Raw genomic sequence first — 57,671 nt, forward strand, 5'->3', positions numbered from 1 at the left:
TAATCGGACTGCCACCAGAAAGAATTATGATCTTTTTAACTAAGTCTTGTCCGAGAGTAAAGTGAAGCTGCTCCTCTTTGGAAAGAATATATGCCTGCACATCTTCATGAGTAAATTCATTTAATTCAAAATAACTTAATTCATCTTCTTTGAATGACTTTTCCAGAATTTGACGGGCAATAGTAGGGCGACCTGCTAAAATCAATACGGCATTCTCTAGTTGCTGGCAGAGATCGCTAATATACTCCCAAGCTTCCTCTCTTACCTCTGGTTGTCCTAACTTTTCAACCGTATCAATTAGAAATACTAGCCTTTGTTGTTTAGATTTTCGATTAATTTCATCGACTAAGAACTTTTCAAGTTGTCTGCGTTCCTGCTCGTATGCGGTTTGACTGAGGCGATTTTCATCTTCTCGCAGTTGTCGCAACTGAAGCAACCATTCTTGATATGTAGACTCGGATAATTGTTTGGCAATTTGAGTGTATAAATCTTCTGCATCCTTAAAAACAGGGATATCGCAATCAATAATTTCACTTGTCGCAATCTGAATTTCATTTAAACGGGATTGTAGCGCACGAAGCAACCAAGTTTTGCCAATCCCACCTCGGCCCTCTACCAAAACGACATGCAGATTAGGCTTCTGAATAAGGGAAATGATTCGATTTAGATGTTCTTCACGACCAACAAACTCTAATTTATCTAGCTCAGACATAATACAGGACTCCTATTTGATTTTTGCAAAAACTCCCTACTCTTACTTCCTAGTTAATTATTTTGAATAGCTTCATCAAGCTTATGAATTAAAGATTTATATGGCGCATCATTATATTCCTCATTGTGCAGATAGTAATTGATAACAAACTGAAATTCCCAGTCGTTTTCTACTTCAGATTTAAGCGTACAAAGAAATTCATGGATTTGTTCTCGATCTGTATTTTGGAATATTCCCAAAGTTTCTTCAACGGTTTGCTCGAAGAAAGTTTTGCGGAGTTCTTGTCGATAAGCCAGACTATTAGCACCATAATTGATAAATCCAGCATGTTGCTGAAGAATTTGAAAAAAATACTGCATAGACCAAGTACCCGCAGCAGCAGAATCATTCTTTGATTTCAGTTCATGAATATATTTCAAGCAGATGTCAGCTGCTTCACTACAAAGCTCTTGAAAGTTATCAGGCGAACTTTCTCGGAGAAGACCAATAACTAGTAACCGCCGTGTCATTCCATCTTTGATAACAGTTTTTTCACGAGTAAAAATAGATGTTTTTGTCAGTTCGGCATTTAATTTAAAACTATCATCACTGAAAGGTAACTGAAATCTCCGAACGGCTTCTTTTAATATACAAGTACTATTTAGTATGGGAAATATACTCAGTTTTTCAATGGATTCGTACAGATGATTATTTTCTTTAGTCAAGCTTTCTCTAATCTGATCTCTACACTTTTTGAGTTGTTTTTCCCATAATTGGTTACCATAACTGTTTAAAAACAAATTAACTGTGTAACCGCCATCTCGATAAACTTTTAATGCTTCAGCAATTCCCCCTGGATGTCCGCCAGTTAAATATAGTAAATGTCCTGCCAGTAGAGCAAGACTTTCAGAAGTCATTTTGCTCGACTTGAGATATTTTGTTGCTGTATCTTCAATCACTTCCCAGTTAAAAGGAGAGAGTGTTAGTTTAGGAAAAGTCCGATCTAAGGGGAGATCGATCAGACAGCGAGCTGCAATCACAACTCGAAGTCTCCGGGAATTATCTTTAAAAAACTGTAGTTCTTTCAAACATTTTTCAATTCTCCATGCAAATTCTTTAAAGTCATTAAAAAGTTCGTTTAAACGTTGCTTTTGTGGGGCATTTCCATCCAGATCGATTAGCAACACAATACCTTTTTTGCCCTGAGATTGCCATTTAGCCCAATTTCTATGCAACAGTAAGCCTAAACGCTCTCCCCAACTTAATTGATGTCCTTCTGGGAGCGGAAGTTGGAGAGAATTTGCTAATCGTTTTTCTAAGTCTTCAATACTTTCATAACTTGAGATAGAAGCGTAAGTACAACACCATTGCAATTCTTGAAAACGTCCCAATATCTGTTTAAGAAATTCTGTTTTGCCGTAACCTTCAGGCGCTGTTACCAGACGATAAGGAGGAGAATTTATTGCTGTAATTTCACTAATTGCAGCATCACGATTGGTAAATGGGATCTTATCAGGTTCAAGCTCTAAAGATTCGGGATTTAGCTGGTTTAACTCTGATTCAGCTTTTTCTATTTCATCGAATTTATCGTCAAGTTGTCTTTGCAATTTATTCTTATCTACATCATTAAGTGTCCGCACTATTTGTTTGCTGATACTTTCAATATCATTTTTTAAATGAGCTATTAAATGCTCTAAATGGTTCTTTCGTAAATCTGAAGAATTATTCATGGCATTTAGGTATTAAATTAATGGCTTATGGCATTAAGTTCGCTTTCTACTTGCTCAAGTTCTTGTAGTATGGTATTTATTTGGCGTTGGATGATATTGCGATCGCTCGCACTAAGTGTATTGTTGAGTTGATTGTAAGCTGCCTCATAATCACTACTTAGAACGTCAAAGCGTTGTTGCAAAGTTTTGATTTTGAGTTGTTGTACTCTGCTCTTAATAGTCTGGGTATGTGCATTTGACGAAATCGACAAGGCTATTTCATCCCAAGCTTTGAGCAATACATCCGCAGGAATCATGAAAGCAGTCTTGATATCTTCTCGCCGCTTCTCCGCCGCTACTGCCATACCAACCACTCCTACAAGGGTTTCATCCCATATAGGCGCACCACTAAAACCCGGTTCTACCCTGTAACCAGTTACCTTACTATCTTCCAGTTGCACCCATCCCTTTCCTTGCCCGTCTCGCAACACCCCTGTAGCCCAAACGCCATCATTGTGTCCGTTAGGAAAACCGAATATGCGGAAAGGATGCTCCCAGATATTGCTAGCTCTTATTAGCCTGAGAGGTTGAGCATCTTTAGGCAACTGTCCTTCTATTTGCAACCCAGCAATATCTTCAGGTTCGGAGGTTGATGTATTGCTGACAACGGGTTGCCAAAAAATAACTTTAGCTTTTAGTTGTTGCCCTGATGCAATTAAGGGAAAATCCAAATAAATATCATTACTAGGAGCTTCAACTATATTCTCTGGTAAAGATAGAGCAGAGGTAACAACATGAGCGCATGTCAGGATGTAATTTCGAGTTCGCCCAGAGACTAAAAAACCTACACCAACTACCGTACCATTGGCATGAAAAATCCGGGCGATCGCTGACCTAAAAGTTTGAATATAATTATCTGTACTCGCTACCATACTATGCCTTGTCTTGCTTCCATTTCAAGGTAATTTCGTAGTTAGCTTCACCATTTACAGAAGTGAAAATTGCACCTACAGCAGCATTTAACTTAATACCAAACTTAACCTCTACCTCATCGGCAGGTGTATTAAGCTGACTCAGTTTAGTGATAATTTCTGAAGCTACAGGTTGTATTTGGTCTAATACCTCGTCAAATTTCTTTTTAGCTTCAACTACCATTTGCCCTGTGTCTGGCCTGGCAACACGTACAAGAGAATTACTATTTTCTGGCTCATCAACTTCAGCTAAAAACTTTGTGCCATCGTTGAGAGAAAACTCTGCGATTTGTTTCCGATTCATAGTGAAACCTGTTATTTTAACTAATCGTTTAATGCGTTGATCGTCAAAAGAGTTGGCAGAAATTCTTGTAATTCTATTCTCATTCAACGGTTAACTCGTTAAATACTTCTTCAACAATGTAGGGAAAATTCATGAATTGCCCCTAAGAGGATGTTTGAAAAGTCCTATTGTCGGTATAACAACTTTTAGATCCCCCTAAATCCCCCGATAAATTGGGGGACTTTGATTCCGGTTCCCCCCTTTTGAAGGGGGGTTAGGGGGGATCTAAAAGTGCCTAAAGTCACAGCGAAACACTTTTCAAACAACCTCTAAGAAGAAAATCTGGGTTTCGGCTATTGTTTGCGTAAGCTTTGTAATATTAGCCCATCAAGTCAAGTTACTTATTACTTAAGTGCTTAATATTACAATCAAAGTCTTAACTACAAACTTATTTACTCAGCATAGTTGACTTGACAGCCTACCAGAAGTTTGTGAAGTTTCTGAATAAACTGACCAAATTCTTGCTGCTTGGGCATTACAAGCTGCTTGACTGTCATGTAATAGATTGAACAATTGTTATGTCAATTGTTATATTAGTTATATCTGTAGCTTTACTCAATTAGTAATTATACTGACTCAGCTAGAAAATTACTTGATTCTAAGTAAGTAGGCAAGAATAAAGTAAACTATGTTATGTAGTGTAAATTTAATTAAATTTTATTATCGCGATCTGTCAAGTTGAATTTGCTGGGTTCGTAGTTTGCGCTGTCTTTGCTAAAGTACAAACTACGAACAATATAAGAGACTTGACGCAGAAAGAGTTAATTGAATAGCTGGTCGTCGCAAGCGCTAAGTAATTTTTGCTGGCAAATAGTCCATCAATTCGGAGAACACTTGGCACAAAAATCAGGACTGAATTTACAGTATTGGCTACCTGTCAATTGGTAAGCTGTACAATAAGGAAAACTGGTAAGTTGAATTTTAGCTGCTTGTAATTTGGAAGCATTCGGCAACGCTTCAGTAAGTTTGGTTTTCTGGGCCAGAAAAAGAGCTAAAAGCTTAGGAAACGCCATGCAAGCAGCAATGTTGAGCAGCGTTAGCAGTATAGCGTCTATCAAATTCATAGGTAATCATCTCCTGTGAAACGTAGGCGTTCGCTGTTCTTAGCTGCAAACATAATCATTGCTTGCAGTCTATGTAAATCAACTTTAACATAAATTTTTGTAAATATAAACGTGGAATTCCTGGAATTATCATACACACAGGGGAATGTGGATAATAAGGACGGTTATTGTAGCGTAATAACAAAATAAGCTGGAAAACGATCCGTTTACGATATTTAGGTAAGGTGTTATGTCAAAAACCCAAACCGCGTCTTCTTTTTTATCTAACATCAGCGAACAAGAACGGCAGGCATTAAAGCGGTTGGTAGATTACACAAATGTGGAATCGCTGCCAGAAATTTGGCCTTTGGCAGCTGGGCGATTTGGTGATGTTGTCGCCCTCCGCAACCCTCATGCTAAACCAGAAGTAGCGATTACTTATACCCAGTTGGCAGAGCAAATGCAACTATTTGCTACTGGGTTACAGGCGTTAGGAGTGAAGGTAGGCGATCGCATTTCCTTAATTTCTGACAATAGTCCTCGCTGGTTTATTGCCGATCAAGGCATAATGACTGCTGGAGCCGTTGATGCGGTGCGTAGCTCCCAAGCAGAAAAAGAAGAACTGCTGTTTATCATCGCTAATAGTGGCAGTACAGCAATAGTAGTTGAAGATTTAAAGACACTTAAAAAACTGCAAGACCGTCTTAAAGATTTACCAATTCAGGTGGTAATATTACTTTCGGATGAAGCACCACCGACAGACGAAACCCTAAAGGTGCTGAATTTTTCCCAGTTGCTCGAAATTGGGAAAAATCATAATTTTGTGCCAGTCAAGCAAAATCGTGATGCTTTAGCAACCCTAATTTACACCTCTGGAACCACAGGTAAACCCAAGGGTGTAATGCTGTCTTATAACAACTTGATGCACCAAGTACTCACTTTCAGGACAGTAGTGCAACCAACCCCTGGCGATATCGTTCTCAGTATCCTACCTTCCTGGCACAGTTACGAACGTACTGTTGAATATTACCTACTATCTCAAGGTTGCACGCAAGTTTATACCAACTTACGCTCTGTAAAAGCAGATTTAAGACAATTTAAACCCAACTACATGGTGGGTGTACCCCGGCTGTGGGAATCGATTTATGAAGGAGTGCAAAAGCAGTTCCGCGAACAACCAGCCAAAAAGCAACGCTTAATTAATTTTTTATTAAGCAATAGCGAGAAATATATCAAAGCGCGGCGAGTTGCTCAAGGATTGAGTTTAAATAATCTTCATGCTTCAGCCGTCGAACGATTAGCAGCTAAAATACAAGCATCTGCTTTATTACCCCTCCATGCCTTGGGAGAACGACTGGTTTATGCCAAGGTGCGAGAAGCCACAGGAGGAGAAGTTAAGCAGATGATTAGCGGCGGCGGTGCGCTTCCCAGACACATAGATAATTTCTTTGAAATTATTGGCGTGCAGATTTTGCAAGGTTATGGCTTGACAGAAACTTCTCCTGTTACCCATGTGCGGCGTCCTTGGCGAAATTTGATTGGTGCATCAGGGCAACCACTTCCGGCTACAGAAGCTAAAATCGTAGATCCTGAGACAAAAGCGCCTCTACCAGTAGAGAAGCGAGGCTTGGTATTGTTGAAGGGGCCGCAGATTATGCAAGGCTATTACCAAAATCCCGAAGCGACAGCGAAAGCAATTGACGCTGAAGGTTGGTTTGATAGCGGCGATTTGGGTTGGCTGACACCGCAAGACGACTTGGTGCTAACTGGCAGAGCAAAGGATACGATTGTATTGACTAACGGCGAAAACATCGAGCCGCAGCCAATTGAAGATGCGTGTTTGCGATCGCCATACATCGATCAAATTATGCTCGTCGGCCAAGATCGGCGCAGCCTGGGAGCCTTAATTGTCCCCAATGTCGAAGCCTTAGAAAAATGGGCAGCAAGTCAGAATCTAACGCTGGATACCCCCAACGATCGGGTGACTTCCTCAGATAGTCAAAAAATTGACTTCGAGAGTAGAATGATCCAGGATTTATTTCGGCAAGAATTGAATCGAGAAGTGCAAAATCGTCCAGGCTATCGACCGGATGACCGCATTGGGACATTCAAACTCATTCTAGAACCGTTTTCTATCGAAAATGGTTTGATGACACAAACACTAAAAGTTCGCCGACACGTCGTCACGGAACGCTATCGCGATATTATTGACGGCATGTTTGCCTGATAATTCCACCTCCCAACTGTAAAGAGTGAACGTGAAATATTTATGGATGTCTCCAAATCTAACTTGCTCCTGAAACGTGTTGTTAACGTCAAAGTCATTGTGACTCCCCTGTGGAAAGAGGAAGTACAACAGCAGCTGCAAACGCAGATCAATCAACTCGATCAGCAACTGCAACAGCTAGACGTAGAAGGACAAAGAGCGATCGCTGCAATTCAAAAGCAGAGTCTGCAACCACCTGGCCCCCAGACTCTTCAACAAATTGACAATATTCAACTCCAAGTCAATCAAAAGAAAAGTGAATTCCTAGAGCAGAAAAATCAATTGCTGCAAAACCTCCAGCAAGTGCAGTTTCTCCAGCAAGATCAGGAAGTCAACCAATTCCAAATGGAAGGCTTTTTCCGGGTAGAAACGGGAGATAACCTAATTAGTAAAATGCAGGTCGAAATAGTTCTGCGCGATGGCGTTGTAGAGGAAATTCGCGGCGACATTTAAATTTTTCATTAGTCATTAGTCATTTGTTTTGTTACCAATGACCAATGACTAATGACAGATGTGATTTAACTTAGCCTGGGAGCGGCTTCCAGCCCAACATTCCACCTGGGAGCCAGCCCAAACAATTTGCCAGACTGGAGGTGAGCTAATAAATAGCGATCGCCCGAAGGCTGTCATTTCAACTCGATATTTAATACCAACTGAATCATCACCCCGCTTGATTTGCGTAATCGTCACAAAGGCTTGATTTCGTTGCGGATAAGCTACCTCTACCTTTCGCGTTCCTCCCACTAATGCTATATCGTCAAAGGCATTCAGGGCGAGGGTCGCAGGATCGCTACCTTGGAGAGATGAGTTGATCTTTGCTAAAGGTATGGTTTTATAATCGGAACGCTCTGAGTATGCCACAACCTCTTGAGACTGATGCATTGCTGCCACCTTCTGGGTTTGCCCATCACTAGTCTCAATAATCGGTGCAGATGGCTGACGCTGGATAATATAAACTCCAGTGCCAGCAGTGGCAAAGATACTTAGTATCACAATCAAAAAGAATTTTAACTTTGCCGACATAAAAGTAAACAGGAATTTCAAATAGGTTTATTACCAATTTTGAATTCTAGATTGAACTGCATTCCATATCCTCTACCCGTAAGAAGCTCCTGTACCTTAAGCAGTGGTTATGAGGAATATAAATAGCAATCCCATTTAATGCGTGAGAAACTCGTGGTGATTTTTCCAAGTCAACGATTAAAACGAGATATTGGCTAACCATTGAGGATAGCTCTGTATTATAGACCTCTAACCCATATTTAGGTTCCTAAAGTCAATCGGTTAGTCATTAGCCAAGAACTAATGCCCATGCCCAATGCCCAATCCCCAACCTAAAATATAAAATCTCCAGCCTAAAATTCTTTTCTCAAGATACAATTCGATCTGACAAAAGCTGTTAAAGTCCATAAACCATTGATTCCCAAACCACCCTATGAGCATTCACGAAGTATTTATGCCGGCGCTGAGTTCCACCATGACGGAAGGCAAAATCGTTACCTGGGTGAAATCGCCAGGGGACAAAGTGGAAAAAGGCGAAACAGTGGTGGTTGTAGAGTCAGATAAGGCAGATATGGATGTAGAAACCTTTTATGAAGGCTTTCTTGCCCATATCATAGTTGAAGCTGGTGAAACTGCCCCGGTAGGATCTGCGATCGCCTTCATCGCCGAAACGGAAGCTGAAATTGAACAGGCCAAATCTCTTGCCAATTCCGGCGGCGCGGCTCCTACTACTACCTCTTCGCCAGAACCAGTCCCCGCCACAGCCTTAGCTGCCACACCTGCCTTAGCGTCTCAAAACGGGTCTAACCACAAAGAAGGAAGGCTTGTCGCTTCACCCCGTGCCCGCAAGTTAGCCAAAGAACTCAAAGTTGATTTAACTACACTCCAAGGCAGTGGCCCCCACGGTCGCATTGTCGCTGAAGATGTAGAAGCATTGTCTAATAAAGGCAAGCAACCCACCCCAGTTGCCCCACCAGCACCTGTACCAACCAGTGCCCCAGTTGCACCCCCAGCACCTCGCACACCAGCACCCGCGCCAGCAGTAGCGGCTGTTCCTGGTCAAACCGTGCCTCTAACTACCTTCCAAAATGCCGTAGTGCGGAACATGGTAGCTACCATATCCGTCCCCGTCTTCCGTGTCGGTTATACAATTACCACCGATGGATTAGACAAACTTTATAAACAAATTAAATCCAAAGGCGTGACAATGACAGCGCTACTGGCGAAAGCTGTAGCGGTGACTTTACAAAAACACCCATTGTTAAATGCTAGTTACTCAGACCAGGGTATTGTTTATCATTCTGATATCAACATTTCCGTAGCAGTAGCGATGGATGATGGCGGATTGATTACACCTGTGCTGCAAAATGCAGACGCAGTGGATATATATTCTCTATCGCGAACTTGGAAGTCTTTGGTAGAACGTGCCAGGGCAAAACAACTACAGCCTCAAGAATACAACAGTGGTACATTTACCCTGTCCAATTTGGGGATGTTTGGCGTAGATAAATTTGATGCGATTTTACCGCCTGGACAAGGTTCGATTTTAGCGATCGGGGCATCGCGTCCGCAAGTGGTAGCAACACCCGACGGTTTATTTGGCGTGCGGCAACAAATGCAAGTAAATATTACTTCTGACCATCGCATTATTTATGGTGCCCATGCTGCGGCGTTCTTGCAAGATTTAGCAAAATTGATTGAGACGAACCCTCAATCTTTGACAATGTAATTTTGAAAAGACACCAAATTTAAATGTTAGCGCTATCAGCGAACATTACTTTTTCGTAGAGTAGCGCTAACAACAAACAATACTTAAACTAAATTTTTGATGGACAAACTATGTAGCGATATCACGTCTCTACATGAGTTTATGTCCAAACTAATATCACAGTGACATACGACAACACCCTAAAATATCTAGTTGAGCAATATCCAGAAGATTTTATCCGCTACTTACTCGCATCTGAGACAACGGATATCCAGATTCTCAAAACAGAATTAAATCAAGAACCAATTCGTGCCGATTCTGTAACCTTTTTGCAAACTGCCAATCAAATACTGCATTTAGAGTTTCAAACCTTACCAGCATCGACTCCACCCTTGCCACTGCGGATGTTGGACTATTGGGTGCGGCTATATCGACAATACAATTGTGATATCGAGCAGATAGTGATTTTCCTTAAACCGACAACTTCAGAAGCTGTCTTTGTAGATCGATTTACTGCCCGCAATACTACCCACCGTTACCGCGTCATCCGAATTTGGGAACAAGATCCAGAACCCTTACTCTTATCTCCTGGTTTATTACCTCTGGCAACTTTGGCGCGAACAGATTCTCCTCAAAGGTTACTTCAACAGGTAGCAGTTCAGGTGAGTATGATTGAAGAAGAAGCCACCAAGCAGAGCATCTCGGTATGTACCCAACTTCTAGCAGGGTTGGTATTCGAGCCAGAACTAATTCGTCAGTTTTTAAGGAGAGAAGATATGAGAGAATCTGCCATTTATCAAGAAATTCTTGAAGAAGGACTCCAAGAAGGTAGACAACGAGGCATTGAACAAGGTCTTGAACAAGGTCTTGAACAAGGTCTTGAACAAGGAAGACAATCAGAACTGAGGCTAGTGATACGTCTATTAACTCGTCGGCTTGGTTCAATTAATTCTCAGTTACAATCTCGGTTGCAAGAGTTGTCCTTGGCTCAGTTAGAAAACTTGGGTGAAGTATTACTAGATTTCGCCAGTGAAGCTGATTTGATGAATTGGCTAAATACAATAGAAAGCTAGAGTTTGCTCTAACTTTTGCATGATATTTTTGATTGTTAATCTGTTAAATAAATTTAAAGAAACCGTCAATAGCATATATCTTTCAATTTATTCCACAATTCCAGTGCAGGAATGTTACTCAGACCAGCAAATTGTGCATCGGCTGTTTCTATCACTATCCATTCTCCACTTTCTAATTGCCCGATATCAATTGCTATATAAGGAACACCAAGACGTTCAGAGGCTAAGATTGCCAACTTTAATACTTGCGTCTCTTCTTGTTTTGATAACTTGCTTAAGTCATCTTGCCCATCCCAATAATATCCATATTTTAGAATCTGCTGATTATAAATAAAACATCTAAATTCTCTTCCCATTGGAAAGCCATTTGGGGCTAGGCGATTATGCCATAAATTTACTAATTTCCTAACAATAACTCTACCTCGTGAACGCTCTTTAAGTTTTAATAACCACTCTGTCAGTCTGACTAATTCCTCCAGATTATTTGCTACACAAGATTTCCATCCTTGCATTTTTATAGATTGAACTGCGCCTTTGACAAACACAGGAAATCCCAAAAATTCACCAGCCTCAATACATTCGTTTGTTGAAGTAATTACCAAACTGTTAGGTGTCAATCCTTTTAAGTAAGGGTAAAATAGGTCAAACTCTAGTGCTGTCTGGTGTTCTAAAGGAGTATTAAGTAGTTTTATTCCCTTAGTCAAGGCTGCATAATATATGGCTTTGTAACGCTCAAACTCAGGAATATATCCTATCCAGATACCAGCATTTACTTTAGGATAATTAGGAATGTGCCATAGAGCATTTTCTGCTGTACCACATCGTTCAAAATCTCGTGGTATATGGTAGACTTTACACCCTAATAATTGTGCAGCCTCAGTCATCAATTTATTTTCGCTAGCGCTAGCAGATGGCTCTATTTGTTCAGTCGATTCACTTAAAACAATCATTTCTTCCTTAGCGTACCTCTGCGCTTACCTCAGCGTGCCTCCGCGTTTAAAAAAATAAAAAAGGTGGGCATTACCCACCCGATAAATTTATCCCTTAACACAAAGAACTTGCTTGAGTGTTGCTACAACCTCAACCAAATCAGCTTGATTTGCCATAACTTGTTCTATCGGCTTATAAGCACCAGGAATCTCATCTAACACACCCTCATCTTTGCGGCATTCTACGCCATTTGTTTGCTCTATCAAATCATCCAGTGTGTAGACATTTTTTGCCTTATTTCTTGACATCAAACGCCCTGCACCGTGAGAGCAAGAACAAAAACTATGGGCATTACCTTTACCCTTAACGATGAAAGACTTTGCCCCCATCGAACCAGGAATAATCCCATAATCTTCAATCTGGGCGCGGACTGCACCCTTACGAGTAACATATACATCCTCATCAAAATGCACTTCTTTTTCGGCATAATTGTGATGACAATTAACCTGCAATAAAGGTTTAGTTGCTTTCCCACCTACCAAATGCTTCTCAACTATGTGCTTAAAACGCGCCATCATCACATCACGGTTGACACGCGCATAGTTTTGTGACCATTGCAAATCATGCCAGTATGCTTTAAATTCTGGCGTACCAGCGACAAAATGAGCCAAATCAGGGTCAGGCAATTTATTAGCAGCCATTTTTGCTAATTCTCTGGCTGTGTGAATATGACACTGGGCAAGTTTATTACCAATGTTACGCGAACCAGAATGCAGCATCAGCCAAACTTGATTCTCTGTATCCAGGCACACTTCAATAAAATGGTTTCCTCCACCGAGAGAACCCATCTGTTTCATCGCTTTACTTTGGAGGTCTTGCACGCCGCGATGCAAGTCTTTAAAATCATCCCAGTGTTGCCAATTGCTGACAGATTTTTCAATGTCTTTGTTTTCGTTGAATCCAGTAGGAATTGCTGCTTCAATATCCAGGCGGATTTTCTTCAGTTTGCCTTCTAGTTGTTCGGCGGTAAATGCTGTTTTGATAGCGCTCATCCCACAACCAATATCCACACCCACAGCCGCAGGTATAATTGCCTCTTTGGTTGCAATTACAGAACCCACTAAGGCACCTTTTCCTAAGTGAACATCTGGCATTAATGCGACGTGCTTAAATACAAATGGTAGCGATGCTACATTCTTTGCCATCTTAGTTTCTTCTGGGCCCAAAGAGTGATTCGCCCAAGATAAAACTGGTGCTGCTGTGGTAATTTCTAACTTTTCGTAGGGCATAATTTTTTGTATTTTGGATTTTAAATTTTAGATTTTGGATTGGGTATAGGGCAGCGATAATTATCGCTATGCCTTATAACCCATTACTTAATTAGTTGTAGCAATTGAAATCTTGTATTGTCTTTCATTTGCCTCCCTCAATTTTCGTGAAGCTGAAGAACTACTTTTACGAGTAACACTTATATACTACAAATGTAACAATAAAAGTTACAAGCGTCAACCTATCACCACAGAGAGAAAGCAGATGTTTTCCAGATGTATTAAAATTTGTAAAGAAAATTACTCTGTTTAAATATCCCCTTAGAGTTCTGACACAATATGGCAGTGCGTCAAGATACAATCTGGGAACGTTTTTTATCCCCTGTAGTGCGTCTTTTGATTGATGAAGACGGTTTACAGCGTTACGCTGATAGTATTGACTGGAAGAAAGAGTGCGATCGCTATCGACGAGATGATGTGATAATTCCGGCGTACTACAGCAGTCAAAATTTTCACGGTGTTACAGGCGGATATCTGAATTACAGTGCAGCAGTTAGTTACGATCCAATTACCCAATATGTTGTGCCACCGAATGAAACTATTGTCCGTCAGGCTTTAGTTGATGCCGTCAAGGTAAAACCACGACGCATACTTGATTTAGGCTGTGGTACAGGTTCCACTACTTTAATGCTAAAGCAAGCTTTCCCCGAAGCGGAAGTTATTGGTTTGGATTTATCGCCCTATATGCTGGTAAGGGCAGAAGATAAAGCTAGAAATGCTGGTTTAGATATAGTCTGGCGACACGGGAATGCAGAAAAAACTGGTTTTAGAGATGCAACATTTGACTTAGTGACAGCTTCTTTGCTATTCCACGAAACACCAGATGCGGTGTCTCTAGCAATTCTGCGCGAAAGCTTCCGGTTGCTGGTAGCTGGAGGGCAAGTATTAATTCTAGATGGGAATCAGAAGACTCTGCGTCAGTTAGAATGGCTTAATGATGTTTTTGAGGAGCCATATATTCGTGAGTATGCTGCTGGTAGCGTAGAGGCGAATATGGGTGCAGCCGGATTTGAAGCTGTACGATCGCACGATGTATGGTGGATAAATCAGGTAACTAGTGGCGTTAAACCAATAGCAACTGAAAATGTCCGTCAGTATATTCCCACATCAATAGATAATAATGATTTGGAGGGACTTGGATCTCCAGCATTTGGCATAAGGGCATGAGTTTAAAGGCAGTTCTCTTTGATTTTAATGGTGTCATCATTAACGATGAGCCAATCCACCTGCAACTGATAGATGAGATTCTGATTGAAGAAAATCTCCAACCCCAACGCGTAAGTGAGCGTCAAGCTTCTTTAGGACGCAGCGATCGCGCTTGTTTTGGGCAACTACTCGCTAATCGTGGTAGAGTCGGTAACGAAAGCTATTTAACTCAGTTGCTGTACCGCAAAGCCCAAGCCTATGTGGTGGAACTAGAGAAAATCGAGAAACTGCCTTTATATCCAGGCGTAGAAGATTTAATATTTCAGGTGCGATCGCGGAATCTGAAACTAGGATTAGTTAGTGGTGCTATTCGCCAAGAAATAGAATTGGTACTCCATCGAGCTAAACTAGCCGAACATTTTAAGATTATCGTCGCGGGTGATGACATTACCACCAGTAAACCAGAACCCGACGGTTATCTACTGGCAGTGAAACTTCTGAATAAAGAATATCCAGAATTGAATCTTCAACCACACGAGTGTCTGGCAATTGAAGATACTCCAGCAGGTATCGAAGCGGCGAAGCGATCGCACATGCAAGTTGTTGGGGTAGCGAATACTTACCCATTCCATATGCTCCAGCGTTGCTGTAACTGGACTGTTGATTATCTCAGTGATTTGGAACTCGAACGCGTGCAGAAGGTTTATTCTCAAAAACAGCCTCAGCCATCGGCAACTGAATGTTAGAATACTATATGGTGATAGAGGATTGAGGTAATGAGTAATATTACTCTTGACTTTGCACCGATTAAGGGGAATTAGCTCAGTTGGTAGAGTGCTGCGATCGCACCGCAGAGGCCATCGGTTCAAATCCGTTATTCTCCATTACCCCAGAGTTTCTGTAATATCTTTTTCGGATGGGATTCGAGAAACTCTAAAAACTGTTCTGACTCATAAGAGTCATCAGGAAAGAATGTTAAAAGCTCTAAATATTGATTAGTTTTTTTGGGTATTGGTTGATTCGGTTTTTTTGGGTCTTGAAGTAATCTGACAACAGGGTACATTCGATGCCAAAGTTTGCCAATTTGCCCAACTTCACCAGTCACGGATGAGCGATAGATAGAACCTTCAGTAATTTTCGCTCTGGGAATCGCTTCCCGGTAGGGACTATGTAACCAACGAATCGCTTCACAGTCTTCAGCCTCATCAGCCAAACGTCCCCAAACTTGCACGGTTTCTGGATGCCATGCTTCCCGCCAAGGTGCATAATTATGAGCATCAGGAGTAATGTTTTGCAACTGCATCCAATTGGCAGCAGCTTGACGCACTTCTTCAATAAACTGGCTGACTTGTTCCAGCTTGCGGACTCGCACATCTTGGATTAAGGATTTTGTTCCTAACCACTGCCAATGACAACCAATCAATGGTTTTGGATCTTCTTGCTCATAGTATTCTGGTAAGAATAACCGATGATCTGCTCGTCGCCAAGATTTGCCAAACCCACCCAGCAGCATTGCAAACCGAGTTAATGCTTTGACTAATTTCTGCAAGGCTTCGCGTTCTCTATCGCCTAAGTTTTGCGTTAATAACCAAGTAAGATATCCTTTAACTTTGTAGGTTGGTGTTATATAAGAACGCTGTCCAAATTCTTCTAGTTCTAAATCTGTTTCACCGAAAGTCATGCTCAACAAACCGAACTTTTCTTGATGGGAACGCACGCCACCAAACAAAGTTTCTACTAACCGTTCAGCTGTATCAGCATCAGTTAAGCCGCCAAAGATTCGCAAAGCATGACCCCGCAGTGCAGCTTTAAATATATTCGGGCGAAACTCACCACTACCATTCAACAGTTTAGAGGCTTGACCTTGCCCTTGTATTTGAATGCGGTAAATAACTTCACCTGTGTGTTGTTGCGGTTGTCCGTAGCCTGCACTAACTCGACAACCAATTCCGGTAGAAAGTGCTTTTTCCCAGATGTTCCAGATAGTTTCCCACTCTTTCGCCTCTAGGGGAATGGTGCTGGAAATGCCAAATATTAACTCTGGTTTATACAGCGAGATTTGCACAAATGCACCGGCTGACTTTTTATCGTCTTTGACTTGCCAATCTTGTTGCGGATGCACAATATCAACGAGGTTTTCTTGCCAGGTGTCACTGGTGGGATAGCCGCCATGAAAGCGGAGAATTCCTGGCTGAAAGTCTCCAGCTTTGATGTCTTTGCCGCAGTAGCGTTGTGCTTGTTCGATTGTGCAAGCGCGGCGAAAAATCCCTTTCATGCTGCTACCAGGATAAAAAGGCCATCCTCTAGCACCAATTACCGGACGAATCACACCATCATCCTGTCCGCTATTGGTAACAAAGCGCCAACTGATGCTGTAAGAGCGAGTTTGCACCTCGTCACCAAATATCGGAGCATTGGGGTAGGCTTTGTCTATCCATTGTTCAGCCCAACGTTCTGCCTGTTGCGATCGCTTTTCCTTTCGGGCTTGGTCATCTATATATTGTATCTGGCAACGCCCTTTGGTTTGCGCTTGAAACATTAAGGGGACTTTTTTGGCTGCGTCAGGGATGTTGTTGGGCATATAGGGGATTTTCAGCCGATGAATATCTAGTAGGATGTGTGGTGTTATTATTTGCTACTTTAGCAGGCGTGTGAAGAGGGGTTTTCCAGGTCGGGGTTTTGTTGTCACTATGATAATTTTGCGCGGATTCTGGCAAATCTTCAAAACCCTGATTCTCTCGTTGCGATCCGCGCTATTTGTCCAGTCAGGGTTTCAGCGATTTTATTTGGATATTGTCGTCGAGTTGTGGCAACATAATTTGCAATTCGCGCAAATCATCTCTGGATGCTATTGTGTGTATGGGTTTCAAAACCCCGCCATTCCCCGCGACAGGGTAACGTCGCTTTGTTGGAAACTTCAGTGAAAAAGAATTTTGGCTTTATATGTCAAGAATTCCCCGCGACAGGGTAACGTCGCTTTGTTGGAAACAAAGAACGCCGCTTGGAGATACGCCTACTCCAAAAAATTCCCCGCGACAGGGTAACGTCGCTTTGTTGGAAACTTTGAGTACGTCTAGCTCTACTTCATCACCTGCCTTATTCCCCGCGACAGGGTAACGTCGCTTTGTTGGAAACTGTTCCCTGATAACTTCTTCACTATTCCCCACCAAATTCCCCGCGACAGGGTAACGTCGCTTTGTTGGAAACTCATCCCCTTTTTCCCAGCGCCCATCGCCTGAATCATTCCCCGCGACAGGGTAACGTCGCTTTGTTGAAATAACAAAACAAATAACCGTCAGCGAATAGTGCCAAACATCCCTGACGGTTTTATAGTGGTTATCAATCGACTTGCAATGTCATTGCATCGACTTGTAATGCCATTGCATCGACTTGCAATGCCATTGCATCGACTTGCAATGCCATTGCATCGACTTGCAATGCCATTGCATCGACTTGCAATGCCATTGCATCGACTTGCAATGCCATTGCATCGACTTGTAATGCCATTGCATCGACTAACAATGCCATTGCATCGACTTGTAATGCCATTGCATCGACTTGCAAAAATTAACTTATTTGAGAGCAACTAAATTTATTTATGGGGTTTGCCTCCCCTGCCTCCCCTGCCTCCCCTGCTCCCCCTGCTTTCTCGTTCACTTATGCCTCTGCGTCCACCAGACAATGCAATCACACAGCGAAATCAACACCGCCAAAGCCACACGCTGATCTGCTAACTCCATCTGCCACAATTTCTCACTCATCGCCTGCACCGCCTTCACATCATCCGCGTTAACTCGATCGTTCGGCAACGTTACACCAGCCTGCTGCATAATCCTATCTAGAACATCCCAAGTTTCTTGCCAATATTGGGACTTGTTCGGCTCCTTTTTCTGAAGGCGTAAATGCTCACCCCAAAAGCGTTCCAGTCCGTAAGCAACAGCCATTCGCATTTTATACGACTGGTTGAGAGAATTTTTATCGCGCAGTTTTGCAGCTAAAACTAGCTTTTGCGCTTCTCGATCTAAACCGTAAGAATGCCAAGCCATTATAGATAATCTCCTCCCAAGGTGACACGACAACGACCAAACCCGATTGATTCCAAACCGCCAAAATACAGTTCGCTGGATGCAGAATTACCAAAAGGTTTCCACCCCTTTTGCTTCAAAGCGACGGGAAACACTAAAACGCTACCTTCTGGCAAAGCTTCCACATCAAAAAACGCTCCCTTTTTCACCTTTTTCTGTGCATCTTCCAGTGCAACTCGACTTTGGCGATAGAGTGCCATGTCGTGCAGAATCGCAATATCGTTATCTCCCACCACCACAAGGTTAGATGCTGGTAAGTCAGCACCGATTGGTATCCATTGTGATAAATCGGCTGATTGTTCTATCTCCATAAATCCCAAGTTGAAAAATAGGATTTTGCGATTAACTCCTACCTGTCTCCCTTGGAGAGTTTTCGGTGCAGTGTAAGCAGCCGGAAGTTCTGCCGAAATTCCCGCAATCATTTTGTATCTTTTTAATAATCTGGGACAAGTAATCCAGACAACGGGTTGACCGGGACAAAACACTGGCAACCACACTAAGGAGGCATATTCAAACTTTACCAGTGCTTCAGTAGTGCCGCCGTCTTCTCGCCCTTCGACAACATGATGTCCATACCATTTGGCTTCTAGACTTTCTTCGTTAGCACGCATATCGGCACGGAAGCGACCGCGAACTGAACTACCAGGAACAATCCCTGTTTGGGTAAACTGATCTCGAAAGATGAGATTGAGGTTGCCTGTTTCTTCTCCTGCACTAGCGCCCACATGCAGGGGTGCTAAAGTTTCGATGATGCCGTAGGCTTTGTGATACATTCATTTAAATCCTATTTGATGACTTTGGATAACCTCACTTCCATTCCTCTCCGCTTTTAGGGCTACGGTGTACACATCAGTCTGAAATAGCTGATTAACCACGGTTTTACCCCACCCTAACCCTCCCCTTATAAAGGGGAGGGAACTAGATTGATTTCTTGTTTCCCCCCTTAGGGGAGAGAACTAGATTGATTTCTTGTTTCCCCCCTTAGGGGAGGGAACTAGATTGATTTCTTGTTTCCCCCCTTAGGGGAGAGAACTAGATTGATTTCTTGTTTCCCCCCTTTATAAGGGGGGATTAAGGGGGGTAATAGGACTTGTGTGTACACCGTAGCCTTTTAGAGGAGAGGCTTTGAATTGGGGGTTAGGTTTCGCGCTGTGAAAAGTCAGGAAGTAAAGGAAGTGCCAAACCGCATCCCCAGCGTTTGAATGAATAGCCTTCTGTGGGAAACCAAGATTCTGACCATTGATGCCAAGGTTGATGCAGTGGTTCTTTGAGAACGTAGACACTACCAGAAGGAACGGCGTAACGTCCGCGAGAGAGGCGTTTATTTTTGCCCTTACCGCCTAGCCGATACCGAAAAGGTGTAGGGCGTTCCGTGAGAAAAGCTTCTATCTGCCAAGTGGGTTTCCAGTTGTTATCCTCATAAATCATTGGTTCTCGGTAAGAAAGACGATTGGAACCCCAAACTGCGGGGGTTATCAGGGCGAAGTGTTTGCCGAGTGGTTGATTTAACAACTGTTGAGTTGATTCGGCAATTTCCTGACAATGCACATCTACTATATGTCCCTCACCACCGAAGCGATACCAGCCATCAGCTAAAGGTATGTTACTGAGGTAGATTAAGCAGGCTTCAGGATGCATCTGCACGGCGTTTTCTAAAAAGAGACTGCCTTGGGTGCTGTCTGTATCAACTTTGCGCTGATTCAGTTCCATTCTCGGATGCAAGTGCGGCAAGAATTCCCAAGGATCTTGATGTACTTTTTCCGGTTTACACCAAGTATTAAGCGCAATCCAGTGATTTCCCTTGTCAAACTTGCCGCTTACCGATTCACCTGTTTCTGTTAGCCATTCCTGTGTTTCAGAATACCAACGCAATTGGTGTATTTCCCCCTGTTTCACCAAAGAACTAAAGGGTATGGGGACGTAAAAATTTTCTGGTTGCTGACTAAACGCCCAAAAAGGCCCAGCGATTTTCAGAGAAGCGATCGCTTGTTCGTCTAAACTGGCAGCATATAACCCCGATACTGTAGCAGCACTGGGGGGAAAGCTGATACCAGAACGCCCAACTAAATTCTCTGGTGAAAGGAACCTACCTGCACTGCCATACAGCAATCCCAGAGGTTCAATAATAATTAGATATTGGAACATATAGCGATCGCTCGTTTGTATGCAATAGACTTTGACCTCTCTCCAAACCTCTCTCCTAAAAGGAGAGAGGCTTTGAATCTTACTCCAAGGAATTAATGAACTATGAACTTTTCAGATTTGACTCTCCTAAAAGGAGAGAAGCTTTGAATCTTACTCCCCTTCCCTCATAGGGAAGGGGTTGGGGGTTAGGTCTCTGTTATACCCTGACATCAGATGAAACCCAACTTTAGCAAGGTTAATAATCCACTCGTTGAGACTTTGATGCTTGTCTTTACAGTCTTCCTGACGATTTCCCAAAATCCCAGTTTTGCCATCACAGTCCCACAAGTGTTTCTCCAAAGTGGCGCGATTATCTTCACCAAAGTAAACCTCAAACATTGCTAAAGCTACTTCTGATTGATTTCCCTCGAAGGCGTGACGCGATTTCAGCACGGCGACATCATTATATATATGCGTCCAATTTTTCCCCTGGTTGCGATCGCCATAACTCTCTAAAACATCTTCCAGAAACCACCAAGGGCAAACCCATTCCATCCAGTTACCACCATTGAACAGGATTCGCAAGGCAATGCGATCGCGTCCATGATTCTTTGCTGATTTCTCCGCTTCCCGGCAATGTTGCAATACATCTCGTTGTGGCACTCCATATCCTGCCCAAACAAAGCCGATGCTGACTGTGATTTCTTCTATTCCATGTCTACGCCACACTTTCTGAAAACGGTAGAACCAACCCAGGCATTCTGGGGCAGTTAATTCTGGTTCTGGGGGATTGCGATAAAATACTCCCAAAAAATCATCGCCGCCTGCATAGATAACTCGACCTAAACCTTCTTTTACAGAAGGTTTCAGGTAGTTCTCCCCCCAGTTCAGCATTGCCTGACTAAATTGATTAAGAATCTCTGCTTCACTTTCAGAAGATGAAAATTTTGTCAAGTATTTGCCGATGCTGTCACCGTCGCCTTGAAACCAGCCCGTCCAGCGTTTTTCTCCCAAGCGGTTGAGGTCGCGGAAGGTTTTGGGAATTTCCACACTGGGGAGTTGATTAGATGGAAGGTTGAGTTTATTGGCGATGACATCATAAGTAATCAGCCGCTTTATCAGTTCGGGAATGCTTAATTGCTCGTTTTCATCAACAAAGGCTTCACCCAAGGGTGTTAGCTGACGCAATTGAGTGTAAAAAGAACGGATTTGTTGACTTTCTAATGTTAAATTGCGTTCCTTTGGATTGCGATCGCGTCCCATGCCAAACCAGGCGATCGCATCTGCACCAGATAGAGTAGAACTTTCACCTTGCCAGTTGATGCCAATCCAATTGCGCGATCGTTTAATATTGTTCAGCTTTCGCCTGACATTGCCAATGCTATTACCTTGCTGCCAAAAGAATTCCCAAGCGTGATTTGTCCACAATTCCCAGTCTTGCCGCCATTGATACTCTTGTTTAATTTGGTCTACAATCCACTGCTGACAAGTGCGGGTAAGCATTTTCCAGGCATAGTTAAATGTAGCCGATGCCTGTTTGCGATCGAAATCACCTAGTATGATTATCTGGTTGGGAGTGCCTTGTACAACATTGATAATGGCTGGCGAGACAACCTGATAACCTTCTTTTTCGGCAGCTTTGCACACCGCACTGGATAAGTAGGAAAGGATAAATGAACTGCCGTATAAGTCTCGCAGTTTGCGGGATTTTTCAATGAATCCTTGAACGGGTGCAAAAGTGATAGCAGTATAAATGCTGTCTTTCATTGCTGGGGTTATTGCGGCTGGAATATTCGGAGCAATTTATACTTTAACAGGTGGTGGAAGTAGGGAATTCCAAGCAATTCAAAAGGCAAAAATTCGGTATTTTCTTTTGAGGGTGCGATCGCTAAAACCCTGAGAACCTCCTTCTATCCCGCAAATGGCTATTCTGGTATAGGTTTTAAGCTTCATAGCTGGTAATTTATTAAGAATTAATTGTAGTTATTTGCCGCAAAATTTGCATCTCACAAAAAATGGCTGTAGACTTGGCTTCGAGCAAGCCTTGCAGAAGCTAGCCCCTTGCGACAGGGCAAAGTCGCTTTGTTGGAAACCTTTGAAAGTACACGTAGTCAGTATGCATTTTGCCAATGCCCTTGCGACAGGGTAAAGTCGCTTTGTTGGAAACACAAATGTCGTGCCGTCGCCCATCTGTCCATACGACCCGACAGGTAAAGTCACCTTGTTGACAACACCAGAATAATTCAGCAACATAAAAAAGTCCGCGCAGGTAGACTTATTTGAACCCGCGTAGGCGGGTTTTGCTTGTGTAGCCATGATTTCCAATCGCTAAGGCTTCAAATAACTATCACAACTTATTTAATAAATGCGTACAATCCTCACAACAACAGGCACATCTCTGCTAACTAACACCGCCCGTGAACTCAACAAAAAAGCCGCATCAGTTACAGATGAAGAACTGCGGCATTTCTTTGAGCAAGTCGGAGCAGCTAAAGCCTCAGCCGAAACTAATTCCTTGCTGAAAATCGCCGAAAAAGATGATGAAATTGTTCTGCTATACACCACCACAATAGAAGGAGAACGTTGCGCCAAAATCGTCCAACAATATTTACAAAATCAAAATTGGAAATTTATTCGCTTAGTTCAATTACCCTTAGAGCAAAATGAAGCTCAGTTTGAACGCCACGGCTTGCGGGAATTAGTCAACATTTTAGTGGATGAAATTACTAAAGCTACAAACCAAGGACGAGAAGTAATTATCAATGCCACTGGCGGATTTAAAGCAGAAATTGCTTACACTACAATGGTGGGTATGATTTTCCAAGTTCCGGTTAAATACATCTATCAAGACTTTAGTCAACCGATTAACTTCCCAGTTTTACCGATTACCTGGAACATTGACTTTTTACTGGAATATGAACCATTTTTTAAGTGGATAACATCTGACTATCGCACTCAATTAGAACTAGAACAACGGCTAAAAGCCATTCCAGATCGAGAGCGGATTCTTGGAATGCTGTTACCGCCTGACGTTGATAATTATATCTTCCTTTCCCCAGCAGGTGAGATTCTCTGGCGACGAGTTATCCAACAACAACAAGCAGCAGAAATAGTAGCAGAACCTTCTGTTTCAGAAATTCCAATCTCAGAAAAAATCAGCAGTTCTGTTAAAAGTGTTAAACATCATTATCCGCAAGGAACTTTAAAATTTGCCGAAAACCTTGCTCAACTCGCTTTTGTAGAATCTGTTATTGGTGGTCATTTTGAAAACACCACAATGCGACGCATCAAAAGTGTGAATGATGATGGTTCGATTCGCCTGTTGTGGGCAGATAATCAAAAAGCAGTTAACATTACGGTTCAGACTACAGCACGGGGACAAGTTCAAACATTAAAAGTATGCGATTTTATCCGTCCGCTACTGGATGCTTAATAATTTACTGCGATCGCTCCAATAATATTGATGTAATTAAGCGAGATTCTCTTTGAATCTAAAAACTGCAAGTTAGTTATAAACAATATTAATTCAGTTAAGCATTTCTTCCTTTTCTTTGCGCCCTTTGCGCCCTTTGCGGTTCGTTAAAAAATTGACTTTCACAAAGAGTTTTAGCCTTAACTGAACCGTATTGATTAATATAGTATTTCTATTATTTTTACAAAAACCGGAATAAAAAAAAGGAGCCTAACTTAGGCTCCTTAATAAAAAACTGGTAATAGAATTGTGACTACTTAACAGTCACCTTACCGCCAGCTTCTTCGATGCGCTTCTTAGCATCTTCAGCAGCATCCTTAGCAATACCTTCTTTAACTGCCTTGGGCGCAGCTTCTACCAAGTCTTTCGCTTCTTTCAGACCCAAACCGGTCAATTCCCGGACAATCTTCAGTACGGCAATCTTCTTATCAGCTGGGACTGATTCAAGGATCACTTCAAACTCGGTTTGCTCAACAGCTTCTTCAGTAGGAGCAGCAGCAGCACCAGGGCCTGCGAACGCTACGCCAACGGGTGCAGCAGCACTCACGCCAAAAGCTTCTTCAATTTGCTTAACTAACTCAGAAGCTTCCAACAAAGAAAGGGTTTTTAGTTGTTCTAAAATTTGATCGGTTGTAGCAGACATTGATATAACTCCTGTAATTTTGATTATTTATTAGTCATTAGTCATTAGTCTTTAACTATAGACTTTTGACTTTTGACTGATGAACCACGAAGTCTATTCAGCAGCAGTTTCTGCGCTGCTATCAGCTTCAGTAGCGGCTTCGGTACTGCTATCTTGAACAGCAGCAGTTTCGGTGCTACCACCACTTTGCTCTTGGTCGGCCACAGCCTGCAAAGCACGAGCCAATGAACCAGGAACTTCGTTGATACCCACAGCAATCTTGGTAGCCAAGGCGTTGATAGCCCCAGCAATTTGGGCAATGAGTTGTTCCTTAGATGGCAAGTCTCCCAGTACCTTGACATCAGGTTCTTTGAGTAGGCGACCTTCCAGTACACCACCGCGAAGTTCTGTCTTCTTGCTGACTTTTTGGAATTCTTGGTATGCCTTAATTGCCGATGAAAAATCTTCTTTTACCAGCAAAAAGGCGGAAGAACCGTTGAGCAATTCCGACAAAGGCTGCCATTTTTCATCATCTTTAATGGCAATACCCATTAGAGTGTTCTTCGTCACCTTACAAACGGTGCCGCTAGGACGCAGCCGCCGCCGTAAGTCTGTGATTTCAGAAACTGTTAGCCCCTGATAGTCAATTACCAGTGCCAGAGTTGACTGACTCAAAGTTTCTTTGAGGTCAGCTACTATCTCTTTTTTATTTTCTAGTGTTCTACCCATTCCAATCTCACCTCCTTAAAATAATCGGTGAAGTGCCCTACTTGTACGTTTTTTCTAAACCTGAACCCAAACAACAAACCCCAGCTAATCTAGCCGGGGTCGAGTATTAAGACTCTTGACGCCATAGTTATCACACCTTGATGGGTGGTAATTCTGACTATTAGAGTTTTAACCTCGGCAGGATATTTAAGCTTTTAGCACCTGCTGTCTCCGGCTTTGCCTATTTAATTTTGTAATTTGTCATTTGTCCTTTGCCTTTACAAATAACTAATGACTAAGGACTAATGACTAAAAATTAACCAGCTTCGCTCAGTTTCAAATCTCGTAGGGCGGTGACATCAATTTTAATCGATGGCCCCATTGTGGCTGACACATAAAATGTGCGCCAATAACGACCTTTAGCCCCTGAAGGACGGTTACGGTCAATCGTCTCTTGTAATGCCTTCAGGTTGACTAACAAATCTTCAGGCGAGAAGGTTGCCTTACCAAACATAACATGGACAATACCAGTTCGATCGGCTCGGAATTCTAATTTACCAGCTTTGAATTCTGCGATCGCACTTCCTAAATCAAATGTTACGGTTCCACCTTTGGGCGATGGCATTAAACCACGCGGCCCAAGCAACTTACCTAGTTTTGCCACCTGTGGCATCACATCGGGTGTGGCAATCAGCTTGTCAAAATCCATTCTACCTTTCTGGATTTCGTCAATAAGTTCTTCTGAACCTACTATATCAGCACCAGCGTTGCTTGCTTCGTTGACCTTTTCGCCTCTAGCTATCACCGCCACCCGAACGATTTGTCCTGTACCTTTGGGCAGTGCTACCGTTGTCCGCAACTGTTGGTCTGTATACTTAGGGTCAATTCCTAACCGGATATGTGCTTCCGCAGCTTCAGCAAATTTAGCTGTTGCTGTGTCTTTGAGAAGGGCTAAAGCCTCTAAAGGTTGATAGTCCTTATCTTCTACTTTTGCTTGCAGTCCTTGCAAACGACGCGATATTTTTGGCATTTTGTTCTCCTGGGGTAATTCCGAAGCCTCGCCTCTCCCCCGATAATTTGTTATTTGTCCTTTGTCATTTGTCCTTTGTCATTTACCAATGACTAATGACCAATGACCAATGACTAATCCGTGATTGTTACACCCATATTTTTAGCCGTTCCTGCCACAATCTTCATTGCCGCGTCTATGTCGTTGGCGTTAAGATCGGGGAGTTTCGTTTGAGCTATTTCTTGCAATTGGGCTTTGCTAATTGACCCAACCTTCTTTTTGTTGGGTTCGTTCGAGCCTTTTTCAACTTTCGCCGCCTTCCGAATCAGCACTGATGCTGGTGGCGTCTTGAGTACAAATGTAAAACTCCGGTCTTCAAAAACCGAAATTTCTACAGGTATTACCATTCCAGCTTGGTCTGCTGTTTTGGCGTTGTACTCTTTGCAGAACATCATGATGTTAACGCCATGTTGACCCAAGGCGGGCCCGACTGGCGGTGCTGGATTGGCTTTTCCAGCATTCAGGGCCAGTTTAATGACCGCCACTACTTTCTTCGCCATTTGTATTTAACTCTGTTTCTCTACCTGATTAAATTCCAATTCTACTGGTGTATCCCTGCCGAAAATTGAGAGCAAGGCTTTAAGTTTACTCCGTTCTGGAGAGACTTCAATTACCTCGCCTTCAAAATCTTTAAATGGGCCAGAAAGCACCATTATCTTATCACCAGTAGCCATGTCAATTTTGAGAACCGGCTCTTGTTCGCTGGTTTGTTTGAATATGCGCTCGACTTCTGAAGAACTCAGTGGTATGGGGTTCACATGACCGCGACCCTTGCTGCTACCACGTTTTTGTTCTGAACCGACAAAATTAATTACATGGGAGGTGTTTCGTACTACCTGCCAGGTATCATCATCCATCATCATCCGCACTAGCACATAGCCAGGGAAAACTTTTTCATCTGTATGCTGGCGACTGCCATCTTTACGGATTTTCACCGCTGGCGTGTGCGGAATTTCCACTTGGATGATTTTGTCAGCTACATCAAAAGTTTGAATGCGTTGCTCTAAGTTAGTCTTTACACGCTTCTCACAGCCTGAGGCTACTTGCACTGCATACCAGCGTGCTTCTTTTGACGCTGCTTCTGCTGTTTCTGCTGTTTCCTCGGACTGCAACGTGGAGTTGCGAGGTTCGTCTGTTGCAAAAGTCATCAGAACACCTGTTTTGCTGCCCAACCAAACAATCCATCGACCAAGTATATCAAAGATGCGGAGAGTGCCACCATTAACAACACAGCGGCGGATTCGCTCACTATCTGTTTCCGACTGGGCCAAACTACTTTTTCAAGTTCTTCTCTGGTTCCCTGTATGAAGTTGCCAAAGCTAAACCCATTTGTGGTTTCTGGCAATTCTGCTTCATTTTTTTTGGCCACGACCGTTTATCCCCCCGTTTCTTATACAGCTATATACTGCTTAATTGTCATCTCGGTTTGCAGCTTCGACTCTATTTCACTTACTGAAAGCAAAACAACTGCAAATACAATAAGTTTACCCGAAATTATTAGCGCTAACTGCTATATTAGCAGCTGCGTAATTATTTCGGGCTTTGTTTTTTGCTCTTGAGCGCGCCCTGGAGGACTTGAACCCCCGACATCAGGTTTTGGAGACCTGCGTTCTACCAACTGAACTAAGAGCGCACAAGCTGTTTTTGATTCAGCCATTGCGCTGAACTAAATTTCAGTTTAACGCAATATGCGATTTTTATCATACCTTAATTTTGTCGGGGGAACAAGTCAGCGGCAGATGCCGCTTGAAGCTTGAGATTTCTCCCATATTTTTGAAGGACGAATCACAAAGGGCGGTCAAACCGTTGCTTGATTCGGGTTGCCTTACCTACGCGATCGCGGAGATAATACAGTTTAGCACGGCGGACTTTACCGCGACGTAATACCTTGATGCTGTCAATTCGGGGAGAATGCAACAGAAATACCCGCTCTACGCCTACACCTTGAAAAACCTTACGGACTGTAATAGTTTCGTTGATGCCGCCATTGCGCTTGGCAATCACTACTCCCTCGTAGGGTTGTACGCGGTATTTTTCGCCTTCCTTGATTTTCACTCCGACTTTTACGGTGTCGCCCACATAAATGTCGGGTAGATTGGATTTTATCTGTTCCGCTTCAATGGAGCGGATAATCTCTTGAGCATTCATAGTCTTTCTGTCTGCTTAAAAAAAAACTCACGATCATCAATGATAAATCGATAATCCTATTTCAGTCTACTTGTTGGGATTGATAATTTTACTGATACAACAGCCTAAAGTTCAAAGCTATATTGCAGAATGCTGTACCACTGGGGTGAAATTTATGAAATTTAGCGTCGTCATCAGTACCTATAATCGCTTGAACTTGCTGAAAAGAGCAATTGATTCGGCTCGTAACCAAACAATCGAGTGCGAGGTGGTTATTGCGGATGACTGTTCTTCTGACGAGACCCAAACCTATATTAAAAGCTTAGGGGATAAAGTTGTTTACCATCGTAACGAAGTGAACCTTGGTCATGCAGCAACCGTAAATGCTGGAGTTGCCAAAGCTAGCGGCGACTGGATTAAGTTTTTAGATGATGACGACTATTTAGCGCCTAACTGCATAGAAGAGATGGCAAAGGCGATCGCACTTCGTCCTGATGCTGTAATCTGCTCTTGTGTGGCGGCTCAGGTGGATGAGCATGAAGTTGAACTTTCTCGCACCCCCCAAGTTGGCCCTGGATTAGCTTTTTATATCCCACAAGCTGATATTCACTACGGGATGCTTTTGGAGCTTGTACCTTTTGGCACGCCTGTACAAGTAGCTTGCCGACGTGATGCTTTTCTTCAAACTGGTGGTTGGGACTCCACGCTTGATGCTAACTGTGATGACATCGATTCCTGGATTCGGATTGCCAAGTTTGGCGATGCTATTTTCTTCAACCAGTGTCTTGCTTACCGGACTATCTGGCCCGGTGCTTATAATCAAAAGTTTTCTTTGTCTCGGCGGTTGGCGACAAATATTTTGATGAAGGAGAAAATTTACGCCTTGGTAAATGACCAACATCGCTCAAAGATTCCCGTCTTTCAGGATATAAAGAATTATCTGAAACTTCATTGGATTTTAGTAGCACTGAAGCAAAAAAATCTCAAGAGTTTTCTGTCAATGATAGATCCTTCTATACTTTCTCCTCAGTCTTGGAAGTTTTTACTAGCTGCTGCTTCATCACGCCGCTCTCAGGGACAAAATTCTGAGGTTCGCAAACTTGTGTTAATTGAGTCTTAAGAACCTACAAGCATCAAAACCTTTAAAGAACTCCACAAAAATGAATGCCCAAGTTTTTTGTCATATCTTTACCCCTGAAAAAGTTAAGTATTTTCAAGGGTAATTGCAATATGCACAAGGTTAATAGCTACCTGAGAAGCAGGAGCATAAGGCACGAAAAACCCTGTGGAATTTTCCTGATTCCGAACTCCTTTTATCCCGATTTATTTAGCCGTTACTGAATAAGTCTTTAAAGCTAAGTGGCTGATTATAAACGCTCTTAGTCAGTAGCTAGTGTTAATTTACGCAGTACTGACTACTTTTGAGTTGTCGTTCAAGACCTCAATAATTATGTTGATTTATACTCAGTTACTTATCTTTATTTTTTATACATATCTCAAAGATTATGCGAATCATCCATATTTTGAACCACGTTCAAGAAATAGGTAACGGTATTGTGAATGTGGCTGTGGATCTGGCTTGTTTACAGGCTAAATCTGGTTATGAGGTAGCGGTTATTTCTGCTGGTGGTGAATATGAGAAATTACTAAATATATGTGGTGTCAAACACTACCAACTAGACCAAACTAGGAAACCAATAAGTATTATTAAAGCAGCTGTGCGTTACCTGGCGATCGCAGCAGAATTTCAGCCGGATATTGTTCATGCACATATGATGACGGGGGTCATATTAGCACGCATTTTTAAAGGGCATAAGTATGCTCTAGTTTCCACAGTCCACAACGAATTTCAGCGTTCCAGCCTGCTGATGGGTTTAGCTGACAGGGTAATTGCCGTTAGCAAGGCTGTGCGAGATTCTATGGCAAGGCGCGGGATCGCAGAAAATAAGTTGCGGGTAGTATGTAATGGAACTTTGGGCAGCCCCCGCACGCGACAAATACAAGATTATCAAGCTTTACCATTACAGCGTCCAGCGATCGCAACTGTAGCCGGAATGTATCAACGCAAGGGAATTGCTGAGTTAATCGCTGCCTTTGCACAAATTGCCTCAGATTTTCCCCAAGCACATCTTTATTTGGTAGGAAATGGCCCTGATAAACAGCTATTTGAGGCCCAGGCACAAGCAACTTCTGTAAAAGAACGCATTCATTTTGAAGGCTTCCAACCCGAACCTCAACGCTATCTCATATCTTGTGACATATTTGTGCTAGCTTCCCACCGCGATCCTTGCCCACTGGTACTTTCAGAAGCTAGGGAAGCTGGAACTGCCATCGTTGGCACTCAGGTAGATGGGATTCCTGAAGCTTTGGACAATGGGCAAGCAGGTATGTTAGTGCCAGCAAAAGATAGTAAGGCTTTGGCTGGGGTTTTAGTACAATTACTGAGTAATGCCGATATGCTCCACGAATGGAAACACCGGGCAAATCAAAACCTTGAGTGGCTGAGTGTTGCCCGCGTCCATCAGGAAACATTGGTAGTGTATCGTGAATTAATTACAGATTAACAGTGTAGCGATCGCTTTAATTTTAAAGCTACACCTAAAGTGCCAAAGACCAGTACACCCAAAACGTTAGTTGATTCAGGAACAGCGGTGTAATAAGCGGCCACTCTAATCGGCCCATCTTTATCCACTTGCTCTGCTGGCACTGCTGGAATTATTCCAGCACCTGGCGCTAAGTTGGGCTGGGTAGCGAATGGATTGTAAAACAGGGTTCCGTTTGGGATTACGCCACCACTAAAAGTGATGAGGTTATCTTTTACGGTAACGTCTGTAAAAATATTCTTTAGTTCGGGGTTACTAGAGTAACCAATCTTGCCATCTCCATTAACATCTCCCCACTGCACCGACTCATTATTTAATGCTGGAGTAGAATCTGGATTATTATAGGACAGCGTTTTTAAATCAAAGACTAAGCTATTTATGTCGTACCCGGTAGCATTTATAAAGTTATTAGCTACATCTGGAACACCATATTCTATTACTTCCCCTGGTTGATAGTCTGTAAGGGTTCTTGGTTTTTTTGTGTCGAGTATGTCTTGATTTGTAGCCGTCACAATGGGTTCTACCAAAATGAAGGCTCTCGCTGGTGTCAAAGACAAAAAACTAATTCCTGTTGCTCCTAGAACAGACAAGGCTATTTTGGTTGCGATCGTAGTCATATTTCTGTCCTCTTCATATTGATTGAGAGAATGCTATACCCTATGGGTTAAATCAAACAGCTAAAGATTTGTGCTTAAGCTGCTATCTACTTGCTGGATAGATAAACAGTTTAAGTCTGCCTTCATGCATAGTTGACGCTTACTCATCGGTTGAGATATAGAGCAATTTTTATAATGCTTCATCACTATTAACAAGTAATTTTACGCAATCTTTATAAAAAATATAAATTAGAACTTATGTGTTGACAGATTAGACAATATGTGGATGTGAAAAAAGCTGATTAATAATATTTCTAAAAATTTTTGCAACAAAACAAATTAATAGGCTGTAGAGGCACACAGATGTATGCCTCTACAGCCTATTTGTATGAGGATTTTTGTGAAATAGTATGGAGAGCGTGATTTTGTATTAATCCTTAGCAGGGATTGATAAGCTAATTGTCATTCATTTTTCCAGAATGATTGGCTCGTAGTAAACGGCTCCATCTCTGGTCTTATGAAATCTAAATGCTCATTAGCTTATAAATTTTTTCGTAAATCCACGCAACCGGATTAACACTGGCTTCGCCCAATTTACACCTAGTAAATCGTGCAGCAGAATATAAAAACAGGGGATGATAAATAATGTCAGCATTGTTGCGATCGCCATCCCAAAGAAAACTACAATCCCTAAAGGCTGCAAAAATTCAGAACCTTCGCCAATGCCCAATGCCAAAGGAAACAGTCCCAAGATAGTGGTGACTGTGGTCATGATAATTGGGCGCAAGCGTTGAGGAGCAGCTTTCATGATGGCAATTTGGCGACTACAACCTTCTTCTTCCCGAATTTGGTTCGCTAGTTCTACCATTAAAATCCCTGCGTTCACCACAATTCCCACCAGCAGCACGACGCCAACAATTACAGTTGCGCCAATTGCAGTTTTGGTAATGTAAAGTCCAAAAATTCCCCCAGCTAATGCTAGTGGTACGGTGAACATAATTACCAATGGGTCAATTAGCGAATTGTATTGTACCGCCATAACGACAAAGATTAAGAACGTTGCCAACGCCCCCAAAGTTTTTAAAGCATCCTGAAGTTGTTGATTAGTTTCTTGGGCAGAACTAGGCACAATTGAAACCCCATCAGGTAAGTCTACATCCTTGAGTACCTCGTTGACTTCTGCGATCGCTTCACCAAGACTAGCTCCTTCGCTGAGATTTCCCGCCACAATAAAAGCTTGACGCTGATTAATCCGTTGCACCTCACCAGGCGCTTGACCTTCTTGAATGTTCGCAACATCTGAAAGGCGGATTAGCTGATTGTTTTCTGTAAATAACGGTAATTGTTCTAGCTGGGAAGGACGCGCAATTGCTTCCTTATTTAGCTGCACCCGCACATCAACTAAACGATTACCGCGTTGAATTTGCGTGGGAACTGAACCTTCAATTGCTGTTTGAACTGTTGCACCAATTTGTTGAGCGCTCAACCCTAAAGCTGAAACCCTTTCCCAGTCGGGGCGAATTTGGATTTCCGGTTGTCGGGGGTCGGCATCTGGCCGGAACGTTGCTAATTTTGCCCTTTCCTGCAATGCTTGCAGCACTTGTGCGCCTGCTTGCGTTAAGTTTTCTTCATTCTCACCTTGCAGAATCACGTCAACGTCTGACCCTTGCACTGGAGAATTACTCAAGATTAAACCCCGCACCTGACCAGGATTGAGGCGCAGCAGAATTCCTGCTAAGTTGAGTTTGTTAAATTCCTGAGTTACTTTTTTTACGAAGGCTTCGACATCTGTGCCTGGTTTTAGATTGATTGTGCTACTGGCGCGTAAAGGATTCTCTGTAGTATTGCTGCCAAATAAACTACCCCCCACAGTTGTGAAAGCAGACTCGGTTTCTGGTTGTTTGAGCAAAATGTCATCGACAATTTGCATAACTCTTTCAGAAGTTGCTAAAGGTGTACCGGGAGGAAACTGCGCTCTCAAGTTAGCTTGACCAGTACTGATCCGGGGTAAAATTTCTTGGGGAATTTGACCAAACATAAAGAAACTGCTGCCGCCTAAAATTCCCAAAGCAGCGATAACGACGAGGAGTCGATAGCGTAAAACCTTGGTTAAGAAGTTTCCGTATCCCCGCGTCGCATCTTCAAATCGGTGATTAAACTGTCTAAGCAGCCAAAATTCACTAATCCGACTAGACCAGCGAATTCCCAAGAGTCGAGAAGACAGCATCGGTACTATTGTGATGGCGACGACAAGGGATGCTGCGACTGCGAAGCTAATTGTCAGAATCAATTCATTAAATAGCAGTGCAATAAAGCCGCCAATTAAGAGGAATGGCACTACAGAAACTAAGTTGGCACCTGTAGCAGCAACTAAAGCAGATTCTACTTCTTGGGAAGCTGCGATCGCACTATCAATAAAGAATCTTGAATTTCTCCTCTGCCCCTCTGCTCCTCTGCTCCCCTGCTCCCCTGCCTCCATCTCTCTCTGATTGGGAGTCATCCCTGTTTTTTCGGAAATGTTCTCCAAGATCACAACCGATGTATCAATTGCTTGACCGACTCCTAATGTCAAACCTGCTAAACTGAATACATTCAAAGTCAAGCCAAATATTTTCATCAGAGCGATCGCTGCCAGAGTACACAGCGGAATCGTCAAACTGATAATCAATGTTTGCCTGAACGATCCTAAAAATAACAACACTGCTGCCGCTGCTAATAATGCCCCAGAAATCCCCGAAAAGATGACATCATTTAAAGAATTACGGATGAAGACAGATTCATCTGTGGTGGGACTCAAGGTCATGTCTGCTGGAATTAAACCCGATTGCCGTAATTGTTCAATTCGCCGCTTAACAGCATCTACAACTGTGATTGTGTTGGCTTCAGGCTGCTTTTGAATTGAAAATTTCACCGCAGGCTGACGGTTGAGGTAAACAAATACTCGCTGTTCTTCTGTATCGTCAATTACCTCTGCAAAGTCTCGCAAGTAGACGCGGCGGGAAGGTGTAGGGGAGGCAGAGGAGGCAGGGGAAGCAGAGGAAGCAGGGGAGGCAGAGGAGGCAGGGGAGGCAGGGGAGGAAACTTCCAAGGAGAGGTTTTCAATTTCCTTGGCATTTTGGAAACGTCCTACAGTCCGAGTCAATGGCTCGGAAGTTTGCCCTAGAATCCGACCGCCAGAAGTATCTTGGTTACGGGCTGTTAGTTCATCTAAAACATCATTTAACCCGACACCCAAGGCTTGCAATCGGTTTAAGTCAACAAGTACTCGTACTTCTTCCTCAGCACCGCCAGATACATCAACTGAAGCGACTCCCGGCACGACACTGAGTTCACGCGTTAACTCTTCATCAGCAAATACGCGTAAATCTTTACCTTGTAACGAAGCAGATGTCAGTGCCAATTCATAAACCGGCAATTGGGAAGGATCGACTTTAAATAATCGCGGCTCCTCTATCGTATCTGGCAGTTGTCCTCGGCCTCGGTTAAAAGCAGCAGTAGCATCGTTTAGGGCTTGGTCAATATCGCCCCCTGGTTGGAAGTATAAATCGAGGCTCACTTGTCCTTCACGGGTACGGGAAAAAACTTGCACTACATTCTCGGTTGCCCGTAAAGCTTCTTCTAAAGGTCTGGTGATTTCATCAACTGCTACTTCTGGTGAAATACCAGGGGCTTCTAGCCGGACGCCAATTCGCGGATAGGTAATAGCCGGTAGCAGATCGACTTGGATAGTTGTGAGAAAAAATACCCCAATGACAATTACTGCCACGGTGAGCATGAGTGTGCCAATGTGTTGGCGGATAGCGATCGCACTAAGGCTAAATCCGCTATTGCCACTATTATTATTTGCCTGTTGCATGATACTAAGTGATAAGTGCTGACTACTGAGTACTTTTTTTCATTCGTGTGGTGGTTATTGCTCACCCTACTATTGCTTTTCTGAAAGAATTGAAAGATTTACAGTGTCACCTTCTTTTAACGGCTTACCACTACGAACAACATAGCGCTCTCCCGCTTGCAAACCAGATAAAATTTCCACTTTCCCATCAGCCCTTTTTCCCAACATTACGGCTCGTGCTGTTACCTTGGTTTTGCCTTCTGTGTCTTGGACAACAAATATTGTTCCACTTCGGTCTTGCGACTTTGCCTTTGCTATACCAGATGTGTTAGATGGGGAAGAATCTTGCCGTACATTTGTTTGCGTCTCCCCTGTACCCTTGGAATTCTTAGTGCCTGCTTGTTTCTGAATAGCTGTTTGCGGCACTAAAACCCGCTGTTGTGTCTGGTTTTCAAAATTGACTCGCGCCAATAGTCCGCTGCCAATCTTGCCCTGATTGTTGGGAATCACTACCTCTACAGGTATCAAGCGAGCTGTGGCATCAGCAGCTGGGGAAATGCGCGTAACTCTGCCAATTAATGTTTCGTTGGGGAAGGCATCTAAGCGCACTTGTACAGACTGCCCAACTTGAATCTGTGCCAGTTCTAATTCGGAAACTTGCACGACGACTTTGACGCGGTTAAAGTCGCCAATTTTTAAGACTTCGCTACCTGCTTGCAAAAGGTTGCCAGGTTCTGTCACCTTTTCTGTGACTATGCCAGCGATGGGGGATGTGAGTTGAGCGTAAGACCTGCGCTCTTTGGTTTGGGCAACCAATGCCTGCTGGGCAAGTACTCTACCTTGGGCGGCAGCGACGGCTTGCTGTTCTGTACGGACTTCTTCTTGAGCTGCCCGCAGTGCTTGGGCGGCTGTTCTTGCCTGGGTACGTGATTGCTGGGCAGTTTGTTCAGCGATCGCTCCAGCTTTGAACAACCTCTGCTGCCGTTCTGAGTCTGCCTGGGCTTGTACCACTTCTAGCCGCGCCCGTTCAACGTCTGCACGAGCATTACTTACCTGATTTGTTGCCCTAGCTACTTCTGATTTGAGGGCAGCTAGCTCTGCTTCTGCTTGCTTTAATTCGGTCGAAAGTATGGCAGCATCTAACTGCCCGACGTTTTGCCCTTGCTTTACCGTATCGCCTACATCAAGGTTTAAAGCCAACAACCGAGCTTCTACTTGCGATCGCACTGATACAATCCGAAAGGGTGTTGTATTACCTGTATATTCGGGTGGTTTTTCGAGCAAGTCAGTTCGAGCGATCGCCACATCTACAGCCGTTGCACCACCACCTTGTCCACTACCAGGACTCTGAGATTGTGCATCAGCTGGTTCTTCCTTGGGGAGTGCTCCACAATTCGCTATCAGCAGTCCTATCCCCAGCAAACAGGGAATCAATAATATTGATGTAAAAGGGGTAGACGCCTTTGTGTCAAAACTATTTTTTACATCTGCAACAGCCACATCAGTTGTCACAACTGAATCTAACTGGGTATTAATTACCTGGTTAGCGGCTGCGAAAGGTGAGATTTTCGCCTGCTTGTGCGGCTTATTTCTGTCCAAAATCATTTATTTTTCTCCTATTTGGGCAGTTTTTGGGATTAAATAGCCGTGCATTACCAAGTAATTTTGAGACATTATGACTAATGAAAAGCGGCGAGAGTCAATTAGCTATCTTCTTGCAGAATTTTGTATCAAAAACTACTTTTTATCACGAAAAATTCTCACCACTTTAACTCATTACACCGAGTATGCAGCTTTTTAGCTTTCGATGTAATTCTTAACTTAGTATAAATACTTTTAAATTTCTTGCAATCTGCCCTTAGTAGAAGACTTGCGTTACCTGAAGATAGTGGATTTTCACGCTCTTACTTCTAAAATTGGCAGTATCAAATAATTAATACTTGTGCTTACACAGGCATACTTACTATAGCAAAATGGCTAGTAATTTTTACGCTCGATCTAATATATTAAGAATAGTAAAGATAAATTGCATTTTTTGAAGCTGTAAAACTTCGATCGAGGAATTGCATCATATACAGCCAAGAAAAGGCCGATATCTACTACAGCCACCAAATATTAGGTGAGGAAAGTTACGAGTGACATCATTGCTAAAAATTGCACAAACCGCTGACGAATCCCAGATTTCCGAGTTTTTCCAGGAATCAGGGGGTAAGTGGCGATCGCAACGACGCTACTATACCCTCCCAGAGGGAGAAACTAAGGAAATGGAGAGTATAGTTACGATCGAGTTTCTCGATCGGGGCTGTGATGAATTGCAAAAGCTAGCTCAGATGCACGATTTGGCTGATATAGGTAGTTTGATCTGTGGTGCAGCAGTTACATGGGAAAGTACCGATCTGCTGAAGGCAAGGAAAGAGTCGCAAGGTTCAACGATATTTGGGGTTCTGGGAAACACTTTGTATCGCGATCGTGGTTTTGCCATATCCAAACCAGTCACCGCTCACTATTATTTCTCCAACCTTAAAACACTGTGTTTGCGAACTGAGTACAACGGTTCAGTATTTGAAGAAGAGTTAAAGCTAATTGGCAGCAAATACCGCACCAGACAGACCATTATCTCTCGTGCTGGCGAGCAGTTGATGATTGGTCAATATTTAGAAAAGAGAGTGGATTAGTTTATTGGGTGGGTGCGGTTCACTATACTTCACCGAAGAGAGCAGGGGAAGGAGGGGAAGCAGGGGGAGAGGAGAAATACCTCTCCTACTTAAAAGGTGACTGAGAGCAACTAAATTTATTCATGACAAATAGAAAAGATGTGTTTCATCGAATAGGTGCAAGAAATACTGTGTCCTTATTTGAGAGCAACTAACTTGAGTTATGGGGTTTGCTCCCCCTGCTCCCCTGCCTCCCCTGCTCCCCTGCTCCCTCTCCCTCCCCTGCTCCCCTACTCTCTTGTTCGCTCGTTTTGGATTAGCCACCAACCACCTAGCTACCAACTGCAAATATAACTTTTTATAACATTTTTTCAAACTTTCCCCAGAACGTTAGTTGGTATGTCATCATGGGAAGTGAAATGAGAATTAATTCGGCGACAGTGTTTGATTTTAGTATTGACAGGCTTTTCCCTTTTGGTATTACAGACTTCTCTCCGAAATCTAAATCTCTACAAACTTATGATTTTGGAGACATTTAATGTCAATTTACGTTGGTAACCTCTCCTATGAAGTTACACAAGATGCGCTAAGTGCTGTGTTTGCAGAATATGGTACTGTTAAGCGTGTTCAGCTTCCTACTGACCGTGAAACAGGTCGTTTACGCGGCTTTGCTTTCGTGGAAATGAATTCAGAAGATGAAGAAACAAAAGCCATTGAAGCCCTTGATGGTGCTGAATGGCTTGGTCGCGATCTCAAAGTTAATAAAGCCAAGCCCAGAGAAGACAGAGGTGGTTCCTTTGGTGGTGGAAACCGTGGCGGTGGTGGCGGTGGCTACAACCGTAACCGCTACTAAGCTCCATAAGCGGAAGTAACTTAATTTAATTTAGAAAAGGCTCAGGCAGCAATGCTTGAGCCTTTTTTGTAGCAAAACTTTACTTATGAATAGTACTCAGTAGAATGACAAGATCGTATCCGATTAGCTATGCAGAGTTGATAAAACTGCTCATCTGTAAGGTGAACGATTGGCTCCATTTTAAAAAGTTTAAAGTCACTTTAAAAATTTTAGTCTTTTCCCAGATTATCCAAAATCAAAGCACCCCAGCCCCAATGCCTCCCCGCAAGCGAGGAGGGAAACAAATGTACTAGCAAAAATAAGCTGGGTTGGAAATTGGCGATGATTAATTAATAATGAGTTGCCGACTTGCGATGATGCACGGCTGTAACGCCATCAGTATCTAACAATTTGCCATTTTCGACAGTGGCATAAACTAGCCAATGGTCGCCAGATTCCATCCGATTTTGTACGGAACATTCAAGATATGCTAGGGCATTTGTAAGTATAGGAGAACCATTTTCAGCTTCTTGGGCAGCGACATCGGCAAATCGATCTTGTCCGGGGCCGAATGGTTTGAGGAAGTGCTTCATCAATCCCAAGTGATTGCCTTCTTTGAGGATGTTTAGGACAAATTTGTTTCCTGTATGCGTCAGAGTTTCCACTGCGCGATCTTTAGCGACGGCTATGGTTAAACCAGGGGGACTAAAGCTAGCTTGAGACACCCAAGAGGCTAACATGGCACTGGAGCGATCGCCTTCTTTGGCTGTGAGAACACAAAGAGAACCGACAATTCGACCAACTGCTTGTTCTACACTTGTTGCAGGTTGACTTGGCGATCGCACTTTTCTGATTTTCTTCAATGCTTGAGCAAAGTCGGTTCCAGCTTCTTCACACAATTGTAAGGTGGCATCGTCGGGTTTGAATTTTACGCGGATGGTATCAAAACCAAACCGATAGCCAGCATCTTTTAATTTACCTTCAATTAAATCAACCGCTTCCCCACTCCAGCCAAAGGAACCAAAAGCACCAGCGAGTTTATTGTTAGTCGCGGTGGATAGGACAATTCCTAAAGCTGTTTGTACGGGTGTGGGTGCATGTCCGCCAAGCGTAGGAGAACCGATGATGAAACCACCAGCTTTTTCCACAGCCGCCCGGATTTCTTCTGGTTCGGTAAATTCACAGTTAATCGATTCTACGGCAACGCCAGCTTTTGTAATCCCACGAGCGATCGCTTGGGCTAATGTTGCGGTATTCCCATAAGCGGATGCATAAATTAACGCTACTGTCAAGTCAGCAGAGGTTTGCTGTTGACTCCATTCTCGATAAGCTTTGGTCAGTTCGATTAAGCCGTAGCGCACCAAAGGGCCGTGTCCATTGGCATACATTCGCACGGGGAAATCGGCTAGTTTATCCAGCGCTGTTTCAACCTGACGGGCGTGGGGAGCCATGAGGCAATCAAAATAATAGCGCCGATCTTCGTTATATACTTCCCAGCCTTCATCAAATACCTGATCTCCGCAAACATGGGCCCCAAATAACTTATCTGTATACAGAATTTCTGTTTGCGGATCGTAGGTGCAAAGTTGATCTGCGTAACGGGGATTGGGGGTGGGAATAAATTGTAAATTATGCCCGTTCCCCAAATCTAGAGTTTCTTCACCCCGCATGACAAGAATTTGCAAATCTGGATTTTCCAGCGCCCCACGTAAATTTATCGCCCCTGGATTAGAACAAACAAAAGTAATTTGCGGGGCAATTTCTAGCAAAGCTTTTAAAGTTGCAGCACGATTAGGATTTACGTGTCCTAAAATTACATAATCTAAGTCTTCGAGATGGAAACGTTGCTGCAACGCTTCTAAATAAATTTCCGTAAACGTTTCCCCTGGAGGATCGATAATGGCGGTTTTTTCGCTTTCTATTAAATAAGAATTAGCAGTTGTACCCTTGGCAAGAGCGTATTCAATTTCAAATCTCAGCCTTGACCAACTGCGCGATCGCAGTATCCTTGTATTTGTAGCTATTGGATAAACTTGAACGTCACGGGGTTTATTTGTTGGCATAGCTGAAACAATTTTAGATTTTAGATTGTTAATTAAAGATCCAAATTCTGGATATTAAGTAGGGACGGCTATACTACACTAATGCTTTTTTGAGTGGTTATGGATTTTGGATTATTAATCTAAAATCCAAAATCCAAAATCCAAAATTAATAGTGATTACCAACTTTGCGGTGATGCACAGCAGTCAAAGCATCTGGTTTAGAAACTCGTCCAGCGTAGACGTTGCTGTATACTGCCCAGTGGTCGCCACAATCCATTCTACTGACGACTTCGCACTCCATGTAGGCGAGAGCGTCATTGAGGATGGGAGCACCATTTTCGGCTGCCTGGGTTCTCACTCCTTGAAAGCGATCGGCACCAGGGGCGAACCGTTTCAAAAAGTGCTTCATGAGTGGTTGGAAATTGCCTTCTTCTAAGACATTGAGAACAAAGCGATCGCCTACTTGCATGAGTGATTCAATTGCTCGGTCTTTGGCTACTGCAATGGAAAATCCCAAGGGTTTGAAGCTAGCTTGAGCAACCCAAGAAGCTAGCATGGCACTGGAAACATCGCCTTTTTTGGCAGTAATAATATATAGTCCGCCGCTGATTCTGCCTAGTGCTTTATCTAAGTCAGCACCCAGAGATTTCATGGCTTTGATACTGCGATCGCGTGTTACCCATTGAGCTAAGTCCGTACCCGCTTCTTCACACAGCTTGTAGGTATTTTCTGTAGGCGTTTGTTTAATCCGAATTGCTGGAAAAACTGTTGTCAAACCCAAATTGCGGAATTTACTCAGCAAAGGATCTATCGGTTCATCATCGCCACCGCCGGCTTCAAATACGCCAATAGCTTGTTTTTCTTTGGCAGATCCTAAAACTGTGCTGAGTGCAGCTTGAATGCTAGCAGCGCCAGAAGCCGGAGGTAGACCAACGATTAGCCCAGCACAGCGGCTAACTAGTTCCCGCAGTTCTTGTAAATCGACTTCAGATCCCAAATCGACAATTTCCACGGCGACACCAGTTTTACCGATACCGTTGGCAATTGCTTGCGCGAGGCGATCGCTATATCCGTATTCGGAAACATAAAATATGCCAATCACTGTTTCTGGCTTGGCTTGGGTTTGGCTCCAAGTGCGGTAACGTCCAACTAGTTCCTCAACATTGTGAGATAATAATGGGCCGTGTCCTGTGGCAATCATGTCGATGGTTTTCAATTCCGCCATCCGTTTCAGGGCAGACAAAACTGAGCGGGCATTCGGCCCCATCAAGCAATCGTAGTAGTAATGAAAGTCTTCTTCGATCGCTGCCAAGTCTTCATCAAAGGTGCTATCTGAGCAATAGTGCAGCCCAAAGGCATCGCAGGTATAGAGAGTTTTGGTTTTGTGGTCGAAGCTGAAAATGGTATCCGGCCAGTGTAAATTTGGAGCAATCACGAATTCAAATTCATGACCATTGCCCAAATCTAAGCGATCGCCATTTTTCACAATCCGCCGCTTGAATGGCTGATGTACCAAATCTTCCAGAAACTGAATCGCCACTTTAGAACCGACAACAGTAATTTCCGGAGCCATTTGCAGCAAATCTTTAACTAAACCGCTGTGGTCTGGCTCGGTGTGGCTGATAATCAAATAATCAATCTCTGTTGGCTTGATTAGTCCGGTGAGCGTATCGAAGTATAGTTGACGAAACTTTTCGTGGGAGGTATCAACTAAGGCAGTCTGCTCCCCACGGATGAGAAACGAGTTATAAGTGGTACCATTTTGCAGACCAAACTCAATATCGAAGCGATCGCGATCCCAATCCAGAGAGCGAATAGCCGTCGTCTCTTGAGCGATTTCCACAGTCTGTATGGTGAGCCGTTTTTCAGTTTTTTCGGTGAGTGCTACCATAACTCCCCTCCTTGACACAATGAGTATTTGTTCCTCTTGTTTTATTGTGACACGGGATGAATGTTAATTTTTATTAAAAAATCTATGAATGACTTAAAAAAGTTAAAAGTGTGAAACCGGATAAGCACCCAGAACACACAGATAATATTTGGCTAGCTTTGGAAATTGGGAATTCCCGCCTGCATTGGGCGTTGTTTATTGGCGAGACGCTTTACTCAGCTTGGGATACTGACCATCTATCTGAGTCTGTCATATATCAGTTGTCTGAATGTCAAACCCTGAATGATTTACTAGAGAAAATTTTTCCACAAGGTGAATCTCTAACAAACACTCTGCCCCTCTGCCCTCTCCTCGTCGCCTCCGTAGTCCCCAGTCAAACTGCTATTTGGCAAACTTACTCAAATACTCGCGTTATTACTTTAAACCAATTACCACTAACAGGTATCTATCCCACATTAGGAATTGACCGCGCTTTAGCTTTATGGGGCGCGGGGAAAACGTGGGGTTTTCCAATGTTGGTAATTGATGCTGGGACAGCACTAACTTTTACGGCTGCGGATGCTAATCAGTGTCTAGTTGGAGGCGCAATTTTGCCGGGATTAGGTTTGCAATTTGCAACTCTCGGTCAACAAACAGGACAATTGCCGTTAGTAGAAATGCAAAATTTTCCATCTTTACCAGCACGTTTTGCTCTCAATACTACAGAGGCTATTCAAAGTGGGGTAGTTTATACAATATTAGCTGGAATTAAAGATTTTATTGAAGCGTGGTGGCACTTATTTCCTGATGGGAATATTGCGATGAAAGGGGGCGATCGCACTTTATTTATAAACTATCTACAAGCCTTATATCCTACCATTGCAGCACGTTTGATTGTAGAACCCAATTTAATATTTTGGGGAATGCGTGAAATAGTAATGGATGATAGCACAGATGGAATAAAATGAAGAGATAAGTTTACCCATAGTGAAGTTATGCCCAAAGCATCATCGCTTTATGTAATTATGCAACAACTCGCTGCCCTTTCTTTAGTGGATCTTTTCAAAGTTAGGGCAATAATCGATGCGTTAATTGAGGAAAAATCTTCTCCACTGTCCAATATTGTGAGTGGTGGAAGCTATCAAAGAGCAATATCTGTTTCTAGTGAAACGAGAGACATTGATATCGCTGCTGTATTTCCCCCTATGATTCCGGGGTCGAGTATAAAAGGTCAGATCAGATCGGCTATTATCTCAGGAAACTTAGAACACATTAATTTAGATTTAGATGAATATCAAGTTGTCCAATTTTCTAAATCGGAAGCAAAAAGGGATGACTCCTTAGAAAAGGTAATAGAACTGGTTGACGAATGGATGGCTGATGAATTGGGATATGATGAACAAACGTACCCACAGATTGAGACAGGCTTGAATCAGAATCGGATGTCAGTGTAAAAACACAGATGAGTAGAGCCATATTGCTAGACACTCATCCTTTGAGCCAAGTAACGCATCCAAAAGTAAACCCAAAAGTTCAGCAGTGGTTGAAATCTTTACAGAAAACTGAAACTGTTATACGTGTGCCAGAAATAGCCGATTATGAACTTCGGCGTGAACTATTGAGACAAGGAAAACAAAAAAGTATCGATCGCCTCAACAAACTTAGCCAAATTTGTCTCATACCACTGACTCCCGAAACGATGCGAAAAGCAGCCGAATTATGGGCATGGGTAAGAAATCAAGGGAAACCTACAGCAAGCAATGAAAGTTTGGATGGTGATGTAATTCTTGCTGCTCAGGCAATTCTTCAATTGAAGAGTTTTGATCGGGTGATCGTTGTGACAACAAACTTGAAACACATATCACGGTTTGAGAGCGAAGGAATATGTGTAGTGGATTGGGAACAAACCCTGAATGAGCTAGTTTAATTCGTTGAAATTATGGTTTTTTAAAATACCTTGAATAAACTCCCGAATCTCGATCGCCACAATCCCAGCACAAGATTCTGGTAAGTCATTTCCGGCATGGGCAATCATTTTCAACTCGACTTTCGGTATCAGTTGAGTATAAACTCGGCTTTTGGCCAAAGCATCTGGTGTATCTTGGCCACCTTGTAAAATAAAAACCGGGGCATCTATCATATAAAGCTGCTTTTGCACTAATTCCGCTTCAATTTCTGCTTGTCGCCGTTTGAAGAGTAACTGGCAAGCTATGGGGTAACGCAACAATTCCTGACGTAATTGCAAATCCTGTACAATTTTTTCAGACCAACCCAGAATTTTAGTGAAGGGAGTTAGCGATCGCAACAATTTAACTATTAGTGGTGGATAATTCAATAATCGCCGCATCTTTCGACAATGCTGTTCTTGTCCTTCTATCTCTACACCCTCTGGTGCTAGCAGTACCACACCATCAACTTTCTCTGGATACTTTAAAGCATAGCTAGCAGCAATCCAACCCCCAAGAGAATGCCCTACTAAATATACTTTTTCTAGCCTGACAGCTTGCAAAAATTCAGATAAACACTCCACTTGTAAATCTATCGAATGGTGGATATTCGGATTTTCTGACTCACCAAAGCCTAACAAATCAGGTGCAAAGCAATGGAAATCTTGTGCAAGGGAATCCATCACAGCTAACCATTGACTGCTCTCATTCCAAGCACCATGCAAAAAAATTATAGGAGTTTTTTCACCGACTTCACGCCAGAATATCAGCCCTTGAGAGAGCTTTCTCCGGGAGTTACGGAATAGTGTATCCATTTTCATTTAGTAGTTAACTTTTAGCATCATAATAAATAGTCATTAGTCATTAGTCATTAGCATCTGACAAAAAACAAATTACTAATAACAAAATATTATTATGCCAATGTTGTCAAGCCATTTAAGTAATCTTGCAACTGCCGGGTATGGTCGTGAGACATCTTTCCTGAAGGTAGGAAATTCGGACAGAAAGCTTGGATTTCCATGACTTCCAAAGTGTCCTTAATCTCCATTGTCCCATGTACCTCGGCTTCAACCACAATACAAATTGAATGGATTCTGGGATCGCGGTCTGGTGATGAGTAAACTCCTACCAAACGATTAATTTTTACCAATTCTAGCCCGGTTTCCTCCATCAATTCCCGGCGGACTGTGTTGGGAATATCTTCTCCCCAATCTACCATGCCTCCAGGCAATGCCCAAAGACCATCATCACGTCGCCGGATCAGTACTATCCGACCATCGGGTAAAATTGGGATGATACTAGTGCCAGTAATGGGATGACGAAATATAATACCCAATACCGTTTGTCCGATACGCCATAAACTACGTGTGGACTGGACAGCTGCCGGAAAAAAAGCGATAACGTTCAATCTTCAAAATTTATGTATTGTATTCTATAGTTCTCTGCCACTTACGTAAACTCAACTAATAAAATTTTTATTGAGTTTTATTTTATACAAAAATGTTTGTGGTTTGAGATTTTATTCTCACGATTTACGTAGAATATTGTCAATTCTAACATCAAGTTTCAAGAGAAGCACTGTATTAATATATACATAATATTTGTTAAATCATAAAAATTCTCAGTTTATAACAAATATTAGCCTTACCCAAACCAGCTATGATTAATAGTTTTTCAGCACACATTTAAAAAATTAATCTGAATAATAAGTTAGAATGCATAATTCAGAAAAGAAAACTAAGCAGGGTTTGAGACCGTTACCTAATTTTTGTTAAAATTGTCTGGTTTGTCCCAACAACAACAACTAGTTCGCTAATTTACATCTATTTGACGGGCTTGAATCTAACAAAGGATATTTTTCGTCTAGCTGGTGGCAATAATTCTAAATTTTTATTGACACAATAAGGTAAAATGCGGTAGACTAGTACACTGTTTAAAGCGTATTGATTGCTGCACTAGGCTACAAGTATATCAATAACATTGGTAGCTGATATTGCCTACGTGATGCCTAGTTGCTACTTTTTTGTTGTTTATTAATGAGGTGAACATGGCCAAGCGCCGTAACCCAAAAAAAGAAAAGGCGCTACGTAACCAGGCGTATGCCAGAAAGTTTCGTAAACGGACTACGACAGGAAGAATGCAGAGAAGGTTCCAACAAAGACCACCAAAGAGTGAAGAAGAAGAAGGCGCAGCAACAGCAGCTGACACTGACTAAGCTGTCTGCTTAAATCCTTGTTATTTAGATTATTTATTTTTTAGGGCGTACAAATGTACGCCCTTATTTATTACTCAACAGCAATTTGAGCGCGGGCGGCTATGAGTGCTTTGCTTACCTGTACAAAGCCAGTACCACCGTAACTGTTGCGGGCTGCCACAACTTGACGGGGGGATATCGCCTCATAAATATCTGCTGCAAATGCTGGATGTAGTTCTTGCCACTCTGACAATTTCAAATCTTTCAGGAGTTTACCTGCGGCAATACTAGTTTTTACCACCTTACCCACCAGGTTATAAGCTTCCCGGAAAGGGACGCCCCGTGCAGCCAGATAATCTGCTACGTCGGTAGCATTAGAAAAATCTTCTGCCACAGCTGATGCTAACCGCTGGGTACGAAATTCCAAGCCTTCTCTGAGCAAAATCGTCATTGCTTCTAGAGAGGCTTTTATTGTGTTGACGCTATCAAATAGACCTTCTTTATCTTCTTGTAGGTCTTTGTTATACGCCAGAGGTAACCCCTTCATAATCACTAACATCGCCTGAAGATGACCAAATACACGCCCTGTTTTCCCCCGCACCAATTCTGGGACATCGGGGTTTTTCTTTTGGGGCATGATACTGGAACCTGTGGCACAGCTATCTTTGAGAGTGACAAAGCGAAATTCTTCAGATGACCAAAGAATGACTTCTTCTGCAAGGCGGCTGAGGTGAACCATAATCAAGCTAGCAGCACACAAGAACTCGATCGCAAAATCGCGATCGCTCACTCCATCGAGGCTATTAGCATAAATATCGTCAAAATTCAAGAGTTTAGCTGTGTAGTGGCGGTCAATGGGGAAAGTTGTTCCCGCTAAAGCACCGCACCCTAAAGGTGAGATATTCACGCGGCGAGAAACGTCTCCTAAACGTTCCCAGTCGCGTTGCGCCATTTGAAAGTATGCCAAGAGGTGATGAGCTAAACTTAGGGGTTGGGCGCGTTGTAGGTGAGTATAGCCAGGAATCAGGGTTTCAACGTTTTTTTCAGCTATATCCAGTAAAACACCTTGAAATTCTCGCAATTCCCTTTTAATTTGTTGGATTTGGTCGCGGAGGTAGAGTCTAGTATCTGTACCAACTTGATCGTTACGCGATCGCGCCGTATGCACCTTTTTGCCTACATCGCCGACAATTTCTGTCAGTCGTCGTTCAACTGCAAAATGTACATCTTCAGCATCAACACCAGGCTTAAATTTATCCTCGCGGTACTCTTGGCGAATTTGTTCTAAACCTGCAACCAGTTTCTCTCCTTCTTCTGGGGAGATGATGCCCGTGTGAGCAAGCATTTTGACATGGGCTTGAGAACCAGTGAGGTCATATTCGATTAATTCAATATCAAAACCTATACTGGCATTAAAACGAGCGATCGCCGGATGCAACGCTGATTCAAACCGCTGGCTCCAAGTTTCTTCTTTGGTCATAAATATTATCAGGGGAGGGGCATTGGATTTTAGATTTTGGATTAACTAAAATCTAAAATCCAAAATCTAAAATTTCTTTAACCGTAGCTAGTTAGATTCCGAATCATATAGCCAATGATTAAACCAATCAACAATGCCCACACTTGACCTGTTTGTATAAAGTGGCCCCAAGCTTTTTGCATCTGATCCATAACGTTTGGATCGGTGATTGTTTGTGCTAGGGCTGTCCAATTTACAGGCAAATGCCAAAGAAACTGAGATGTCAAATCGCTGTAATTGCTCATCTTTGGTGATTAAGAAGTTAGGGGAGGCAAATTTCAGCATCAGTTTATTATTTACATTAATTACTGATATTTACTGAAATATTGGATGTAACTTCAATGTCTTAACTCAAGATGCAGCTGATGCCAACCGCAATTTCTCGGCAGTCCGCAAAATCTGTCCCGCCAAAACTGCTGCGCCAAAACCATTATCGATATTTACTACCCCTACTCCCGCAGCACAAGAGTTAAGCATTGTCAATAAAGGTGCTAAACCACCAAAACTAGCGCCATAACCAATGCTAGTGGGTACGGCAATCACAGGACAACTGGCTAAACCCGCAACAACACTAGGTAAAGCGCCTTCCATCCCTGCCACGACAATCAACACCGATGCTGACTCAATCAGGTGGCGGTTACTTAATAAGCGGTGAATCCCAGCAACGCCAACATCCCAGAGGCGCTGGACTCGGAAACCAGAAAGTTCAGCAGTGACAGCAGCTTCTTCAGCAACGGGTAAGTCGGCAGTACCAGCGGAAAGAATAGCGATTTCTCCCGCAAATTGTGGTTCGATGGTAGGAGGAGCGATCGCACAAATTCGCGCCGATTGGTAATATCGCAAATCGCTAACTTTTGATTGCAGTATGGTATAAACTGCTGGTTCGATGCGGGTTGCCATCACCACCGGGTTGCGGAGGCGCATCACCTCCATAATTTGAGCAATTTGATCGGGAGTTTTACCAGGGCCCCAAATCACCTCTGGGAAACCAGTTCTTAGCTGGCGATGATGGTCGATTTTGGCAAACTCACCTACAGATTCATAAGTTAAGTCTTTGAGTGAGTCTAATGCCGTATCTGGCGTAACTTTACCATTGGCAACCGCAACGAGTAGCGATCGCAAAGTTTTTTCATCTGTCATTAGTCCTTTGTCCTTTATTCTTGCCACTAACCACTGACTAATAACTAATGATTAATCCGTTATTTTGATTTCATGAATGTTCCAGAATGCGCCACCCAGTGCAGAGTATTGGATACCTTCAAATCGATTACGCACTGCTGACATTGCTAAGGGGTTAACTAGATAAATAAACGGTAAATTTTCTTGGGTAATCTTTTGGGTTTCGGCATAAATTTCTTTCCGCTTTGCTGGGTCTAATTCCCTTGCCCCTTGAATGTATAACTTAGCAATTTCTGCTTCCCAAGGAGCCACTTCCCAACCTTGAATTGGTTTTTGTCCTGCTTGGGGTTTCTGATTAAACATGTGTAATCCACCTTCGGGAGACCAGACATTAGCCCCATCATTTGGTTCTAAACCACCAGTCAGACCCAGCATAGAAACTTCCCAGTCTAATGAATTTGATAGCTTATTTGTGTAAGTATTCCATGCCAGAGGAGTGAAATCAACTTGAATACCAATTTTACTCAGGTCTTGTTTAATCTGCGATCCAATTGCTTCGCGGATTTTATTACCAGCATTGGTAAGCAATGAGAAGCGGACGCGGTTTCCTTGAGCATCAATTAGTTGGTTATTGTTATATTTGAATCCTGCTTTTAGTAGCAGTTCCTTCGCCTTTTGTATATTGTAGTTATAAACTTTTAGTCCTTGTTCAGGCGACAAATAATAAGGGCTTTGCACGGAAATGGCGGAATTTTGTGGTTTACCTAAACCACGAAAAGTGTTGTTAATCATTGTTTGTCGGTCAATCGCATAGGCTACTGCCTGCCGAAATTCTACAGTATTGAACCAACGCGATTTTACTGGATCGACCAGGGGTTTTCCATCCCTTTTACCTTTATTCAAATTGAATAAAATAAACGTCGTACCAGTTGCTGGCCCACCATTGAAAATTTTGAATTTTCCCTGTTCTTCTTGCACCTTTAGCAAAGAAAAATAATCTGGTGAGACTCCCACAGTATCTAACCCGCCAGAACGAAATTGCAGCAAGGAGGTATCTGTTGATTCTACAATTTCCCAGATAACCCGTTCAATATAAGGTTGGGATTCTCCTTTCGGCCCTTTGCGCCAATAGTAAGGGTTGCGCCTGAAAACTACACGCTGACTGGTATCGTAGCGCTCTAGCTTGTAAGGGCCGTTGACGATAATTTGATCTGGAGGCGTATCAACGCCCCACTTTGACAAGAATATTGGCTTACCCTCTTGGTCTTTTGTCTTGACAAATGGTTCTAGGGTATGAGCAGGTAAAATTGGCAGTCCTAAAGTTCCTAAAAACGGTGCAAATGGTTCTGGAGTCGTAAATTCAATTCGTTGAGTATCAATTTTTCGTACCTTTGGCAATGCCCGACTTTCACCAATCCGTAGCACATCTCTAGCATCTGCGGGAATCGCTTCGTTAAGATAAATTTCGTTGAAGGTAAATACTACATCATCTGCTGTTAAAGGCTGCCCATCAGACCATTTCAATCCCTGGCGTAGGGTAAAAACAAACCGCAATTTGTCATCAGAAACTTCCCATGATTCTGCTAAAGAAGGCTCGATTTCGCCATTTATAGGGTTTTCTGTAGTTAATCCTTCATAAATCAGAGGAAAAACATTCGGAGACTCCTGACTGAGAGGATAATTAAAAGTTTTGGGGTCACTGAGAATGGCACTTACCAATTGCGGTACTTGAGCATCTGTGCTTTTGAAATTAGCTGGGTTGCAGGCGGTAAGTGTAAGCGCTGTTGCTGAAGTCAAAATTATTGGCAACCAAAAATCTTTAATTACCAGAAATATTTTTCTAAAAAATTTCATAATTTCAAATTTCTTTCCATCCTAATCAGTTTTGAATATCTTTATCAACAGCTAAAAGAAAAGTTATTCTGAAGCAACTAGCAAGACAACAGCATAAGCACATATACCTTCTTCACGTCCTACGGGGCCTAATTTTTCATTGGTGGTAGCTTTAATGCCAATTTGATTTGGTTGTAATTCTAAAACTGCCGCTAGTTTGTCGCGCATGTTGTGAATATGCGGTTTTAATTTTGGACGTTCTGCTACTATCACCGAGTCAATGTTTCCGATCTGCCAGCCTCGATCCCGAATCAGTTGATGTACTTGATTTAATAGTACTAAACTATCTGCTCCTGCCCATTGGGGATCGCTAGGGGGAAAATAATGACCAATATCGCCTAAGGATAATGCCCCAAGCATGGCATCCATAATTGCGTGTGTTAACACATCAGCATCACTGTGGCCTAACAAACCCAGTTCATGAGGAATTTGAATTCCACCTAAAATCAAAGCGCGATCGCTCACTAATCGATGAATATCGTAGCCATTACCAATACGAATTTTTGTCATTAGTTATTAGTTATTTGTCATTTGTAATTTGTCATGAGTTAGAAATTATTATTCTCCCCCTGCTTCCCCTGCCTCCCCTGCTCCCCCTGCTCCCACTTCTCCAAAAGATCGGGACGGCGATCGCGGGTTTTTTGAATCTGTTGTTCGTAACGCCACCGCGCGATCGCTGCGTGATTTCCACTGAGCAAAACATCAGGTACTTTTAAGCCGCGAAAATTGGCAGGACGAGTATATTGGGGATAGTCCAATAACCCCTCCTCAAAACTTTCTGCTGTAAGGGACTCCGTTTTGGCCACAGTCCCTGGTATTAGCCGCACTACGCCATTAATTAAGGCCATTGCTGGAATTTCCCCGCCGGTCAGAATAAAATCGCCTAAAGATACTTCACGAGTTACCAAATGTAGCACCCTCTCATCCACTCCTTCGTAATGCCCGCAAATAACTACTAACTGGTCATAATTTGTCGCCAATTCTTTCAAAAGAGGTTGATTAATTGTTTGACCCTGTGGACTCATCAAAATTATTTCTCTTCGGGGTAGAATCGGCAGCGACTCCACAGCGGTAAAAATAGGTTCTGGCTTCATTAGCATCCCAACGCCGCCGCCGTAGGGTTCATCGTCTACCTTTCGGTGTTTGTCAGTGGTAAAGTCCCGTGGGTTCACCAGATGCACTTCGGCAATCTGTTTGGCTAAGGCTTTACCCAGTAATCCCGAATTGAGAACAGAGTTAAAACAGTCAGGAAAAAGTGTAACTATATCAAAGCGCACAGTTATTCGTATTCGAGGACACTAATCTTAAATTTGGATGTCTAGCAAACACCAGCAAGCAAAGCTCGAGTCAAACTCCAGTTAAACTTTATCAATAGTATCTAAAACTACCAGACCTCTTGGATTTTAGATGGGATCAAAAGTTTTTCTAATTACTTAATTTATGTTTAAATGTTGTCACAAGTACATTTAAATTAATAATCATATCAAGTTAACAACTTCCAGGATGCATCGAGCCAGCCTCAGAAAAAAGCGTAGTCTTAACTGCTCGTCCCCAACCCTAGACTGGGAATTTAGCCCCCCAAAGACTATTTTGCCCTGCTGCAAGTGGACAGGTGAAAAACAAGGCGCTGGCTTTGAGAAATGAAAACAAACACGTTTAGACTGAGGCAACGTGAGCGTTAAGCGAAAATTTGGAGAGTGGCTGCCCAGTTCCAAACTTCAAAAAAGTGTCCTCTCAAAAGTTGCAAAGCGCAAAAATCATCAGGCTTCTGAACCTTGTTAAATTCACCTGAAGTTGTTGACAGGAGAAACACAATGCCGCAATTACAAGCTAAATCGCTAGAAATGAGGACACCCCAAGCAACTAAAACCGCCGTTCTGGTTATCGGAGGCGCAGAAGATAAAGTTCATGGGCGCGAAATCCTACGAACTTTTTTTGGACGTGCTGGTGCTAGTAAGGCTTATATTACAATTATTCCATCTGCCTCTCGCGAACCCGCTATCATCGGTGGTCGCTATATTCGCATTTTTGAAGAAATGGGTGCTCAGAAGGTAGAGATTTTAGACATCCGCGAACGGGAACAGTGTGAAGCCTCCCAGATCAAAGCATCCTTAGAAGCCTGTAGTGGGGTATTTTTGACAGGAGGAGACCAGCTGCGTCTTTGTGGTGTGTTGGCAGATACGCCAGCAATGGAAATTATTCGTCAGCGGGTAAGGGCGGGGCAACTTACGTTAGCAGGCACCAGCGCAGGAGCGGCAGTGATGGGGCATCATATGATTGCTGGCGGCGGTAGTGGAGAGACGCCAAATCGTTCCCTAGTTGATATGGCAACGGGCTTGGGATTTATTCCAGAAGTAATCGTTGACCAACACTTTCACAACCGTAATCGGATGGGGCGACTGATTAGTGCGATCGCAGCTCACCCCGATCGCTTAGGTATTGGCATTGACGAAGATACTTGTGCAGTGTTTGAACGTGATGGTTGGCTACAAGTTATGGGTAAAGGCAGTGTCACCATTGTCGATCCCACCGAAGCCACCCACACCAACGAACCCCATGTCGGTGCTAATGAACCATTAACAATACATAACTTACGTCTCCATATCCTCAGCTACGGCGATCGCTTCCACTTGTACCAGCGAACTGTATTGCCTGCTGTACACCGAATCTCCAGCTGACGGGATAGAGTATCTGAGGTTACACTGAGTTGACCGTAAACTTGAGATTTTGGATTTTGGATTTGAGATTATAAAGAGGTTTTCGGCACATACCGCCAGGAAGTGGGCAAAACAAATCAAAAAACCCCTCGATAGCGCAGCATTAGCGATGTAGGAGTGTCTGACTCGTTAAGGCTACACCATCCTAAATCTAAAATTAAGAGAGCTAAGTACCGTAATCGTCTCTTTCAATCCAAAATCATAAATCTAAAATCCAAAATCGGTTGACCGCACATTTATTTCTTGTTGTACAAAAATGATGAGAATACCATGTAAAAAGAAAAAACTGTTTGCAATGAACAGTTTAGCGGTCAATTCCAGTAAGAAACTAGAATTTTGGTTCCGAATCTCCATCTACCTATTCCCATGAGAATCCTCAAGATCCAGACCTTACGCGGCCCAAACTATTGGAGCATTCGACGCCACAAACTGATCGTCATGCGCCTCGATTTAGAAACCCTTGCCGAGACGCCCTCGAATGAAATCCCTGGCTTTTATGAAGGATTAGTTGAGGCGCTGCCGAGTCTGGAGGGTCACTATTGTTCGCCTGGCTGTCGCGGTGGTTTTCTGATGCGAGTCAAAGAAGGCACTATGATTGGCCACATCGTGGAACACGTAGCCCTAGAACTCCAGGAATTAGCTGGTATGCATGTCGGCTTTGGTCGCACCCGCGAAACTGCCACGCCCGGAATTTATCAAGTAGTGATTGAGTACCTGAATGAGGAAGCGGGACGCTACGCTGGACGAGCCGCAGTGAGGCTGTGCCAGAGTATCGTCGATCGAGGCCGTTATCCCAAGGCAGAACTAGAGCAAGATATCCAAGACCTGAAAGAGTTTACCCGTGATGCTTCCTTAGGCCCTTCCACTGAAGCGATCGTCAAAGAAGCAGAAAAAAGAGGTATTCCCTGGATGTCTCTGGAAGCCCGCTTTTTGATTCAGCTGGGCTATGGCGTGAACCAGAAGCGGATGCAGGCCACAATGACCGACAACACTAGCATTCTAGGCGTAGAACTAGCTTGCGATAAAGAAGCCACTAAACGCATCCTCGCTGCCGCTGGTGCGCCAGTACCCAGAGGTACAACGATCAACTTCTTAGACGATTTAGAACAAGCCATTGAATACGTTGGTGGCTATCCCATCGTCATCAAGCCACTAGACGGCAATCATGGACGTGGGATCACCATTGATATCAGAACTTGGGAAGAAGCAGAAGCAGGATACGAAGCTGCCAGACAGGTTTCCCGGTCAATTATTGTCGAAAGATATTACGTTGGGCGCGACCACAGGGTACTAGTGGTAAATGGCAAAGTAGTAGCAGTTGCCGAGCGCGTCCCGGCTCATGTGACTGGCAACGGCAGATCCACCATTTCCGAACTGATTGAAGAAACAAACCTTGACCCAAATCGCGGTGAAGGACATGATAACGTCCTAACCAAGATTGAACTAGACCGCACTAGCTACCAGTTGCTAGAAAGGCAAGGCTACACCCTAAATAGCGTGCCACCCAAGGGGACTATTTGTTATCTCAGAGCAACGGCAAACTTGAGTACAGGTGGTAGTGCCGTAGACCGTACCGATGAAATTCACCCAGAAAATCTTTGGTTGGCACAACGGGTAGTCAAAATTATCGGTTTAGATATCGCCGGACTCGATATTGTCACCACGGATATTAGTCGTCCTCTGCGGGAAGTGGATGGCGTGATTGTCGAAGTTAACGCCGCTCCCGGTTTTCGGATGCACGTTGCCCCAAGCGTTGGTATCCCCCGCAATGTCGCTGGCGCAGTCATGGATATGCTGTTTCCCAACGAGCAATCTAGCCAAATTCCAATCCTCAGCGTCACGGGTACTAATGGCAAAACCACTACTACCCGGCTACTAGCACATATTTATAAACAGACTGGCAAGGTAGTTGGATATACTACTACTGATGGAACCTATATCGGTGATTATTTAGTAGAAGCTGGCGATAACACAGGCCCCCAAAGTGCCCACGTCATCCTCCAAGATCCCACAGTAGAAGTAGCGGTACTGGAAACGGCTCGCGGTGGTATTCTCCGTTCTGGATTGGGCTTTGAAGCAGCAAATGTAGGCGTAGTTTTGAATGTAGCCTCCGACCACTTAGGAATTGGCGATATAGATACCATTGAGCAGTTAGCTAACCTCAAAAGTGTAGTAGCGGAAGCCGTATTCCCAGATGGCTATGCGGTACTCAATGCCGACGATCGCCGCGTCGCCGCCATGTCAGAAAAAACTAAGGCTAATATTGCTTACTTCACAATGATTCCCGACTCAGAATTGGTGCGAAAGCATATCCAAAAGGGCGGAGTAGCAGCAGTATATGAAAATGGCTATTTGTCAATTGTTAAAGGTGATTGGACACACCGCATAGAAAGAGCAGAAAATATACCTTTAACAATGGGCGGACGTGCACCGTTTATGATTGCCAACGCTTTAGCAGCTAGTTTGGCAGCATTTGTGCAAAACGTCACAATTGAGCAGATTCGTGCTGGTTTGAAGACCTTCCGGGCTTCAGTTAGTCAAACGCCAGGACGAATGAATCTATTTAATTTAGGAAACTACCACGCTTTGGTAGACTATGCCCACAACCCAGCCAGTTACGAAGCTGTAGGTTCCTTTGTTCGGAACTGGACTACAGGACAACGGATTGGCGTAATTGGTGGGCCAGGCGATCGCCGCGACGAAGACTTTGTTACTTTGGGCAAATTAGCAGCACAAATTTTTGATTACATCATCGTCAAAGAAGACGATGATACAAGGGGACGCTTACGGGGTTCAGCCGCCCAGTTGATTATTCAAGGCATCACCGAAGTTAAGCCTGATAGCCGCTATGAATCAATTCTGGATGAAACCCAAGCGATAAATAAAGGCTTAGACATGGCTCCTGATAACAGTCTGGTGGTAATCTTACCAGAAAGCGTTACACGAGCTATTAAGTTAATTAAGCTGCGTGGTTTAGCCAAGGAAGAGACACACCAACAAAATCCCAGCACAACTGTTATCGATTCCCAAAATGGGATCGCGCCTTCTTCTGTTGTAAATACCTTGCTGTAGTCAGGAGAAAACTGTGCTGGCTCCCCAACGCACAGGCTCCTCCTGTCTTTTGTATTCTGACTACTTTAATTATTCTTTTTCTTGTTCCGAATTGGTTTCGTCACTGGGAGTTTTCATCTCCTCCTTAAACCCTCGTAGGGTTTTGCCCAGTGCGGTTCCCAGTTCGGGAATTTTTTTTGGGCCAAAAATTAGAACAGCGACTATGGTAATTACAGCTATTTCTGGCCATCCCAGTCCAAACATATAAATTTCCTCTAAGGCTCTGTAATTAAATATAAACATTGATGGCTCAAATCCGATGAGTTCGCCATTGATAAGCGCTCTATGCTATTGCAAAAACAGAGTATAAATAAAATCAATA

At 43.1% G+C, this 57,671-nt stretch carries 54 protein-coding genes, 2 tRNA genes, 1 CRISPR repeat array and 1 other annotated feature (1 of these 58 running past the window's edge); of the genes, 20 read left to right on the forward strand and 36 right to left on the reverse strand.

All coding sequences use genetic code 11. The features are described from left to right. The 5 genes from V7L01_RS25235 to V7L01_RS25255 form a co-directional block, all read right to left on the reverse strand. A protein-coding gene (locus V7L01_RS25235) for a tetratricopeptide repeat protein (RefSeq protein WP_335039606.1) crosses the window boundary here: on the reverse strand, positions 1–712 show its start. 2,075 nt of this gene lie to the left of the window's left edge; 712 of the gene's 2,787 nt are visible here — the first part of the coding sequence; its start codon is at positions 710–712; its stop codon lies off the left edge, out of view. A 53-nt stretch (positions 713–765) separates the two neighbouring features. Beyond that, on the reverse strand, positions 766–2,421 hold the full coding sequence (locus tag V7L01_RS25240; RefSeq protein WP_335039608.1) for a hypothetical protein: 1,656 nt from the start codon (positions 2,419–2,421) through the stop codon (positions 766–768). A 17-nt stretch (positions 2,422–2,438) separates the two neighbouring features. Further along, positions 2,439–3,332, reverse strand: a complete 894-nt coding sequence (locus V7L01_RS25245) for a trypsin-like peptidase domain-containing protein (RefSeq protein ID WP_335039611.1) — start codon at positions 3,330–3,332, stop codon at positions 2,439–2,441. Position 3,333: 1 nt separating this feature from the next. Next, positions 3,334–3,675, reverse strand: coding sequence for a CU044_2847 family protein (locus V7L01_RS25250; RefSeq protein WP_335039614.1), 342 nt, complete (start codon positions 3,673–3,675; stop codon positions 3,334–3,336). 857 nt (positions 3,676–4,532) lie between these two features. Continuing rightward, complete coding sequence (locus tag V7L01_RS25255; RefSeq protein ID WP_335039616.1) at positions 4,533–4,778, reverse strand: hypothetical protein; 246 nt, start codon at positions 4,776–4,778, stop codon at positions 4,533–4,535. A gap of 229 nt (positions 4,779–5,007) precedes the next feature. Between V7L01_RS25255 and V7L01_RS25260 the strand changes: the two genes are divergently transcribed. Together V7L01_RS25260 and V7L01_RS25265 are read left to right on the forward strand one after the other, a co-directional pair. Next, on the forward strand, positions 5,008–6,984 hold the full coding sequence (locus V7L01_RS25260; RefSeq protein ID WP_335039619.1) for an AMP-dependent synthetase/ligase: 1,977 nt from the start codon (positions 5,008–5,010) through the stop codon (positions 6,982–6,984). Positions 6,985–7,026: 42 nt separating this feature from the next. Further along, on the forward strand, positions 7,027–7,476 hold the full coding sequence (locus V7L01_RS25265; RefSeq protein ID WP_069072569.1) for a YlqD family protein: 450 nt from the start codon (positions 7,027–7,029) through the stop codon (positions 7,474–7,476). A 48-nt stretch (positions 7,477–7,524) separates the two neighbouring features. Here V7L01_RS25265 and V7L01_RS25270 read toward each other — a convergent pair whose 3' ends face one another. Next, positions 7,525–8,046: a hypothetical protein gene (locus V7L01_RS25270; protein ID WP_335039621.1), complete on the reverse strand. Its 522-nt coding sequence runs from the start codon at positions 8,044–8,046 to the stop codon at positions 7,525–7,527. 412 nt (positions 8,047–8,458) lie between these two features. Between V7L01_RS25270 and V7L01_RS25275 the strand changes: the two genes are divergently transcribed. Continuing rightward, positions 8,459–9,754 (forward strand): dihydrolipoamide acetyltransferase family protein, encoded by a 1,296-nt coding sequence (locus tag V7L01_RS25275; protein ID WP_335039623.1) that lies wholly within the window; start codon positions 8,459–8,461, stop codon positions 9,752–9,754. 161 nt (positions 9,755–9,915) lie between these two features. Next, a complete protein-coding gene (locus tag V7L01_RS25280; protein ID WP_335039625.1) occupies positions 9,916–10,806 on the forward strand; it encodes an Rpn family recombination-promoting nuclease/putative transposase in 891 nt (296 codons plus the stop codon). A gap of 65 nt (positions 10,807–10,871) precedes the next feature. Here V7L01_RS25280 and V7L01_RS25285 read toward each other — a convergent pair whose 3' ends face one another. Next, positions 10,872–11,756 carry an ATP-grasp domain-containing protein gene (locus V7L01_RS25285; protein ID WP_335039626.1) on the reverse strand — a complete coding sequence of 295 codons (885 nt, stop codon included), beginning with the start codon at positions 11,754–11,756 and terminating at the stop codon, positions 10,872–10,874. A gap of 87 nt (positions 11,757–11,843) precedes the next feature. After that, entirely contained in the window at positions 11,844–13,025 is a 1,182-nt protein-coding gene (locus tag V7L01_RS25290) for an RtcB family protein (RefSeq protein WP_335039628.1), read from the reverse strand. Between the two features lie 318 nt (positions 13,026–13,343). Here V7L01_RS25290 and V7L01_RS25295 point away from each other — a divergent pair, with 318 nt between their 5' ends. The 3 genes from V7L01_RS25295 to V7L01_RS25305 all read left to right on the forward strand — a co-directional run bounded on the left by V7L01_RS25295 (position 13,344) and on the right by V7L01_RS25305 (position 15,094). Next, positions 13,344–14,231, forward strand: a complete 888-nt coding sequence (locus V7L01_RS25295) for a class I SAM-dependent methyltransferase (RefSeq protein ID WP_335039630.1) — start codon at positions 13,344–13,346, stop codon at positions 14,229–14,231. Then, positions 14,228–14,956: an HAD family hydrolase gene (locus V7L01_RS25300; protein WP_335039632.1), complete on the forward strand. Its 729-nt coding sequence runs from the start codon at positions 14,228–14,230 to the stop codon at positions 14,954–14,956. Before V7L01_RS25295 ends, V7L01_RS25300 begins: the two co-directional genes overlap by 4 nt. Positions 14,957–15,021: 65 nt before the next feature. Beyond that, a tRNA-Ala gene (locus V7L01_RS25305) sits at positions 15,022–15,094 on the forward strand. On the opposite strand, the gene V7L01_RS25310 is transcribed toward V7L01_RS25305, so the two are convergent. From V7L01_RS25310 to V7L01_RS25335, 6 genes are all read right to left on the reverse strand, one after another. Then, positions 15,085–16,791 (reverse strand): RAMP superfamily protein, encoded by a 1,707-nt coding sequence (locus V7L01_RS25310; RefSeq protein ID WP_335039634.1) that lies wholly within the window; start codon positions 16,789–16,791, stop codon positions 15,085–15,087. The genes V7L01_RS25305 and V7L01_RS25310 overlap by 10 nt on opposite strands. 298 nt (positions 16,792–17,089) lie before the next feature. Beyond that, positions 17,090–17,490: direct repeats of the CRISPR family, unit length 38 nt; unit sequence ATTCCCCGCGACAGGGTAACGTCGCTTTGTTGGAAACT. Between the two features lie 59 nt (positions 17,491–17,549). Next, the gene (locus tag V7L01_RS25315; RefSeq protein WP_335039637.1) at positions 17,550–17,759 is read right to left on the reverse strand and encodes a hypothetical protein; all 210 of its coding nucleotides are present in this window, start codon (positions 17,757–17,759) and stop codon (positions 17,550–17,552) included. A 104-nt stretch (positions 17,760–17,863) separates the two neighbouring features. Beyond that, entirely contained in the window at positions 17,864–18,256 is a 393-nt protein-coding gene (locus V7L01_RS25320; protein ID WP_335039638.1) for a hypothetical protein, read from the reverse strand. Beyond that, positions 18,256–19,068: an RAMP superfamily CRISPR-associated protein gene (locus tag V7L01_RS25325; RefSeq protein ID WP_335039640.1), complete on the reverse strand. Its 813-nt coding sequence runs from the start codon at positions 19,066–19,068 to the stop codon at positions 18,256–18,258. Before V7L01_RS25325 ends, V7L01_RS25320 begins: the two co-directional genes overlap by 1 nt. Before the next feature lie 364 nt (positions 19,069–19,432). Beyond that, positions 19,433–20,440 (reverse strand): type III-B CRISPR module-associated Cmr3 family protein, encoded by a 1,008-nt coding sequence (locus V7L01_RS25330; RefSeq protein ID WP_335039642.1) that lies wholly within the window; start codon positions 20,438–20,440, stop codon positions 19,433–19,435. A 150-nt stretch (positions 20,441–20,590) separates the two neighbouring features. Continuing rightward, positions 20,591–22,186 carry a Cas10/Cmr2 second palm domain-containing protein gene (locus tag V7L01_RS25335; protein ID WP_335039644.1) on the reverse strand — a complete coding sequence of 532 codons (1,596 nt, stop codon included), beginning with the start codon at positions 22,184–22,186 and terminating at the stop codon, positions 20,591–20,593. On the opposite strand from V7L01_RS25335, the gene V7L01_RS25340 reads away from it, so the two are divergent. Together V7L01_RS25340 and V7L01_RS25345 are read left to right on the forward strand one after the other, a co-directional pair. Next, positions 22,173–22,319, forward strand: a complete 147-nt coding sequence (locus tag V7L01_RS25340) for a hypothetical protein (protein ID WP_335039646.1) — start codon at positions 22,173–22,175, stop codon at positions 22,317–22,319. The two genes, V7L01_RS25335 and V7L01_RS25340, sit on opposite strands and share 14 nt — an antisense overlap. A gap of 465 nt (positions 22,320–22,784) precedes the next feature. After that, positions 22,785–23,852 carry a putative CRISPR-associated protein gene (locus tag V7L01_RS25345; RefSeq protein WP_335039647.1) on the forward strand — a complete coding sequence of 356 codons (1,068 nt, stop codon included), beginning with the start codon at positions 22,785–22,787 and terminating at the stop codon, positions 23,850–23,852. 292 nt (positions 23,853–24,144) lie between these two features. Here the strand turns inward: V7L01_RS25345 and rplL are convergent, their stop codons facing one another. The 8 genes from rplL to rplS all read right to left on the reverse strand — a co-directional run bounded on the left by rplL (position 24,145) and on the right by rplS (position 28,438). Beyond that, positions 24,145–24,534 (reverse strand): 50S ribosomal protein L7/L12, encoded by a 390-nt coding sequence (gene rplL / locus V7L01_RS25350; protein WP_335039648.1) that lies wholly within the window; start codon positions 24,532–24,534, stop codon positions 24,145–24,147. Between the two features lie 93 nt (positions 24,535–24,627). Then, positions 24,628–25,242, reverse strand: a complete 615-nt coding sequence (gene rplJ, locus V7L01_RS25355; protein ID WP_335039650.1) for a 50S ribosomal protein L10 — start codon at positions 25,240–25,242, stop codon at positions 24,628–24,630. A gap of 63 nt (positions 25,243–25,305) precedes the next feature. Next, positions 25,306–25,474: a sequence feature (ribosomal protein L10 leader region), on the reverse strand. Between the two features lie 63 nt (positions 25,475–25,537). Beyond that, positions 25,538–26,251 (reverse strand): 50S ribosomal protein L1, encoded by a 714-nt coding sequence (rplA, locus tag V7L01_RS25360; protein WP_335039653.1) that lies wholly within the window; start codon positions 26,249–26,251, stop codon positions 25,538–25,540. A gap of 113 nt (positions 26,252–26,364) precedes the next feature. After that, positions 26,365–26,790 (reverse strand): 50S ribosomal protein L11, encoded by a 426-nt coding sequence (rplK, locus tag V7L01_RS25365; protein WP_100898684.1) that lies wholly within the window; start codon positions 26,788–26,790, stop codon positions 26,365–26,367. A 6-nt stretch (positions 26,791–26,796) separates the two neighbouring features. After that, the gene (nusG, locus tag V7L01_RS25370) at positions 26,797–27,438 is read right to left on the reverse strand and encodes a transcription termination/antitermination protein NusG (protein ID WP_335039654.1); all 642 of its coding nucleotides are present in this window, start codon (positions 27,436–27,438) and stop codon (positions 26,797–26,799) included. Beyond that, positions 27,438–27,659, reverse strand: coding sequence for a preprotein translocase subunit SecE (secE, locus tag V7L01_RS25375; RefSeq protein ID WP_335039656.1), 222 nt, complete (start codon positions 27,657–27,659; stop codon positions 27,438–27,440). Before secE ends, nusG begins: the two co-directional genes overlap by 1 nt. Before the next feature lie 191 nt (positions 27,660–27,850). Beyond that, a tRNA-Trp gene (locus V7L01_RS25380) sits at positions 27,851–27,923 on the reverse strand. A gap of 152 nt (positions 27,924–28,075) precedes the next feature. Next, a complete protein-coding gene (gene rplS, locus V7L01_RS25385; protein ID WP_094348921.1) occupies positions 28,076–28,438 on the reverse strand; it encodes a 50S ribosomal protein L19 in 363 nt (120 codons plus the stop codon). 154 nt (positions 28,439–28,592) lie between these two features. Here rplS and V7L01_RS25390 point away from each other — a divergent pair, with 154 nt between their 5' ends. Further along, the gene (locus V7L01_RS25390) at positions 28,593–29,537 is read left to right on the forward strand and encodes a glycosyltransferase family 2 protein (RefSeq protein WP_335039658.1); all 945 of its coding nucleotides are present in this window, start codon (positions 28,593–28,595) and stop codon (positions 29,535–29,537) included. 385 nt (positions 29,538–29,922) lie between these two features. After that, a complete protein-coding gene (locus V7L01_RS25395; RefSeq protein ID WP_335039660.1) occupies positions 29,923–30,981 on the forward strand; it encodes a glycosyltransferase in 1,059 nt (352 codons plus the stop codon). On the opposite strand, the gene V7L01_RS25400 is transcribed toward V7L01_RS25395, so the two are convergent. From V7L01_RS25400 to V7L01_RS25410, 3 genes are all read right to left on the reverse strand, one after another. Next, entirely contained in the window at positions 30,978–31,637 is a 660-nt protein-coding gene (locus V7L01_RS25400; RefSeq protein ID WP_335039662.1) for a hypothetical protein, read from the reverse strand. The two genes, V7L01_RS25395 and V7L01_RS25400, sit on opposite strands and share 4 nt — an antisense overlap. A 514-nt stretch (positions 31,638–32,151) precedes the next feature. Then, positions 32,152–35,472: an efflux RND transporter permease subunit gene (locus tag V7L01_RS25405; protein WP_335039663.1), complete on the reverse strand. Its 3,321-nt coding sequence runs from the start codon at positions 35,470–35,472 to the stop codon at positions 32,152–32,154. Positions 35,473–35,541: 69 nt separating this feature from the next. Next, complete coding sequence (locus V7L01_RS25410; protein WP_335039665.1) at positions 35,542–37,056, reverse strand: efflux RND transporter periplasmic adaptor subunit; 1,515 nt, start codon at positions 37,054–37,056, stop codon at positions 35,542–35,544. A gap of 70 nt (positions 37,057–37,126) precedes the next feature. On the opposite strand from V7L01_RS25410, the gene V7L01_RS25415 reads away from it, so the two are divergent. The 3 genes from V7L01_RS25415 to V7L01_RS25425 all read left to right on the forward strand — a co-directional run bounded on the left by V7L01_RS25415 (position 37,127) and on the right by V7L01_RS25425 (position 38,958). After that, the gene (locus tag V7L01_RS25415) at positions 37,127–37,252 is read left to right on the forward strand and encodes a hypothetical protein (RefSeq protein ID WP_335039667.1); all 126 of its coding nucleotides are present in this window, start codon (positions 37,127–37,129) and stop codon (positions 37,250–37,252) included. Between the two features lie 334 nt (positions 37,253–37,586). Beyond that, complete coding sequence (locus V7L01_RS25420) at positions 37,587–38,126, forward strand: phycobiliprotein lyase (RefSeq protein WP_335039669.1); 540 nt, start codon at positions 37,587–37,589, stop codon at positions 38,124–38,126. 517 nt (positions 38,127–38,643) lie between these two features. Continuing rightward, the gene (locus V7L01_RS25425) at positions 38,644–38,958 is read left to right on the forward strand and encodes an RNA recognition motif domain-containing protein (RefSeq protein WP_335039671.1); all 315 of its coding nucleotides are present in this window, start codon (positions 38,644–38,646) and stop codon (positions 38,956–38,958) included. 329 nt (positions 38,959–39,287) lie between these two features. On the opposite strand, the gene V7L01_RS25430 is transcribed toward V7L01_RS25425, so the two are convergent. Both V7L01_RS25430 and V7L01_RS25435 read right to left on the reverse strand, forming a co-directional pair. Continuing rightward, the gene (locus V7L01_RS25430; protein ID WP_335039673.1) at positions 39,288–41,000 is read right to left on the reverse strand and encodes a diflavin flavoprotein; all 1,713 of its coding nucleotides are present in this window, start codon (positions 40,998–41,000) and stop codon (positions 39,288–39,290) included. 146 nt (positions 41,001–41,146) lie between these two features. Beyond that, a complete protein-coding gene (locus tag V7L01_RS25435) occupies positions 41,147–42,871 on the reverse strand; it encodes a diflavin flavoprotein (RefSeq protein ID WP_335039676.1) in 1,725 nt (574 codons plus the stop codon). A 110-nt stretch (positions 42,872–42,981) separates the two neighbouring features. Between V7L01_RS25435 and V7L01_RS25440 the strand changes: the two genes are divergently transcribed. The 3 genes from V7L01_RS25440 to V7L01_RS25450 are packed head-to-tail and all read left to right on the forward strand — an operon-like array spanning position 42,982 to position 44,777. Beyond that, on the forward strand, positions 42,982–43,818 hold the full coding sequence (locus V7L01_RS25440; protein WP_335039678.1) for a pantothenate kinase: 837 nt from the start codon (positions 42,982–42,984) through the stop codon (positions 43,816–43,818). A gap of 27 nt (positions 43,819–43,845) precedes the next feature. Further along, positions 43,846–44,304 (forward strand): hypothetical protein, encoded by a 459-nt coding sequence (locus V7L01_RS25445; RefSeq protein WP_335039680.1) that lies wholly within the window; start codon positions 43,846–43,848, stop codon positions 44,302–44,304. An 8-nt stretch (positions 44,305–44,312) separates the two neighbouring features. Further along, a complete protein-coding gene (locus tag V7L01_RS25450; protein ID WP_335039682.1) occupies positions 44,313–44,777 on the forward strand; it encodes a type II toxin-antitoxin system VapC family toxin in 465 nt (154 codons plus the stop codon). Here the strand turns inward: V7L01_RS25450 and V7L01_RS25455 are convergent. Together V7L01_RS25455 and V7L01_RS25460 are read right to left on the reverse strand one after the other, a co-directional pair. Further along, a complete protein-coding gene (locus V7L01_RS25455) occupies positions 44,769–45,611 on the reverse strand; it encodes an alpha/beta fold hydrolase (protein ID WP_335039684.1) in 843 nt (280 codons plus the stop codon). The genes V7L01_RS25450 and V7L01_RS25455 overlap by 9 nt on opposite strands. 98 nt (positions 45,612–45,709) lie before the next feature. Then, the gene (locus tag V7L01_RS25460; protein ID WP_335039686.1) at positions 45,710–46,204 is read right to left on the reverse strand and encodes an NUDIX hydrolase; all 495 of its coding nucleotides are present in this window, start codon (positions 46,202–46,204) and stop codon (positions 45,710–45,712) included. A 639-nt stretch (positions 46,205–46,843) separates the two neighbouring features. Here V7L01_RS25460 and V7L01_RS25465 point away from each other — a divergent pair. Next, positions 46,844–47,011: a hypothetical protein gene (locus V7L01_RS25465; RefSeq protein ID WP_012412073.1), complete on the forward strand. Its 168-nt coding sequence runs from the start codon at positions 46,844–46,846 to the stop codon at positions 47,009–47,011. A 70-nt stretch (positions 47,012–47,081) separates the two neighbouring features. On the opposite strand, the gene argH is transcribed toward V7L01_RS25465, so the two are convergent. From argH to trmD, 6 genes are all read right to left on the reverse strand, one after another. Next, positions 47,082–48,470, reverse strand: coding sequence for an argininosuccinate lyase (argH, locus tag V7L01_RS25470; protein ID WP_335039688.1), 1,389 nt, complete (start codon positions 48,468–48,470; stop codon positions 47,082–47,084). Between the two features lie 77 nt (positions 48,471–48,547). Then, positions 48,548–48,754: a hypothetical protein gene (locus tag V7L01_RS25475; RefSeq protein ID WP_335039690.1), complete on the reverse strand. Its 207-nt coding sequence runs from the start codon at positions 48,752–48,754 to the stop codon at positions 48,548–48,550. A 106-nt stretch (positions 48,755–48,860) separates the two neighbouring features. After that, the gene (gene larB, locus V7L01_RS25480) at positions 48,861–49,649 is read right to left on the reverse strand and encodes a nickel pincer cofactor biosynthesis protein LarB (RefSeq protein ID WP_335039692.1); all 789 of its coding nucleotides are present in this window, start codon (positions 49,647–49,649) and stop codon (positions 48,861–48,863) included. Positions 49,650–49,700: 51 nt separating this feature from the next. Then, entirely contained in the window at positions 49,701–51,482 is a 1,782-nt protein-coding gene (locus V7L01_RS25485) for an ABC transporter substrate-binding protein (protein WP_335039694.1), read from the reverse strand. Positions 51,483–51,545: 63 nt separating this feature from the next. After that, positions 51,546–52,031 (reverse strand): 2-C-methyl-D-erythritol 2,4-cyclodiphosphate synthase, encoded by a 486-nt coding sequence (ispF, locus tag V7L01_RS25490; RefSeq protein WP_335039696.1) that lies wholly within the window; start codon positions 52,029–52,031, stop codon positions 51,546–51,548. A gap of 38 nt (positions 52,032–52,069) precedes the next feature. Then, positions 52,070–52,798: a tRNA (guanosine(37)-N1)-methyltransferase TrmD gene (gene trmD, locus V7L01_RS25495; protein WP_335039698.1), complete on the reverse strand. Its 729-nt coding sequence runs from the start codon at positions 52,796–52,798 to the stop codon at positions 52,070–52,072. Positions 52,799–53,335: 537 nt separating this feature from the next. On the opposite strand from trmD, the gene V7L01_RS25500 reads away from it, so the two are divergent. Beyond that, entirely contained in the window at positions 53,336–54,199 is an 864-nt protein-coding gene (locus V7L01_RS25500) for a cyanophycinase (protein WP_335039699.1), read from the forward strand. Positions 54,200–54,604: 405 nt separating this feature from the next. Beyond that, the gene (cphA, locus tag V7L01_RS25505) at positions 54,605–57,310 is read left to right on the forward strand and encodes a cyanophycin synthetase (RefSeq protein WP_335040823.1); all 2,706 of its coding nucleotides are present in this window, start codon (positions 54,605–54,607) and stop codon (positions 57,308–57,310) included. A 69-nt stretch (positions 57,311–57,379) separates the two neighbouring features. On the opposite strand, the gene tatA is transcribed toward cphA, so the two are convergent. After that, complete coding sequence (gene tatA, locus V7L01_RS25510) at positions 57,380–57,553, reverse strand: twin-arginine translocase TatA/TatE family subunit (RefSeq protein WP_335040825.1); 174 nt, start codon at positions 57,551–57,553, stop codon at positions 57,380–57,382. Positions 57,554–57,671 lie beyond the last annotated feature (118 nt).

Source organism: Nostoc sp. (assembly GCF_036917095.1).
Lineage (GTDB): Bacteria > Cyanobacteriota > Cyanobacteriia > Cyanobacteriales > Nostocaceae > Nostoc.

Coding starts and splice junctions, on each gene's coding strand:
- V7L01_RS25240 (WP_335039608.1), bottom strand. CDS start 2,421: ATGAATAATTCTTCAGATTTACGAAAGAACCATTTAGAGCATTTAATA.
- V7L01_RS25245 (WP_335039611.1), bottom strand. CDS start 3,332: ATGGTAGCGAGTACAGATAATTATATTCAAACTTTTAGGTCAGCGATC.
- V7L01_RS25250 (WP_335039614.1), bottom strand. CDS start 3,675: ATGAATCGGAAACAAATCGCAGAGTTTTCTCTCAACGATGGCACAAAG.
- V7L01_RS25255 (WP_335039616.1), bottom strand. CDS start 4,778: ATGAATTTGATAGACGCTATACTGCTAACGCTGCTCAACATTGCTGCT.
- V7L01_RS25260 (WP_335039619.1), top strand. CDS start 5,008: ATGTCAAAAACCCAAACCGCGTCTTCTTTTTTATCTAACATCAGCGAA.
- V7L01_RS25265 (WP_069072569.1), top strand. CDS start 7,027: ATGGATGTCTCCAAATCTAACTTGCTCCTGAAACGTGTTGTTAACGTC.
- V7L01_RS25270 (WP_335039621.1), bottom strand. CDS start 8,046: ATGTCGGCAAAGTTAAAATTCTTTTTGATTGTGATACTAAGTATCTTT.
- V7L01_RS25275 (WP_335039623.1), top strand. CDS start 8,459: ATGAGCATTCACGAAGTATTTATGCCGGCGCTGAGTTCCACCATGACG.
- V7L01_RS25285 (WP_335039626.1), bottom strand. CDS start 11,756: ATGATTGTTTTAAGTGAATCGACTGAACAAATAGAGCCATCTGCTAGC.
- V7L01_RS25290 (WP_335039628.1), bottom strand. CDS start 13,025: ATGCCCTACGAAAAGTTAGAAATTACCACAGCAGCACCAGTTTTATCT.
- V7L01_RS25295 (WP_335039630.1), top strand. CDS start 13,344: ATGGCAGTGCGTCAAGATACAATCTGGGAACGTTTTTTATCCCCTGTA.
- V7L01_RS25300 (WP_335039632.1), top strand. CDS start 14,228: ATGAGTTTAAAGGCAGTTCTCTTTGATTTTAATGGTGTCATCATTAAC.
- V7L01_RS25310 (WP_335039634.1), bottom strand. CDS start 16,791: ATGCCCAACAACATCCCTGACGCAGCCAAAAAAGTCCCCTTAATGTTT.
- V7L01_RS25315 (WP_335039637.1), bottom strand. CDS start 17,759: ATGGCATTACAAGTCGATGCAATGGCATTGTTAGTCGATGCAATGGCA.
- V7L01_RS25320 (WP_335039638.1), bottom strand. CDS start 18,256: ATGGCTTGGCATTCTTACGGTTTAGATCGAGAAGCGCAAAAGCTAGTT.
- V7L01_RS25325 (WP_335039640.1), bottom strand. CDS start 19,068: ATGTATCACAAAGCCTACGGCATCATCGAAACTTTAGCACCCCTGCAT.
- V7L01_RS25330 (WP_335039642.1), bottom strand. CDS start 20,440: ATGTTCCAATATCTAATTATTATTGAACCTCTGGGATTGCTGTATGGC.
- V7L01_RS25340 (WP_335039646.1), top strand. CDS start 22,173: ATGCTGTCTTTCATTGCTGGGGTTATTGCGGCTGGAATATTCGGAGCA.
- V7L01_RS25335 (WP_335039644.1), bottom strand. CDS start 22,186: ATGAAAGACAGCATTTATACTGCTATCACTTTTGCACCCGTTCAAGGA.
- V7L01_RS25345 (WP_335039647.1), top strand. CDS start 22,785: ATGCGTACAATCCTCACAACAACAGGCACATCTCTGCTAACTAACACC.
- rplL (WP_335039648.1), bottom strand. CDS start 24,534: ATGTCTGCTACAACCGATCAAATTTTAGAACAACTAAAAACCCTTTCT.
- rplJ (WP_335039650.1), bottom strand. CDS start 25,242: ATGGGTAGAACACTAGAAAATAAAAAAGAGATAGTAGCTGACCTCAAA.
- rplA (WP_335039653.1), bottom strand. CDS start 26,251: ATGCCAAAAATATCGCGTCGTTTGCAAGGACTGCAAGCAAAAGTAGAA.
- rplK (WP_100898684.1), bottom strand. CDS start 26,790: ATGGCGAAGAAAGTAGTGGCGGTCATTAAACTGGCCCTGAATGCTGGA.
- nusG (WP_335039654.1), bottom strand. CDS start 27,438: ATGACTTTTGCAACAGACGAACCTCGCAACTCCACGTTGCAGTCCGAG.
- rplS (WP_094348921.1), bottom strand. CDS start 28,438: ATGAATGCTCAAGAGATTATCCGCTCCATTGAAGCGGAACAGATAAAA.
- V7L01_RS25390 (WP_335039658.1), top strand. CDS start 28,593: ATGAAATTTAGCGTCGTCATCAGTACCTATAATCGCTTGAACTTGCTG.
- V7L01_RS25395 (WP_335039660.1), top strand. CDS start 29,923: ATGCGAATCATCCATATTTTGAACCACGTTCAAGAAATAGGTAACGGT.
- V7L01_RS25400 (WP_335039662.1), bottom strand. CDS start 31,637: ATGACTACGATCGCAACCAAAATAGCCTTGTCTGTTCTAGGAGCAACA.
- V7L01_RS25405 (WP_335039663.1), bottom strand. CDS start 35,472: ATGCAACAGGCAAATAATAATAGTGGCAATAGCGGATTTAGCCTTAGT.
- V7L01_RS25410 (WP_335039665.1), bottom strand. CDS start 37,056: ATGATTTTGGACAGAAATAAGCCGCACAAGCAGGCGAAAATCTCACCT.
- V7L01_RS25415 (WP_335039667.1), top strand. CDS start 37,127: ATGACTAATGAAAAGCGGCGAGAGTCAATTAGCTATCTTCTTGCAGAA.
- V7L01_RS25425 (WP_335039671.1), top strand. CDS start 38,644: ATGTCAATTTACGTTGGTAACCTCTCCTATGAAGTTACACAAGATGCG.
- V7L01_RS25430 (WP_335039673.1), bottom strand. CDS start 41,000: ATGCCAACAAATAAACCCCGTGACGTTCAAGTTTATCCAATAGCTACA.
- V7L01_RS25435 (WP_335039676.1), bottom strand. CDS start 42,871: ATGGTAGCACTCACCGAAAAAACTGAAAAACGGCTCACCATACAGACT.
- V7L01_RS25445 (WP_335039680.1), top strand. CDS start 43,846: ATGCCCAAAGCATCATCGCTTTATGTAATTATGCAACAACTCGCTGCC.
- V7L01_RS25450 (WP_335039682.1), top strand. CDS start 44,313: ATGAGTAGAGCCATATTGCTAGACACTCATCCTTTGAGCCAAGTAACG.
- V7L01_RS25455 (WP_335039684.1), bottom strand. CDS start 45,611: ATGGATACACTATTCCGTAACTCCCGGAGAAAGCTCTCTCAAGGGCTG.
- V7L01_RS25465 (WP_012412073.1), top strand. CDS start 46,844: ATGGCCAAGCGCCGTAACCCAAAAAAAGAAAAGGCGCTACGTAACCAG.
- argH (WP_335039688.1), bottom strand. CDS start 48,470: ATGACCAAAGAAGAAACTTGGAGCCAGCGGTTTGAATCAGCGTTGCAT.
- V7L01_RS25475 (WP_335039690.1), bottom strand. CDS start 48,754: ATGAGCAATTACAGCGATTTGACATCTCAGTTTCTTTGGCATTTGCCT.
- larB (WP_335039692.1), bottom strand. CDS start 49,649: ATGACAGATGAAAAAACTTTGCGATCGCTACTCGTTGCGGTTGCCAAT.
- V7L01_RS25485 (WP_335039694.1), bottom strand. CDS start 51,482: ATGAAATTTTTTAGAAAAATATTTCTGGTAATTAAAGATTTTTGGTTG.
- ispF (WP_335039696.1), bottom strand. CDS start 52,031: ATGACAAAAATTCGTATTGGTAATGGCTACGATATTCATCGATTAGTG.
- V7L01_RS25500 (WP_335039699.1), top strand. CDS start 53,336: ATGCCGCAATTACAAGCTAAATCGCTAGAAATGAGGACACCCCAAGCA.
- cphA (WP_335040823.1), top strand. CDS start 54,605: ATGAGAATCCTCAAGATCCAGACCTTACGCGGCCCAAACTATTGGAGC.
- tatA (WP_335040825.1), bottom strand. CDS start 57,553: ATGTTTGGACTGGGATGGCCAGAAATAGCTGTAATTACCATAGTCGCT.